Annotated in this window: 56 protein-coding genes (2 of these 56 only partly in view); 29 read left to right on the forward strand and 27 right to left on the reverse strand. The window is 49.3% G+C overall.

Annotated features, from left to right (window positions below; all coding sequences use genetic code 11):
• From CRO74_RS23815 to CRO74_RS23875, 12 genes are all read left to right on the forward strand, one after another.
• Positions 1–962, forward strand: the 3' portion of a protein-coding gene (locus CRO74_RS23815) for a COX15/CtaA family protein (RefSeq protein ID WP_097129603.1). 58 nt of this gene lie to the left of the window's left edge; only the last 962 of its 1,020 coding nucleotides appear in the window; the start codon falls outside the window, past its left edge; the stop codon is at positions 960–962.
• 1 nt (position 963) lies between these two features.
• On the forward strand, positions 964–1,842 hold the full coding sequence (gene cyoE, locus CRO74_RS23820; RefSeq protein ID WP_097129604.1) for a heme o synthase: 879 nt from the start codon (positions 964–966) through the stop codon (positions 1,840–1,842).
• A 9-nt stretch (positions 1,843–1,851) separates the two neighbouring features.
• Entirely contained in the window at positions 1,852–2,442 is a 591-nt protein-coding gene (locus tag CRO74_RS23825; protein WP_097129606.1) for a cytochrome c oxidase subunit 3, read from the forward strand.
• Between the two features lie 15 nt (positions 2,443–2,457).
• Complete coding sequence (locus CRO74_RS23830) at positions 2,458–3,255, forward strand: cytochrome c oxidase subunit 3 (protein WP_097129607.1); 798 nt, start codon at positions 2,458–2,460, stop codon at positions 3,253–3,255.
• A gap of 12 nt (positions 3,256–3,267) precedes the next feature.
• On the forward strand, positions 3,268–3,591 hold the full coding sequence (locus CRO74_RS23835) for a cytochrome C oxidase subunit IV family protein (RefSeq protein ID WP_097129608.1): 324 nt from the start codon (positions 3,268–3,270) through the stop codon (positions 3,589–3,591).
• 3 nt (positions 3,592–3,594) lie between these two features.
• Positions 3,595–4,305 carry an SCO family protein gene (locus tag CRO74_RS23840; RefSeq protein WP_097129610.1) on the forward strand — a complete coding sequence of 237 codons (711 nt, stop codon included), beginning with the start codon at positions 3,595–3,597 and terminating at the stop codon, positions 4,303–4,305.
• Positions 4,306–4,315: 10 nt separating this feature from the next.
• Entirely contained in the window at positions 4,316–4,858 is a 543-nt protein-coding gene (locus CRO74_RS23845) for a DUF420 domain-containing protein (protein WP_097129612.1), read from the forward strand.
• 239 nt (positions 4,859–5,097) lie between these two features.
• On the forward strand, positions 5,098–5,475 hold the full coding sequence (locus tag CRO74_RS23855; RefSeq protein ID WP_245877968.1) for a DUF983 domain-containing protein: 378 nt from the start codon (positions 5,098–5,100) through the stop codon (positions 5,473–5,475).
• A 108-nt stretch (positions 5,476–5,583) separates the two neighbouring features.
• A complete protein-coding gene (locus CRO74_RS23860) occupies positions 5,584–6,183 on the forward strand; it encodes an RNA polymerase sigma factor (protein ID WP_097129618.1) in 600 nt (199 codons plus the stop codon).
• A complete protein-coding gene (locus CRO74_RS23865) occupies positions 6,152–7,090 on the forward strand; it encodes a hypothetical protein (RefSeq protein ID WP_097129619.1) in 939 nt (312 codons plus the stop codon). The genes CRO74_RS23860 and CRO74_RS23865 overlap by 32 nt, the downstream gene beginning before the upstream one ends.
• On the forward strand, positions 7,087–8,112 hold the full coding sequence (locus CRO74_RS23870; protein WP_245877969.1) for a hypothetical protein: 1,026 nt from the start codon (positions 7,087–7,089) through the stop codon (positions 8,110–8,112). The genes CRO74_RS23865 and CRO74_RS23870 overlap by 4 nt, the downstream gene beginning before the upstream one ends.
• 3 nt (positions 8,113–8,115) lie before the next feature.
• Positions 8,116–8,946, forward strand: a complete 831-nt coding sequence (locus CRO74_RS23875; protein ID WP_097129622.1) for an NAD(P)H-binding protein — start codon at positions 8,116–8,118, stop codon at positions 8,944–8,946.
• Here CRO74_RS23875 and CRO74_RS23880 read toward each other — a convergent pair.
• Positions 8,935–10,083 (reverse strand): glycosyltransferase family protein, encoded by a 1,149-nt coding sequence (locus CRO74_RS23880; RefSeq protein WP_097129624.1) that lies wholly within the window; start codon positions 10,081–10,083, stop codon positions 8,935–8,937. The genes CRO74_RS23875 and CRO74_RS23880 overlap by 12 nt on opposite strands.
• Before the next feature lie 10 nt (positions 10,084–10,093).
• Positions 10,094–10,921 (reverse strand): UDP-2,3-diacylglucosamine diphosphatase, encoded by an 828-nt coding sequence (locus tag CRO74_RS23885; protein ID WP_097129626.1) that lies wholly within the window; start codon positions 10,919–10,921, stop codon positions 10,094–10,096.
• Between the two features lie 113 nt (positions 10,922–11,034).
• Between CRO74_RS23885 and CRO74_RS23890 the strand changes: the two genes are divergently transcribed.
• Positions 11,035–11,667, forward strand: a complete 633-nt coding sequence (locus CRO74_RS23890; RefSeq protein WP_097129627.1) for an acetyltransferase — start codon at positions 11,035–11,037, stop codon at positions 11,665–11,667.
• 128 nt (positions 11,668–11,795) lie between these two features.
• On the opposite strand, the gene fcl is transcribed toward CRO74_RS23890, so the two are convergent.
• Positions 11,796–12,737, reverse strand: a complete 942-nt coding sequence (gene fcl / locus CRO74_RS23895) for a GDP-L-fucose synthase (RefSeq protein WP_097129628.1) — start codon at positions 12,735–12,737, stop codon at positions 11,796–11,798.
• A 57-nt stretch (positions 12,738–12,794) separates the two neighbouring features.
• Here fcl and CRO74_RS23905 point away from each other — a divergent pair, with 57 nt between their 5' ends.
• Positions 12,795–13,985 carry a toxin-antitoxin system YwqK family antitoxin gene (locus tag CRO74_RS23905; protein WP_245877970.1) on the forward strand — a complete coding sequence of 397 codons (1,191 nt, stop codon included), beginning with the start codon at positions 12,795–12,797 and terminating at the stop codon, positions 13,983–13,985.
• A 17-nt stretch (positions 13,986–14,002) separates the two neighbouring features.
• Here CRO74_RS23905 and CRO74_RS23910 read toward each other — a convergent pair whose 3' ends face one another.
• The 3 genes from CRO74_RS23910 to CRO74_RS23920 all read right to left on the reverse strand — a co-directional run bounded on the left by CRO74_RS23910 (position 14,003) and on the right by CRO74_RS23920 (position 17,290).
• The gene (locus tag CRO74_RS23910; RefSeq protein ID WP_097129633.1) at positions 14,003–14,812 is read right to left on the reverse strand and encodes a tetratricopeptide repeat protein; all 810 of its coding nucleotides are present in this window, start codon (positions 14,810–14,812) and stop codon (positions 14,003–14,005) included.
• A 73-nt stretch (positions 14,813–14,885) separates the two neighbouring features.
• The gene (locus tag CRO74_RS23915; RefSeq protein ID WP_097129634.1) at positions 14,886–16,313 is read right to left on the reverse strand and encodes a DEAD/DEAH box helicase; all 1,428 of its coding nucleotides are present in this window, start codon (positions 16,311–16,313) and stop codon (positions 14,886–14,888) included.
• Positions 16,314–16,393: 80 nt separating this feature from the next.
• Complete coding sequence (locus tag CRO74_RS23920) at positions 16,394–17,290, reverse strand: fructosamine kinase family protein (RefSeq protein WP_097129636.1); 897 nt, start codon at positions 17,288–17,290, stop codon at positions 16,394–16,396.
• 66 nt (positions 17,291–17,356) lie between these two features.
• On the opposite strand from CRO74_RS23920, the gene CRO74_RS23925 reads away from it, so the two are divergent.
• On the forward strand, positions 17,357–18,553 hold the full coding sequence (locus CRO74_RS23925) for an anhydro-N-acetylmuramic acid kinase (protein WP_097129638.1): 1,197 nt from the start codon (positions 17,357–17,359) through the stop codon (positions 18,551–18,553).
• Positions 18,554–18,610: 57 nt separating this feature from the next.
• Here CRO74_RS23925 and mog read toward each other — a convergent pair whose 3' ends face one another.
• The 5 genes from mog to CRO74_RS23950 all read right to left on the reverse strand — a co-directional run bounded on the left by mog (position 18,611) and on the right by CRO74_RS23950 (position 22,800).
• Positions 18,611–19,135 (reverse strand): molybdopterin adenylyltransferase, encoded by a 525-nt coding sequence (gene mog / locus CRO74_RS23930; RefSeq protein WP_097129639.1) that lies wholly within the window; start codon positions 19,133–19,135, stop codon positions 18,611–18,613.
• 16 nt (positions 19,136–19,151) lie between these two features.
• A complete protein-coding gene (locus CRO74_RS23935) occupies positions 19,152–19,364 on the reverse strand; it encodes a hypothetical protein (protein ID WP_144035972.1) in 213 nt (70 codons plus the stop codon).
• A 2-nt stretch (positions 19,365–19,366) separates the two neighbouring features.
• Positions 19,367–19,861, reverse strand: a complete 495-nt coding sequence (locus CRO74_RS23940; RefSeq protein ID WP_097129643.1) for a DUF6932 family protein — start codon at positions 19,859–19,861, stop codon at positions 19,367–19,369.
• The gene (locus CRO74_RS23945) at positions 19,862–21,682 is read right to left on the reverse strand and encodes a glycosyltransferase (RefSeq protein ID WP_097129644.1); all 1,821 of its coding nucleotides are present in this window, start codon (positions 21,680–21,682) and stop codon (positions 19,862–19,864) included. It lies immediately after the preceding gene.
• Positions 21,683–21,777: 95 nt separating this feature from the next.
• Positions 21,778–22,800, reverse strand: coding sequence for an isoaspartyl peptidase/L-asparaginase family protein (locus tag CRO74_RS23950; RefSeq protein WP_097129646.1), 1,023 nt, complete (start codon positions 22,798–22,800; stop codon positions 21,778–21,780).
• Between the two features lie 80 nt (positions 22,801–22,880).
• On the opposite strand from CRO74_RS23950, the gene purU reads away from it, so the two are divergent.
• A complete protein-coding gene (purU, locus tag CRO74_RS23955; RefSeq protein ID WP_097129648.1) occupies positions 22,881–23,801 on the forward strand; it encodes a formyltetrahydrofolate deformylase in 921 nt (306 codons plus the stop codon).
• On the opposite strand, the gene CRO74_RS23960 is transcribed toward purU, so the two are convergent.
• The gene (locus CRO74_RS23960) at positions 23,770–24,519 is read right to left on the reverse strand and encodes a copper homeostasis protein CutC (RefSeq protein ID WP_097129649.1); all 750 of its coding nucleotides are present in this window, start codon (positions 24,517–24,519) and stop codon (positions 23,770–23,772) included. The two genes, purU and CRO74_RS23960, sit on opposite strands and share 32 nt — an antisense overlap.
• 317 nt (positions 24,520–24,836) lie before the next feature.
• Between CRO74_RS23960 and CRO74_RS23965 the strand changes: the two genes are divergently transcribed.
• On the forward strand, positions 24,837–25,058 hold the full coding sequence (locus CRO74_RS23965) for a DUF2795 domain-containing protein (RefSeq protein WP_009284883.1): 222 nt from the start codon (positions 24,837–24,839) through the stop codon (positions 25,056–25,058).
• Between the two features lie 113 nt (positions 25,059–25,171).
• Here the strand turns inward: CRO74_RS23965 and CRO74_RS23970 are convergent, their stop codons facing one another.
• Complete coding sequence (locus tag CRO74_RS23970) at positions 25,172–25,654, reverse strand: sterol desaturase family protein (RefSeq protein WP_097129651.1); 483 nt, start codon at positions 25,652–25,654, stop codon at positions 25,172–25,174.
• Positions 25,655–25,875: 221 nt separating this feature from the next.
• Between CRO74_RS23970 and CRO74_RS23975 the strand changes: the two genes are divergently transcribed.
• From CRO74_RS23975 to CRO74_RS23985, 3 genes are all read left to right on the forward strand, one after another.
• Positions 25,876–26,544 (forward strand): AlbA family DNA-binding domain-containing protein, encoded by a 669-nt coding sequence (locus CRO74_RS23975; RefSeq protein WP_097129653.1) that lies wholly within the window; start codon positions 25,876–25,878, stop codon positions 26,542–26,544.
• Between the two features lie 81 nt (positions 26,545–26,625).
• On the forward strand, positions 26,626–28,692 hold the full coding sequence (locus tag CRO74_RS23980) for an OPT family oligopeptide transporter (RefSeq protein WP_097129654.1): 2,067 nt from the start codon (positions 26,626–26,628) through the stop codon (positions 28,690–28,692).
• A 99-nt stretch (positions 28,693–28,791) separates the two neighbouring features.
• A complete protein-coding gene (locus CRO74_RS23985) occupies positions 28,792–29,370 on the forward strand; it encodes a hypothetical protein (RefSeq protein ID WP_097129656.1) in 579 nt (192 codons plus the stop codon).
• A gap of 7 nt (positions 29,371–29,377) precedes the next feature.
• Here CRO74_RS23985 and CRO74_RS23990 read toward each other — a convergent pair whose 3' ends face one another.
• From CRO74_RS23990 to CRO74_RS24000, 3 genes are all read right to left on the reverse strand, one after another.
• Positions 29,378–30,505 carry a DmpA family aminopeptidase gene (locus CRO74_RS23990; RefSeq protein ID WP_097129658.1) on the reverse strand — a complete coding sequence of 376 codons (1,128 nt, stop codon included), beginning with the start codon at positions 30,503–30,505 and terminating at the stop codon, positions 29,378–29,380.
• 196 nt (positions 30,506–30,701) lie between these two features.
• Entirely contained in the window at positions 30,702–30,998 is a 297-nt protein-coding gene (locus tag CRO74_RS23995) for a chaperone modulator CbpM (RefSeq protein ID WP_097129660.1), read from the reverse strand.
• A gap of 1 nt (position 30,999) precedes the next feature.
• Positions 31,000–31,899, reverse strand: a complete 900-nt coding sequence (locus CRO74_RS24000; protein WP_097129661.1) for a DnaJ C-terminal domain-containing protein — start codon at positions 31,897–31,899, stop codon at positions 31,000–31,002.
• A gap of 164 nt (positions 31,900–32,063) precedes the next feature.
• Here CRO74_RS24000 and CRO74_RS24005 point away from each other — a divergent pair, with 164 nt between their 5' ends.
• Positions 32,064–32,555 carry a DUF6265 family protein gene (locus CRO74_RS24005; RefSeq protein ID WP_179830289.1) on the forward strand — a complete coding sequence of 164 codons (492 nt, stop codon included), beginning with the start codon at positions 32,064–32,066 and terminating at the stop codon, positions 32,553–32,555.
• A 151-nt stretch (positions 32,556–32,706) separates the two neighbouring features.
• Here the strand turns inward: CRO74_RS24005 and CRO74_RS24010 are convergent, their stop codons facing one another.
• A complete protein-coding gene (locus CRO74_RS24010) occupies positions 32,707–35,997 on the reverse strand; it encodes a S41 family peptidase (protein ID WP_097129665.1) in 3,291 nt (1,096 codons plus the stop codon).
• A 186-nt stretch (positions 35,998–36,183) separates the two neighbouring features.
• Here CRO74_RS24010 and CRO74_RS24015 point away from each other — a divergent pair, with 186 nt between their 5' ends.
• The 4 genes from CRO74_RS24015 (at position 36,184) to CRO74_RS24030 (ending at position 38,985) form a co-directional block, all read left to right on the forward strand.
• Positions 36,184–36,762, forward strand: coding sequence for a Crp/Fnr family transcriptional regulator (locus CRO74_RS24015; RefSeq protein ID WP_097129667.1), 579 nt, complete (start codon positions 36,184–36,186; stop codon positions 36,760–36,762).
• 87 nt (positions 36,763–36,849) lie between these two features.
• Positions 36,850–37,476 (forward strand): hypothetical protein, encoded by a 627-nt coding sequence (locus CRO74_RS24020; RefSeq protein WP_097129669.1) that lies wholly within the window; start codon positions 36,850–36,852, stop codon positions 37,474–37,476.
• Between the two features lie 30 nt (positions 37,477–37,506).
• On the forward strand, positions 37,507–38,421 hold the full coding sequence (locus CRO74_RS24025; protein WP_097129671.1) for an NAD-dependent epimerase/dehydratase family protein: 915 nt from the start codon (positions 37,507–37,509) through the stop codon (positions 38,419–38,421).
• 78 nt (positions 38,422–38,499) lie between these two features.
• Positions 38,500–38,985, forward strand: a complete 486-nt coding sequence (locus tag CRO74_RS24030; RefSeq protein WP_097129672.1) for a VOC family protein — start codon at positions 38,500–38,502, stop codon at positions 38,983–38,985.
• A 363-nt stretch (positions 38,986–39,348) separates the two neighbouring features.
• Here CRO74_RS24030 and CRO74_RS24035 read toward each other — a convergent pair whose 3' ends face one another.
• A complete protein-coding gene (locus CRO74_RS24035; protein ID WP_097129674.1) occupies positions 39,349–40,188 on the reverse strand; it encodes a 3-keto-disaccharide hydrolase in 840 nt (279 codons plus the stop codon).
• A gap of 337 nt (positions 40,189–40,525) precedes the next feature.
• Between CRO74_RS24035 and CRO74_RS24040 the strand changes: the two genes are divergently transcribed.
• The gene (locus CRO74_RS24040) at positions 40,526–41,629 is read left to right on the forward strand and encodes an SMP-30/gluconolactonase/LRE family protein (RefSeq protein ID WP_097129675.1); all 1,104 of its coding nucleotides are present in this window, start codon (positions 40,526–40,528) and stop codon (positions 41,627–41,629) included.
• Positions 41,630–41,850: 221 nt separating this feature from the next.
• Here CRO74_RS24040 and CRO74_RS24045 read toward each other — a convergent pair whose 3' ends face one another.
• The 5 genes from CRO74_RS24045 to CRO74_RS24065 all read right to left on the reverse strand — a co-directional run bounded on the left by CRO74_RS24045 (position 41,851) and on the right by CRO74_RS24065 (position 48,328).
• Positions 41,851–42,951: a protein kinase domain-containing protein gene (locus CRO74_RS24045; RefSeq protein WP_097129677.1), complete on the reverse strand. Its 1,101-nt coding sequence runs from the start codon at positions 42,949–42,951 to the stop codon at positions 41,851–41,853.
• Positions 42,952–43,126: 175 nt separating this feature from the next.
• Positions 43,127–44,233, reverse strand: coding sequence for a M48 family metalloprotease (locus CRO74_RS24050; protein ID WP_097129678.1), 1,107 nt, complete (start codon positions 44,231–44,233; stop codon positions 43,127–43,129).
• Between the two features lie 312 nt (positions 44,234–44,545).
• The gene (locus tag CRO74_RS24055; protein WP_097129680.1) at positions 44,546–45,142 is read right to left on the reverse strand and encodes a 3-keto-disaccharide hydrolase; all 597 of its coding nucleotides are present in this window, start codon (positions 45,140–45,142) and stop codon (positions 44,546–44,548) included.
• Between the two features lie 71 nt (positions 45,143–45,213).
• Positions 45,214–47,184 (reverse strand): glycoside hydrolase family 97 protein, encoded by a 1,971-nt coding sequence (locus tag CRO74_RS24060; RefSeq protein ID WP_097129682.1) that lies wholly within the window; start codon positions 47,182–47,184, stop codon positions 45,214–45,216.
• 22 nt (positions 47,185–47,206) lie between these two features.
• A complete protein-coding gene (locus CRO74_RS24065; RefSeq protein ID WP_097129683.1) occupies positions 47,207–48,328 on the reverse strand; it encodes a lactonase family protein in 1,122 nt (373 codons plus the stop codon).
• A gap of 259 nt (positions 48,329–48,587) precedes the next feature.
• On the opposite strand from CRO74_RS24065, the gene CRO74_RS24070 reads away from it, so the two are divergent.
• Positions 48,588–49,472 carry an OmpA/MotB family protein gene (locus tag CRO74_RS24070; RefSeq protein ID WP_097129685.1) on the forward strand — a complete coding sequence of 295 codons (885 nt, stop codon included), beginning with the start codon at positions 48,588–48,590 and terminating at the stop codon, positions 49,470–49,472.
• Positions 49,473–49,642: 170 nt separating this feature from the next.
• On the opposite strand, the gene CRO74_RS24075 is transcribed toward CRO74_RS24070, so the two are convergent.
• Positions 49,643–50,425, reverse strand: a complete 783-nt coding sequence (locus CRO74_RS24075; RefSeq protein ID WP_097129686.1) for a lipoprotein signal peptidase — start codon at positions 50,423–50,425, stop codon at positions 49,643–49,645.
• Between the two features lie 63 nt (positions 50,426–50,488).
• The gene (locus CRO74_RS24080) at positions 50,489–51,727 is read right to left on the reverse strand and encodes a proline dehydrogenase family protein (protein ID WP_245877971.1); all 1,239 of its coding nucleotides are present in this window, start codon (positions 51,725–51,727) and stop codon (positions 50,489–50,491) included.
• Between the two features lie 272 nt (positions 51,728–51,999).
• Between CRO74_RS24080 and CRO74_RS24085 the strand changes: the two genes are divergently transcribed.
• Positions 52,000–53,103: a chorismate mutase gene (locus CRO74_RS24085; RefSeq protein ID WP_097129688.1), complete on the forward strand. Its 1,104-nt coding sequence runs from the start codon at positions 52,000–52,002 to the stop codon at positions 53,101–53,103.
• 323 nt (positions 53,104–53,426) lie between these two features.
• Here the strand turns inward: CRO74_RS24085 and CRO74_RS24090 are convergent, their stop codons facing one another.
• Both CRO74_RS24090 and CRO74_RS24095 read right to left on the reverse strand, forming a co-directional pair.
• The gene (locus CRO74_RS24090) at positions 53,427–54,398 is read right to left on the reverse strand and encodes a DUF4249 domain-containing protein (RefSeq protein ID WP_097129689.1); all 972 of its coding nucleotides are present in this window, start codon (positions 54,396–54,398) and stop codon (positions 53,427–53,429) included.
• Positions 54,398–56,815 carry a TonB-dependent receptor gene (locus CRO74_RS24095; RefSeq protein ID WP_097129691.1) on the reverse strand — a complete coding sequence of 806 codons (2,418 nt, stop codon included), beginning with the start codon at positions 56,813–56,815 and terminating at the stop codon, positions 54,398–54,400. Before CRO74_RS24095 ends, CRO74_RS24090 begins: the two co-directional genes overlap by 1 nt.
• Before the next feature lie 213 nt (positions 56,816–57,028).
• Between CRO74_RS24095 and CRO74_RS24100 the strand changes: the two genes are divergently transcribed.
• Positions 57,029–57,054, forward strand: the 5' end (the start) of a protein-coding gene (locus CRO74_RS24100; protein ID WP_097129692.1) for an NAD(P)/FAD-dependent oxidoreductase. The gene runs 1,309 nt beyond the window's last position; 26 of the gene's 1,335 nt are visible here — the first part of the coding sequence; it begins with the start codon at positions 57,029–57,031; its stop codon lies off the right edge, out of view.

Here is a 57,054-nt window from a genome sequence, read left to right on the forward strand (position 1 = left end):
TTCTGACGGTAATTGTCATCTATCTGCTAATTCTTGCTGGTGGAATCGTTAGAGGCACAGGCTCTGGAATGGGCTGTCCTGATTGGCCCAAGTGCTTTGGCCAATGGATTCCTCCCACAGAGATTTCGCAGCTTCCTGCTAATTACCAAGAAGTTTATGGAGCAAAACTCAAAGGTGAAATTGAATTTAACGCCGTTAAGACCTGGATTGAATATATTAACCGCTTATTAGGTGTTCTTTCAGGCTTTCTCGTCTTTGCTACCCTAATTAACTCCTTCACTTATTTACGGAAAGACAAATCAATTGTTATAGGAAGCCTGGTGGCTTTTTTAATGATTGGTGTCAATGGCTGGTTAGGCTCACGTGTTGTTGCTACTGAATTAGCACAACACATGATCACTTTACACCTGTTACTGGCTATTGTTGTCGTCTTTGCACTATTATTTGTACTCATTCGCGCAAATGCTGTAAAGCTAAAGGACGAGCGTAACACGAGTAATATAGGTGGATTGAGAGGACTGGTAGTATTAGTAATGATACTAACATTGGGGCAAATCATACTCGGTGCCCAAGTTCGGGATGCGCTTGATTTCGTTGTAAAACGATTAGGATACGCGCAACGAAACAGCTGGATTGAAGGGTTAGACTGGCGCTTTTATATTCACCGCTCCTTCTCATTAGTGCTGTTTGGCTTACATGTGCTTGTGCTCTACCGGCTAAGAAAGTTAAGTACATCAATAGTAATTCGTCGACTGACCAACTATCTCATTATACTAGTTGTTGCAGAGATAGGCACGGGTGTAATTATGGCTTATCTGGGCGTGCCTGCTGCAGCTCAACCAATCCACCTTTTGTTAGCCATATTGATTGTAGGGTTGCAGTTTTCGGTTAGCATCCTGCTAACCCCCAAACTTCTAATAGCTCAGGACAAGCAAGACATGTCCCAATTAGTACAAGCTTAGTATGGAAAAAATACTGGCAATCGCCACTCTTAACGGGAAAGCAAAAGCGTATATCGAGTTAATCAAGCTTAAACTAACACTGGCGGTCGTTTTTTCGGGCGTCTTTGGGTACTGTCTGGCCTCAGACAATGTGGTTTGGTGGAAAATTGCTGTATTGACGATTGCTTCAATCTGCATCACCGGAGCAGCAAACATTATCAACCAAATTATAGAGAAAGAGTCGGATAAAGTAATGAAACGTACAGCTGTGCGGCCATTACCGACTGAGCGTCTATCCGTCAATGAGGCTGCTGTATTTGCCTTTTTGTTATTCAGTATTGGATGCTATTTATTCGTAGAAGTCTTTAACATACGGGCGGCTGCATTGGCCGTACTTTCGTTGTTACTGTACGGATTCGTTTATACACCACTAAAGCAGAAAGGACAGATTGCTGTGTTTGTGGGAGCCTTACCGGGCGCATTTCCGCCAATGATTGGCTGGGTTGCCGCTACAAACCATTTTGGCTGGGCTCCAGGAATATTATTCGCCATTCAGTTCTTTTGGCAGTTCCCTCACTTCTGGGCCATTGGCTGGCTTGCTTTTGACGAGTACAAGAAAGCAGGTATTCAAATGATGCCGGGTGACGGAAAAACAGCCGAAACAGCTTATAAGATCATGATCTACACACTGTTTCTAATACCTGTGGGATGGTTACCTTATTTGCTCGGTATGACGGGTATTAATTCAGCGCTGGTAGCAATGGTTGGCGGAATCTTGTTTCTGGCACAAACGTTTCACTTAATGAGAACCTGTACCGACAAAGCAGCTTTGCAAATGATGTTTGGTTCATTGCTGTATTTGCCCATTGTACAGATTGTTTATCTACTAGATAAAGTATAACAACAAATCATGAGTGAGTTAGTCAACGATATTTCAATTGCCGAAGAGCCACAGGAAACGCTCTCAATGAACCCCCGCAAGTTTATCATGTGGTTGTTTGTTGTTAGTATTATCATGCTCTTTGCCGCTATGACCAGTGCTTATCTGGTGCGTAGAGCGGAAGGTAACTGGCTTGAATATGATATTCCAGCCGTCTTCTCGTACAGTACAATTGTTTTGGTCATTAGTAGTCTGACAATGCACTGGGCTTATCTGGCCGCAAAAAAAGACAACTTTCCGAGCTTGAAAATAGCGATATCTATTACTTTTGTACTCGGAGCAATATTTTTATACATGCAGTTCCAGGGTTGGGTTGAATTAGTAAACGAAAATGTATTCTTCGTTGGCAACCCGGCTGGTTCTTTTATGTACATTTTTACCGGTCTACACGGCTTTCACCTTATTTCCGGTTTAGTCGTTTTACTAGTTGCCTTGATTGCTTCGTTCCGACTCCGTATTCATGCTAAAAGCCTGAATCAGATAGAAATAGCGGCAACGTATTGGCATTTTTTAGACATTTTGTGGTTGTATTTGTTTTTCTTTTTAGTCTATTTTCATTGATAATCTTTTAGACGCATGGCGGCTACTGTAACGCACGATACCCTGACGACCGATTCGGATCAAGTGTTCGATAAGAAAACCTGGATGGGTGGAGTTGAACCTATGAAAGTGAGCTACGGCAAGCTGATGATGTGGTTCTTCTTAATTTCGGATACTTTCACCTTTTCGGCGCTATTAGTAACGTATGGCCTGATTCGGTACAGCTACCCGGCCTGGGATCCAGCAGTATTCGGCGAGGTGTTCAAATTTTCCAACCTTTACTGGCCAACACCAGAGAAGGTGTATAATTCAGTACCATTTTTGCATGGCGTTGATCTACCCCTGATTTTTGTGGGTATCATGACGTTCATTCTTATCTTCAGTAGCGTAACGATGGTATTGGCCGTTGAAGCTGGTCACCGGATGGATCGTAAGGATGTTGAGAAGTATATGCTATGGACTATCCTGGGAGGTTTTACTTTTTTGGGTAGCCAGGCTTGGGAATGGAGCCACTTTATTCACGGTACGGAGACTGGTACAACCATTACCGAGCTGATCAATGGTCAGGCCGTTCAACGTACTATCTTTGGCGCTAACTTGGTCGAAAACCAGTATGGACCGCCAGCCTTTGCTGACTTGTTCTTCTTTATTACGGGTTTTCACGGAACGCACGTATTTAGTGGAGTTGTTCTGAACATCCTGATTTTCTATCGGGCATCTACCGGCCTGTACGAACGTCGGGGCCATTATGAAATGGTTGAGAAAGTTGGTCTTTACTGGCACTTTGTTGATCTGGTTTGGGTATTCGTCTTTACATTTTTCTATCTGGTTTAATTACCCTGAGTCATGTCTGATCATTCACACGGAACCCACGAGGTTGGTGAAATTCCACCAGCTAATACAGGCCTTATCTGGCGCACGTTTTTCATTCTGTCGGCTATAACCGCTGTTGAATTTACCCTGGCTTACTTTATGAAAGCGGGTGGTTTGAGAACGTCGATTTTCGTAATCATGACGTTGGTGAAAGCCTTCTACATTGTTGGTGAGTTCATGCACTTAAAGCATGAGGTGAAAAGCCTCATCTGGGCAATCGTTATCCCTATTGTCTTTATCATCTGGCTACTTGTGGCTTTATTGACCGAAGGCGGTTCTATTTTTCAATTACGATAACTAATGACGGTTAATCGAAAAGCCGGGATCCTGCTCGTTACGTTGCTGGTCCCGGCTTTGCTGTATGTATTCCTTCGATTTGGAACGCAAAATCACTATGCGTTACCCCGCTATTTGCCTAAAATCGACTCAACAAACGGTGAGCCGTTAATGGGTAAAGTTAATCTTCCCGATGGAAGTCAGGTAACGGATACCATCTTCAACCAAATCCCACCCTTCAAGCTGATTGATCAGGACGGGAAGACGGTTGATCAGTCGATTGTAAAGAACAAAATCTACGTAGCCGATTTCTTCTTTACCCGGTGCGGGACCATCTGTCCGCGCATTTCATCCCAGCTAACCAGGGTACAGGATATCTTTCGCAACAACCCGGATATTGTGTTTCTTTCGCATACGGTAGACCCCGAACATGACCGGCCAGCCCAGTTGAAGGCCTATGCAACCAAGTATGAGGCTATACCGGGAAAGTGGTACTTCTTAACGGGGAATAAAGCAGATATTTACGATCTGGCGATGCATGGCTATTATTTGCCTACGGTAGATGCAGGGGTGAAAGAGGGTAAGCCGGACGAAACTTTTATTCACAGCGAGAAGTTGGTATTAGTAGATAAACAGGGGATTGTCAGAGGGTTCTACGATGGAACCGACAAAGAAGACGTTGATCGTCTGGTCCTTGAAATTCGCGTGTTACTGGACATTTACAGCAAAGAATAATCAGGAATTTATGGAAGCGTTGAAACCCGTTCAGGAACAAAAAGCTAATCGGGTTATTAATGTGCTCTCGATAGCTATTCCGGTGGCCGTGGCTATTCTGCTCGGCATTCGGCAAAAGGTTGATTTGGGTAGCTGGACGACCGTCCTGCCCCATCTAAATGCGGTTATCAACTCACTCACAGCGTTACTGCTGCTGATAGGCTTTTACTTCATACGTAAGGGAAATATTGCGGCCCACAAACGGACTATGTTGATGGCGTTTGCGCTAGGCTCGGTATTCCTGGTCAGTTACGTGCTCTATCATCTAACCAATCAGTCAACGCCGTTTGGCGGTAAAGGCTGGATAAGACCAGTATATTACTTTTTACTGGTATCTCACATCTTTCTTTCGATTGTAGTTGTTTGGTTTGTATTACGAGCCGTTTATTTTGCATTAAGTGGTCAAATAGAAAAACACAGGCAAACTGTAAAGTATGCCTTTCCCATCTGGTTGTACGTAAGTATAACAGGTGTAATTGTCTATTTTTTGATCGAACCTTATTACATTTATTAACACGGAGAAAATCATGAGAACCTGGAAGGTGTGGCTCGTAATTGTTATTCTGTTAGCTGTTTCTCCTGAATTAATGGCTCAGTGTGCCATGTGTCGGGGAACGGTTGAAAGTACTGTAAGCAATGGCCGAAGTGTGGTTGCTTCGAACCTGAACCTTGGCATTGTCTATTTATTAATGATTCCGTACCTGATTGTAGTATCAATTGCTTATTTGTGGTACAGGAACAGCAAACGTGAGTATGGAAGACGTCTCGAAATCGCAGGCCGCGTTAAAAGGGCTATGTCCTAGATGTAGACAGGGCAAAATATTTAAAAAGCCTTTCTACTCGCCCACGGGCTTTGATGAGATGTACGAACTGTGCCCTCATTGCGGATTACGCTATGAAATTGAACCCGGTTACTTTATCGGAGCCATGTATGTTAGCTATGCCATATCAGGTGGCGTTGCCTTAGTCTTGGGATTTCTGATATTTTATTTGGGGGGCGATCCGGACGGTTGGGTATATGCTAGCATTATAGCACCGGTCATGGTCGTAATTGCACCGGTTAACTTTCGAATATCACGGGTAATCTGGCTCCATTATGTTGCCGGTATCAAATATGTAAAAGGGCTGTAATGGCCCTTTTTTTATTGCCCGAAAAAATAATCACTGGGTGATTATTTTTTTTGACCTCATGCAACCAGCCTCCCTTAACTTGCATCTACTCAATGAACCTGAACGAATATGCTTCGAATTATACCGTTTTTTACAACAGAAGCTAAGCTGATTGGAGCGCTGAAACGGGGCGAAAGCCGCGCGCACAAGGTCATCTATGAACGGTATGCTGGTAAAATGCTGGCTGTTTGCACACGGTATTGCGCGAACAGGGCGGATGCCGAAGAAGTAATGCTGGACGGTTTTATGAAGGTTTTTGAGAAAATAGAGCAGTTCCGGGAAGATGGTAGTTTTGAAGGGTGGATCAGACGTATTATGGTGACAGAGTCGTTAATGTTTCTGCGAAAAGCAAAACAATGGCGACAGGAGGTACCTCTTGAAGATATTACCGTTGAACCGGATTATGAATGGGCCGATACAGCCGTCAATGAAAATGATTTACTGCGGTTAGTGAATCAAATGCCCGATGGATACCGTACAGTATTTAATCTGTATGCTATTGAGGGATACTCACATGCCGAAATAGCGGAAATGCTTGGAATCTCGGAGGGGACGTCAAAGTCTCAGCTGAGTCGTGCGCGGGTGTTGCTGCAAACGAACTTGAAGAAAATGGAACAGGAAATTCGATCTGAATCCTATGAAAAAAAATACAGAAAAACTGCCAATTGACGATTTGTTTGCCCGAAAGCTGGGTAACATGTCACTTCCGCCCAGTGCCGATGGCTTTGAGCGACTACAGGCACGTATGAACCAGCAGAAACCGGAACCACGCCTGGTTTTCTGGCGAGGTCCGGCTGTGCAACCGTATTTGGCGGCAGCGGCCTGTATAGCGATAGTTTGCCTGTTTGGCTGGCTATATTGGCCATCAGGGGCTGGCAATAATTCAGAACAAAACAGTGTAGCGGTGAAGGGGAATGTGCTTGAAAAACAAAAGCTGGACAATCAACGGCCATCAGGTACTCAGCCACAATCCAAAGAGACTGAGGAGACCCCTGCTGGATTGCAACCCGCAGCCAATACGCCACAGCTTGCCGATAACAATGAACCGGTGACGGTGAACGAGAAGGTAACGAATCCGGCGTCAGAAAGCGTGAAGAGGGCAAAAGTGGTTGACAATGCACCATCGGTAATAACGCAGGTACAGAACGAAGCGGTAATGGCGCAAACAAAAACCGTTGAAAACAAGGGAAATGCGACCCATAATGCGCCCGTCTATGTAACCCCAATAACCCCAATAGAAACGGTAAATACGGATCGTGTCGCCGAAAACAAAGCCGTGGCTAAGCCAACTCCTACTGCTGAACGCGTATTGGAAGTAACAATTGCAGAGCCACAGGCATTGGTAGCGGCCCGTCTGGAAGCGAAAGCAATTATCGAAGAAAAAACAGCAGTGGCCCAAACTGATAAAGCGGAGAAGGAAACGAAAGGAAGTTTGTGGCAACAAGTGAAGCGTATTAAGCAAGGCGAAGTATTTGCCCGGCAGGATGATGTAAATAACGAAGACCGTGGCCTGCTCGGACGGGCTTATAGTGGCCTGAAAAATAGTTTAGATAAAGAGAAAGCAGCAAAACAATGACCCCACGAATACATAAACTAATCATGCTGGTACTGGCTATTCCGATGTTTGCCAGCGCTGGAACCAGGTCAACCCATCCAACCGATTCGCTGGTAATTCGCTTTGCGAACCGGACTCGCTTGGTAATTTATGCACCCGACAAGGCCGCTATTCAGGCGCTATCCAGTTACGACCTGAACAAGATTGTTCGGGAGATGGGTATGAAACTTGATTCGGTGCCGGATGGAAAGACCGCTATTTCGAAAGATGGAGGCCAGTTTCTGAAAGACACCGTTCTTGTTGTAACGAAGAAGAAAGACGGAGTCACCATTGTTATAAACAATACAGGTGATACGCTTACCAACCCATCCCGGAAAACCGATAAGCAAGACGAGGATTATCAACGGGCCAAACGTCGGAAAAATGACCGAAACAGAAGCAGCTTTGATTATGGCTTGAGTATTGGCCTCAATAATTTTATTCAGCAGAGTTCAAGTCCGGCTTATCCCGAAGATAATTATGATTTACGGCCAATAGGGTCGCGGTACGTGGCGTTGTCGATGGGAGCCATGCCAACTCTAATACGCGGTAAATACGCGTCGCTGAAGCTCTATTATGGCGTTGAAGTGGCCTGGAACAATTTCATGTTCCAGGGAGACAACATTGCTGAAAAGACGCCAACGGGAGTCGCATTCCCAGATGCCGGTCGTGATCTGCAAAAAAGTAAACTGACCGTTTGCACCATTGGCGTACCCGTAGTGCCCCGCGTAACGTTTTACAACAGCGACGGCCGGAAAATATGCCATCTCGGAGTGGGAGGTTATGTAAACTATCGACTAGACAGCTATCGGAAAATAAAAGAGGCCGATGGCAGCAAAGATCGTCGTCACTCCGACTATTACCTGAATAACTATCGCTACGGTCTCATGGCACACCTGGGCCTGCGTAGCCTCGACTTCTTTGTGAAATACGATTTAAATCCACTTTTTCAAGCCGAAAAAGGCCCCGATGTTCGAACACTCACGTTTGGGATCGGTTTTTAAGCTATGCCCGACAAAACGATTGCAATTATTGGCTGTGGCTGGCTTGGATTACCGCTCGGTAGTGAGCTGGCAGCGGATGGTTACCGCGTAAAAGGAAGTACCACAACGCCCGAAAAGCTCACCAGGCTAGAACAAGCAAGTATTCAGGGACATCTGTTGCGGTTAAATCCAGAACCGGATGGTGAACTGGAGACCTTACTGCAAGCCGATGTATTACTAATCGACATTCCGCCGAAAGCCGGTAAACAGGGAGATGCGTTTCATCCGGCCCAGATCAAGAACCTGACAGACGCAATCCGGCAATCGTCCATAAAGCATGTTATTTATGTGAGCTCTACCTCGGTCTACTCCGAACTAAACCGGATAATGGTTGAGGAAGACGTTACAGAAGTCAGTCAATCGGCTTCTCCAGCTTTAGTACAGGCCGAACAGTATGTGCAGAGCCTGGCTCCAGATCGACTTGTGACCATCGTCCGATGCGGTGGATTAATGGGCTATGATCGTATACCCGGCAAATACGTGGCAGGACGCACTGTCGATAGCGGAGAGGTACCAGTTAACTACCTGCATCGAAATGATGCTATAGGCCTTTTAAAAGCAGTTATAACGCAATCTTTGACGGGCGTCTACAATGCCGTTGCTCCAGAGCACCCAACGAGGGAGGCTATTTATCGCAAAAGCTGTGCTGACTTCGGTTACGCATTGCCAACGTTTATTGAGCCGGTAAATCCGGTGCCTTATAAAATAATCTCACCAGAGAAAATCATGTCTGATACAGGCTACCAGTTCCAATATCCAAACCCGCTGGATTTTTTGTATGAACTAGGAGCGTAGCAGATGCCGGACCCGAGGCCGGAAAAAGCCGCCCGAAGGTTTTCCCGTAGGCATAACCGCCCGGTTCAATGCGGCCAGAAACAGGAAGTAACCCCGTGCATGCCAGGCACGGAAACGCTCGCTTAACCGGGTGTCGTACTGCAGCATAAAATCCGACAGCTTGTTCAGATCGAACGTGTCCGAAGCAACACCAACGCCCGCCCGCTGCCCATCAATGGCATTACAGGCCTGCTCGAAATGATTCGGTTGCGGAATCATCAGGACGGGTTTACCCAAAAAAGCCGCTTCACAAACCGATTCAAAACCGGCCGTAGTGACAATCGCTTTGCAGCGGGCCATGAACTCCAGAAACCGTTTACCATCAATCGCATGATACGTCAGGGTGTCGTCAATAACTTGGTCTGGCCCGGTAGCATCTGCGTGAAAAGCATCCATCTTTTGCATAAGATGCTGCTGATGGGCCTTTTGTAATTCAACCTTCAGACCGGGCTGGGTTACGTAAGCCAGCAAAAAATCGGTAGTGAACGATGGTTTCAATTCGGTGACCTCCTGGCGAAGCAGCGGGGGCACCACTCGTAGCCGCTCGCGCGGTTCGTCTGCCTGGGCGTCGAACGACAGAGCAAGTAATTCCTTAGCGCCAAAGCAGGTAAGCCGGGTGTTTAATTTAAAGGCCTGCTCGTAGAACCACTGGCCTTTTGGGCGTTGAAAATTAGGGTGAAAGGCCATGTACTGATGAGCAATGCAGACCATCGGCACGGAAGGACGCAGCAGCGCGTAGGTCATTCCTCCCAGCATTTCGTAGAAATTAACAACCACATCCGGCCGCTCTGTCTCAATATGATCGCGTACTTGCTGTAGACTACGCCAGAATGGCTTCATCGTTTTGAGTGCCAGCAACGTAGTCTTGAATGGGTCCAGTGCATTGGTACCCGCATTATACACAAGACCCGGACTGAATACAGGCAGAATAGGTGCCGTAAACTTCTCGGCAAAAAAAGCAGGAACGCTGCGCTCAGCTGTAACGCCAACTATTGCGCCAATCACTTCATGACCGGCCATGTGTAAAATCTGGGCCAGCGACAGAGCCTGCGTTAAATGGCCCCGACCTTCACCTTGCACTAAAAATAAAACGCGCATGATAAGAGAATTAATTTATCTGAACGGATTCGTTGCTCTTTACGGGTTGACGCTCCCGATTAGTGGGAGAAGTATCTGAATCATCATTGCTCAGATCGCAGGTGTAGTATAGGAGACTCCAGTTCCCGGCATGGTCTTCTACCAGGGCACTGAGGGATTCAACCCAGTCGCCGGAGTTCATGTAAATGATGCCGTCAAATTCGTGAATGGCAGGTTGGTGAATATGACCGCAAATAACCCCGTTGCAGTGGCGGGCGCGGGCCAGCTCGGTTAGCTTCTGTTCGTAGTCGGAGATGTAGCTAACGGCTTTCTTTATGCGGGATTTTATTTGTTGAGAGAGAGAATAGTACGGTAAGCCCCGCCGGGTACGGTAGTGATTGTAAAATTTATTTACCCATAAAAGAAAAGTATAGCCAATGTCGCCCAGGTAGGCCAGCCATTTCATTTGTGAGGTAATAGAATCGAATACATCACCGTGCGTAACATAAAACTTTTTGGTTCCGGAGGTCAGGGTGTAATCCTTCCGGATCGAAAAATTCCTGCCCACCTTAAGCGGCATCACCTGATCGAGAAAGTCGTCGTGATTGCCCCGGAGATAGATAACTTTGGTGTCGTAATGAACGATTTGCTTTAAAACCGTTTTAAAAAAGGCGGTGTGTTTCTTTTTCCAGGTTCCGTACTGCTTCAACTGCCAACCGTCAATGATGTCGCCATTAAGAATAAGTTTTTGACAGGAGTAATTACGCAAAAACTCAGTAGCTTCTTTGGCCTTCGACCCGGCGGTGCCCAGGTGAATGTCAGACATAACGATGGTGCGGAAGTGCGTACTTGATTTCATGAACGAAACTACTGTTCATGAATGAATTAGGATTTACCGGAATGTTACCAAATTGACAAGCTTATAGCGTTGTTAAACAGATGCTTAACATTGACTTAACACAATAAGAATAGATGGAAAACCCAGTGCTTATTTTTGGAGCCGGTAGCCTCGGAATGACGGCTTTAGACATATTTCAGCGAAATACTGTAGTTGTCTATGGTCTATTAGATGATAATAAAGAACTGCACGGCAAAGAATTCAGTGATGTTTCTGTGCTTGGCGAAACAGACGATGATGGATTTCTAAAACTGATTGGCCAGAAATGCGAAGCCTTTGTCGCGATTAGTGACGGACGGGTTCGCAAGCGGCTGGTCAAGATGCTTAACGAACGACGCAAGATTCAGCCCGTAAATGCGATCCATGATACCGCAACCGTATCGGGTATGGCAACTATCGGGCATGGTAACCTTATTGCGGCCCGTGTGGTCATCAACCCCCTGGCCGAAGTAGGGCAGCATTGCATCCTGCAATCGGGAGTGATTATTGACAGCCAGGCTAAAGTGGGCGACTACGTTCTGCTTGGTACCGGAAGCGTTGTTAACAGTGGGGCAATTATCGAAGAAGGGGCTTTTATTGGCACCGGTGCCACGATTATTGGCGGGGTGACAATTGGCAAAAACGCCCGCATTGGCGCGGGATCAGTGGTGATAGAGAACGTAGAAGCCGGAACGACCGTATTCGGGAATCCGGCCAAAAAATTGTAATCCGTAGAGACGCGATACCTCGCGTCTCCTGTGCGTCAGCCATTAATTTCTTAGTGAAACGTCTAATAATGAGACTAGTGGCTGACGCACAGAAGACGCGAGGTATCGCGTCTCTACAAAAGAACGGTTTATTCAACGTATAAAACCTCGTTGGTCAGGAAATCCTGATAGGTGCGTTCCAAACCATCTTTTAATTCGGTGGTGTGTTTCCAGCCCATATTATGGAGTCGCGAAACATCCATAAGTTTTCGAGGTGTACCATCGGGTTTATCGGTGTTCCAGCGCAATTCACCCGTAAAGCCAACCGTTTCTTTTATCAATTCCGCTACTTCACGAATCGTGACGTCTTCGCCAGTACCGATGTTGACAAATAAGGCATCGTTGTAATTCTCCATCAGAAAGAAACAGGCAGCGGCCAGATCGTCGGCATGAAGAAACTCGCGTTTTGGCGAGCCAGTTCCCCATACTTCAACCGTCGGCTGACCATTTACTTTAGCCTCATGAAACTTACGAATCAGTGCAGGCAGTACGTGCGAACCCTGTAAATCGTAATTGTCATTAGGGCCGTACAGGTTCGTTGGCATTGCCGAAATGAAATTACAGCCATATTGACTCCGGTACGCTTCGCAAAGTTTAATACCCGTAATTTTGGCAATAGCATACGGCTCATTTGTTTCCTCAAGAAAACCGCTTAGCAAATACTCTTCTTTCAAAGGCTGGGGTGCTAACTTTGGATAAATACAGGAAGAGCCCAAAAACAATAATTTTTTGACGGCTGACTGATAAGCGCTGTGGATAATGTTGGCCTCAATCATCAGGTTGTCGTAGAGGAATTCGGCACGATAGATGTTATTGGCCATGATGCCGCCTACTTTCGCAGCCGCCAGAAAAACGTATTCGGGTTGCTCCTGTTGGAAAAAATCACTCACAGCAGCCTGATTACGCAAATCCAGTTCAGATGACGTGCGGGTAATGATGTTGGTAAAGCCTTCTGTCTGAAGCTTACGAACGAGAGCCGAACCAACCATACCCCGGTGTCCGGCAACATAAATGCGAGCGTGTTTTTCCACGTTAATTGAAGATGGACATAACCGCCTGACTAGTAGACGGACAGATTATAAAATAATATGACTTTGTATATCGTTGCAAAACTAACAAACTTCAGGCACCAATCGTTTGCCAATGCCATGTTTGCTTCTGACTTGAAACAACGGATTGTACTCATATTATTTACTGGTCTTTTGGCGTTTACAACACACGCACAAACGGCCCCGGCTTCGCTTACGACGGCGACTAAACCGGTTTTAGCGCCTTCGGGCGCGGCACCGTCGTTGTTGGATGGGTTTTCTTCCGTTCCTTCGTCGCTGACAACCCTGGGCTTACCAACACCAGCTTCGGTAAAGTCGTCGGTGAAAGCAAAAAAAGATGCTTTGGGTTCGCTGACATCACCCACATCAGGGACTTCTTCCGTACCATCATCGCTTACGACGCTGGGTTTACCAACTATGTCCTCTCTTAAAGATCAGAAAGATACCTATCTGAATGGGATCATGCCTGATCTGGGATTGAAGGTGAAGCAGCTTAAAAAACTGAAAGCCGACCGAAAGAGTAAGAGCAAACTGTCGAAGACGGAATACGAAGGACTATCGATGGTGAAAGCATACACCAAATTTGGGAGTGGTGATCGGACTGTGATCGAGGAGTTCTTTGTCCTGCGCGACAACGATGCCGTAAAACCACTGGCTTATGTTCGCGAGATCTACCGGTATTATCAGAAGTCTGCACGTGTAACCAGTTCTATTGTGCGGGATGAAGGAGCCGGATTGCTACTTCACGGGCCTTACAAACGCTATCAGAACAGCGATCTGGTTGAAGAAGGATATTATTATGCCGGTATGAAAGATGGCCGTTGGGAAAAATACGACAGTAAATTTATGCTGGTCGATAAAACCCGCTGGCATCGGGGCGTTCCGGCCGAGTCACGTCTGGTTTATTACGACTCTACACATCGGAAAGTAAAAGAAATCATTCCGATGGAGTACGGGAAAGTAAAGGGAACATACATGGCCTTTTACGAAAACGGACTACTGGCCGAGGAAGGGAAATACGATAATGGAATAAAAATTGGCCGATGGACGGAATACTACCCGCTCAATCCGAATGGCCGTCGAATGCGCCGAAAACTGTCACAATACGCCAAAGATCAGTGGGACACGGAGTTCGAGCCGTATACAGTAACCGAGTGGGATGAAAAAGGCAAGGTAACCTTCGAGCGTGCCAAAGAAAAAGTAATCCAGGAAGAAGAAACGGAGAATTAGTGATTGCTTAAGTCGTTTCACTTAAATACCCGTTTGGGATCAGGATGTTTAGCCAGTAACTCGTTCAGGTAGCTTAAGTCGAGTACGGACAAATCCAGATTACGGGCCTGATGGAAATAATCCCACGCTTTGGGATAATCAGCTTTCAAAAAATAGACAACCGACAGCTTTTGGATGGCCCCGGCGTTGTCGGGACTTAAGCTCACTGCATGGGTTAAAAATTCCTCCGCTTCGGTTAGCAAATCGGGGGTCGGTTTTTCCTGATAGTGTTTAATTTCGACGGTTGCTAAATCGGTTATCAGAGCCACGTTACTATCGGCAACAGCCAACCCTTTTTTGAGCATTCGAATGGCATTCGGCAGTTGGTTTTTCTGGTAGCACACAACGCCAAGTCCCCAATACGCATCGGCGTTATGATCATTCAGTAACCACGACAAGTTGAATCGGTGAGCAGCGGTATCCAACTGACCGCTGGATACGTAATCCCAACCACGAGCGGCAAAAAAGTCACTGGCTTCCGGACGACTGGCAAAGTTGCGATCACAGTCGTTCAAAAAGTGGATCTCTGCATCAATCTGTTCGGCAGTTTTTGGGCGTTCTCCAAAAAGAGGAAGGATAGTAGCCGAAACACCAGCCGTTTCTGTTGCGTCTGTCGAAACAGATTCTGTAGGCTGATGAGCAATCGTCTCAAGGGATTTTTCTGCGGGCTGATTTCGTCGAATCGAATCGCCCGAACGCGCCGATATAATAAGTTGCTTCGGTTGAGCTGCCGATAAAAACGGCAACGCAACTAAAGTCCACTGTATCAGATTCATCCGAACGTTCATAGAAAGTACTGTACCAGGGGGTTTTGTCTCGATAGAACGAAATGGGAATCCAAATTAGTACATTTTTAATGCATTACCGACGTCCCCCCCGAGAACCTGAACGCTTGCCTGATCCAGTTTTTGTACTTACCGGACCACCAGATTTGCGACCAAAGCCCCCAGGGCGGCCTCCTAGGCCGGATGTTGCGGGTTTCTTAGCACCGGAAAGCTTTGCTTTGGCTTTATCTCGCTCTCGTCCGGGAGCCATATTTGTGATTTTTTTCTCGTGAAAAGCTCCCAAAAAGGTTGGATCTTCCTTGCGTCGCTGTTCGTCAATCTCACGAAGCATGGCTTGTTCTTCCTCAACAGGGGTTTCAGCGACCACTACGCCAGCAGGCAGGGGTTGCCGTGGAATAGTCGCCTTAATGATTCGTTCGATCTTTTGAACGTGGTATTCCTCGGCTTTTGTCAAAAACGTAATAGCCTCCCCGGTATGATTAGCCCGTCCCGTGCGACCAATGCGGTGAACGTAATCTTCATAAATCAATGGCAGGTCGAAGTTGATCACATGGCTTACCTCGACTACGTCAATACCTCGTGCGGCTACATCTGTCGACACCAGTACTTGTATATTGCCTTCCTTAAAGGCATCCATGGCATTGATGCGCGTGTTCTGCCCTTTGTTGGCGTGAATCACCCGAATCTTTTCCGGCTCGATCACTTTCCGCGACAAGAACTTGTAGATGTTATCGGCAGTACCCTTGGTACGGGCAAAAATAATAACCCGCTGGAATTCTTCCTGACGCATGAGGTAATCCAGCATGTTGATTTTGGTCCGGAAGTTAGGGGCTTCGTAAATTACCTGGCTTACCATTTCGGCGGTAGATGCCTGTGGTGTTACTTCCACTTTTATTGGCGCTTCCAGAAACTCCGCCGATAGCCGTTCAACGCGACCGCCAAACGTAGCCGAGAACAACAGGTTCTGACGCTTGGTTGGAATGATCTCCAGGATAGAACGGATTTGAGGCATAAAACCCATATCCATCATTTTATCGGCTTCATCCAGCACCATCGTGCGAATCTCTTTCGTTACCAGTTCGCCGGATCGGTACAGATCCATGAACCGGCCGGGAGTGGCAACGATAATATCAACACCGTTTCGAAGGGTTTCAATCTGGGTTTTAGGGCCGAGGCCGCCGTACAACGCCAGGTGGCGGAGGTCGGTGTATTTGCCCAGTTCGCTAACGGCTTCGTTGATCTGCATGACCAGTTCACGCGTGGGTGCCAGAATCAACGCACGCGGATTTTTGCCCTGCGCGTATTTTACTTTCATCAGAATTGGCAGCAGATAAGCCGCTGTTTTGCCGGTTCCTGTCTGGGCAATACCCAATACATCGTGATTGCCAAGGCTCAGCGGAATGGTTTTCTGCTGAATGGGGGTGGGTTCTGTATAACCAAGGTCGGCCACGGCGTTAAGCAACTGCCGGTTCAACTCGAACTGTTCGAAGGAAGTAATTTCCATGGGAGGTAACAAGTCGATAAGTCAGCCAATGGGTAATGGGGCCACCCCATTACCCATTGGCTGACTTATCGACTCGCTTATTAAAACTGTTTCAATATTCTTTCTACGCCACTAACGTAACCGGAGCCAAACAGATTCACGTGAACGAGTAAGGGGTACAAATTATAAATGGCAACGCGCTCACTGAAACCGTTTTCCAGCGGAAACGTTTCGTTATAGGCATCGTAAAAGCGGTCGTCAAAACCAGCGAATAACTTCGTAAAAGCCAGGTCTGCTTCCCGAAAGCCATAGTAAACCGCAGGATCTACCAATGCCGGTTGCCCTGCTTCGTTAACCAGCACATTGCCGGACCATAGATCGCCGTGCAATAAGGCAGGGCGATCATTTGGGAGAAGATTCGGCAATTGCTCACGCAGCCGAAGCAGCGCATCGTACGTTGGCCTGGAGAGTAAGCCTTTGTATAACGCTAAACCAGCCTGGGGTAGTAATCGGTGCTCAAAGAAGAAATCGTAACCGTTAGATGTCGGTGTATTAGTTTGCGGTAGCGAGCCAATGTAATTCTCAAAATTCAGTCCGAAGGCGGGTTGCGTATGTGAATGCAACACCGCCAGCGACTGTCCAAGGGTTTCCCAGTATTGTTTATCAGGAGTGCCTGGGTCGATGTATTCCAGAATTAAGTACGCTTTGTCGAGCAGACGGCCGTAGCCAATAACCTGCGGAATGTGTAATGCGTCGGTCTGTCGGAGCAAATCCAGCCCACGTGCTTCGGAGGCAAACATGTCTGGCTGCTCATTAGTCGACTCCTCCAGCTGATTCCATTTAATGAAAAAAACACCTTCCGACGAAAATACCTGAGCCGATGTGTTGATATTTCCACCCGAAACAAACTGCATTTCGATAACCTGAACCGGATGGCCCAACGCTGAAAACAGAATGCTTTCAAAAAAAGAAAATTGCTCGTCGCCCCAAAAATCCATGCGTTATTTGCGTAGCGGCTGGTTTATACCGGTAACTACCGGCCAGTCAAAATCAATTGACAGTTTATGAATCGTCAAATTCAGCACCTTTACGACATTGCCCGAAAGCCCGTTCGCCGAATTATCGGCCTTATGTCTGGAACATCGCTCGATGGACTCGATGTGGCTCTTTGCCATATTTCAGGTAGTGGACCTAGTACGGAGGTTGTTCTTCATCGGTTTGCTACGGTGCCTTACGATGAAGACGTCAAAACCGAGATTCGGACCATCTTCGCTAAAGACAAAATCGAATTTGAGAAGCTTTGTTTGTTAAATCCATATATCGGTCGGCTGCATGGGCAACTCATCCTCGACTGCCTGAAAAACTGGGGTATTGATACCACTGAGGTAGATGTGGTTGCCAGTCACGGGCAAACCGTCTATCACGCTCCAAAAAGTCAGCACCAGCGCGATAAGTTCCCAAATGCCACCCTCCAGATTGGCGATGGTGATCACATTGCTGCCGTTACCGGAGTTATCACGCTGAGCGATTTCCGGCAGAAACACGTAGCACACGGGGGAGAGGGCGCACCATTAGCTGTTTACGGGGATTATTTCATGTTTTCTAAGGCGGGTGAGAATCGGCTTTTGCTCAACATGGGCGGCATTGCCAACTTCACGTACCTGCCCGCCGATGAAGACGCCAGCAACGTCTTTACTACTGATACCGGACCGGGCAATACACTTCTGGACGCCTACGCCCGCAAATTTCTGAACAAACCCTACGACGAAGACGGCAAACTAGCCGCTCAGGGAACGGTTAATGCTCATCTGCTGAATGCCCTAAACGTAAATCCGTTCTTCGACGCAGCTTTCCCAAAAACAACTGGCCCCGAAGTGTTTAACGTACCCTATGTGGAAAAAGCACAAGCTCGGAGCCAGACAATAGGCATCTCTGCCAAAGATTTGATGGCAACGCTCGTTCAATTCAGCGCCGATACCATTATTGACGCGATCCGGCGTGTTATGCGTGAAGGAGAAACGTATCGTATTTACATGAGCGGGGGAGGTGCACACAACCCAATGCTGACAACGGCCCTTAAAAAAGGGCTGCCCAATTGTTCGTTTGGCTTGACCGATGAACTCAATATCAACGGCGACGCCAAAGAAGCGGTACTGTTTGCCGTACTCGCCAACGAAAGCCTGACGGGAGGAAATACCTCATTCGGTAATCGGCAGGGCGTCCCAACGGTTTCGATGGGGAAGGTCAGTTTTCCGAAGTAGTTCCTTTTAAACCTCTAAGGTTTTAGAAACCTTAGAGGTTTTGGGAGAAGTTTGGCGCTAACTTTTAGGCCGGAACACGTTCATTTTATCCTCGTGGGTCGTTAAAAATGGTCCGCCAATCAAGTCGATGCAGTATGGAATAGCTGGGAACACTGCCGAGAGGCATTGGCCAATGGCTTTTGGTTTGCCGGGTAAATTCAGGATAAGTGTCTTATTTCGAATACCGGCCGTTTGCCGGGACAGGATAGCCGTGGGAACGTATTTGAGACTTTCCTGACGCATCAGTTCACCAAAACCGGGCATCATTTTCTGACAAACGGCTTCGGTCGCTTCGGGCGTTACGTCGCGCAGGGCGGGGCCGGTTCCACCCGTTGTAACAACCAGACAACAGCCCTCGGCATCTGCCAATTCGATCAGGGTTGCTTCGAGCTGGTCCTGTTCATCGGGAATTATACGATACACGGGTTCCCATTCGCAGTTCAGCCATTCGGTTAAAAAGCCAACGACCGCTTTGCCAGGAATGTCTTCATAAATCCCCGCGCTAGCCCGGTCCGAAACGTTGATAATGCCGATTTTGGTCATGATTAAAATGTGAGCTTTATGCTGCCGCTAATCGAACATTTAAATGCAAGGATTGTAATGCAGCTTCCAGTTCGGCAATAAGTTCGTCTCGTTTATAAGTATACTGACGAATCATCGACTGGTTATTGGACGATTCATGATGCATAGTTATCATGCCATTGACTCGTTCAATTTGTTCTGATAATTCGGCTATACGAATGTATTTATCACCCATACCGTCAGTATTCATAATCATTCGATGTTTACTTGTATAAAACCTTTATTAAACCGTTTTCGGTTTCGATTGTAGCGCGTGCGCCCAAACAAATCCTGCCAGTAAGCACAGTCGGCCTGAAATATAGCCGACTGTTTGTGCTCAACTGGGTATGTCCAAACAGTAAATGCATCTAGTCCTGTATAATGCTGAGAAACAGACCACTTACTAAAAAGTTGATCAATTAATGTCTCTTTTTCGTAGTAGCTACTGTGGTCAATAAAGCTAATTAAATCAATATCACTGGGGTTAAACCTATTTGATATGAAGCTTCCATCTATCCATTGATAAAATGAACGACCAAGCAGGCTTCGTAAATCGAGTGTATATCGTTTATACTCTCTAAAAAATTCGTATCGCTTAGAGGTTATATCAAAAGGGCTGACAAAAAACTGTTCGATTTCTTGAAGCGATAAGTCAACACATATTGATGGTTGAAGATTACCTCGGATATCAAATAATATAGTCTCCATCTAAGGCTTCTTTCGCTTCAATGCCAGATCGTGCGCGGTGTCGTAATACGACCGAAGGCTGCTCCAGTCGAACACATCGGCAATGCTCTCGACGCGGTTCCGTTGCTGAATCCGGTCGCGCTGGGCCATCCGAACGAAACGATAAAGCACATCAGCCAATTGGTCGGCAGCTTCGTCAAACGACTGCGTCCGGCGGTTAATTACATAGATGCCCCGGTTTTCGTAGTCGCGCATGATCTGCATGATGAAATCGCCAAAGCCCGACTGATCGCTGGTGACAGTTGGAATTCCCCGAACTACGCACTCCAGCGGGGTGTATCCCCAAGGCTCATAGTAGCTTGGAAATACGCCAAGATGGCAACCCCGAACGAACTGGCTATAGTCCAGCCCAAAGAGGGGGTTGGTCGAAGCAATGAAGTCGGGGTGATACACGATTTTGACCCGGTCGTATTCATTATTGACCAGATTGGCCTGCTGAATAAACCGCGTCATATCATCCTCCTGAACCAGATTATGAGTCACGAAAGGCGGCAGGTGCTTTGTTTTCCAGCTCTGTACCGTCCGCCGAAGACGTAGCCGCCAGTATTCGTCAACAAAGTTATTCAGGTCGGGTAGCGACGTGCCGTTTGGATCGGATGCCGCAGCCTGGAACAGCCGTTCGCCAACCTGTTTTTCAATGCTCTCGCAGGTTTCCTGAATCTCATCGAGCAACGCCCGTGAGTGAAGAACGTCCGGATTGATGGAGGTATAAGGCTGTTTGGTCACCATAAACATAACGACGGTCATGTCCATGCCAGCCTCGCGCATCCGGTAATTTAGCCGGGCGAGGGCTTCGAGAGTCAGGTCGTAGCCCTTGTTCGAAAACTCAAATCGGCCCGAGGTAAAGAAGTACAGGGTTTTCTCCAGGTCGAACGAATAACTCTGGAAGAAGTGGCCCATCACGAACTCATGAATCTTCTGCTTGTAGCGAACGTGCAGGTTCTGGAACTCGTGAACGGCCGCAAAGCGCGTAACGTTGAGGCCGTTGGGCAGGACCAGATCCGGGTTTCGCCCCAGGAACACCTCGCACTCGCGGGCCGTAACATCGCTGACCGTGGTGAACACGTGCGCCTGCATAGCTGCGAGCCGCTCAATGGTTGCCTGGGTGTCGATACCGTAATGCAGTGCTTCCCGCTTCCAGTCGAAAAACGGCAGCTTGCCATAAAAGCCCGGCTCATTCTGTGCCAGATAGCGCCCCAGCATGGTGGCATGGGTGGTGAAAACGGTAGCTACCTTAACGTTATCGTGCCGTAGATCGGGCAGGCCGGTGCTGGCCATCCATTCGTGAAAATGAGCCACGAAGTCAACCCGGCGGGCATGGTCCTCAGCCAGCAGCGTAATAAACAGGCGGACCATTTCGCCAAACGCAATCGTTTGGTTAACGAGGTCTTCAATGTTAAGCGTGGAAAGCTGGTAGTTGAGCCAAAGCCGCGTTTTTATTTCGTTGAGCTGTTCGACGCTAATGCTGCTAATATCGAACAGCACCACCCGTGGGCGACCCGTAACGAGCCAATAGCCGTACTCGACACGGAAGCCAAGCTGCCGCATTTTTCGAACCGTCTGGCCAATCTCCGTTGCGTCGGAGTCGGGAATGGGTTCAAACTCGGCTGCCGCCCGCTGCGGGAAATAGGGGCCAAGGGCTACGTAGTTATCGTCCCACTTTTCCACCATTGCCGGCACTTTCGACCGAATCACTGTATAAATTCCACCTACTTGATTACACACCTCCCAGGCGATTTCCAGTAGTAATTTTCGCTTCGATGTTGAAAATACCGCTTCCAAATTAGTTAGTAGTTTTGGCGCAATGGTTGATCATAACGACTTATAGCGCCTTTGCTGTGCAAATAAACGATATAAACAATAAGAGATAAATTTGTTTATTTTAAATATGACTTGGCGTCTGTTACTTCGGTTCGGTTATTCTTCGATAAGGTAATGTTAAAGCCCGGTTGAATACTGAATGCACCGTGTTCCCCTTGTTTGTTTACTGCCAGAAAACCTACCTGTATATCCTTGAACTCCTGTTTGTTGACGATTCGGAGGGCGGCTTCTTCACAGGCTTGCTGGGGCGTTCGTCCCTGTCGCATTAGCTCTACTACTAAAAATGAGCCACAGGTTCGCATAACCAGTTCGCCAAGACCGGTAGCACAGGCTCCCCCAATTTCGTTGTCGACAAACAAACCCGCCCCGATAATGGGCGAATCGCCAACGCGCCCTCGCATTTTATAGGCCAGACCGCTGGTGGTGCAGGCCCCTGAAATGTTGCCCTTTGCGTCAATAGCCAGCATACCAATGGTGTCGTGCCGTTCAATGTTGGCAATGGGTTTGTACTGGGCCGTTTTGAGCCATTCTTTCCATTCCTTCTCGGCTTTTGCCGTCAGCATTTTCTCTTTTTTGAAGCCTTGGGCAAGTGCAAATTGAAGGGCCCCTTCGCCACTGAGCATAACATGGGGTGTCTTCTCCATCACGGCTCTGGCTACCGAGATCGGGTGCATAATATGTTCCAGAAACGTAACGGAGCCCGCATTCCCTTTCTCGTCCATAATACACGCATCGAGAGTAACGTGACCGTCGCGGTCGGGTCGGCCACCGTAGCCAACGCTCATATCGTCGGGGTCGGCTTCGGGAATGCGGACGCCGGCTTCAACGGCATCGAGGGCGCTGCCCCCTTTATCGAGTACGGCCTGAGCGGCTGCATTAGCTTTGGGCTGTTTCCAGGTCGAAATAACCAGCGGACCAGAAGGCGGTGGGCCAGCGGGCAACAGGTTTTGGCCAAGTCCCTGGGGTACTGAAAGGGGGTCTGAATTGCCGGTAATGGTTGATCTTGTGCGGCTAAACGATAAGGAGGGGAGGAGCCCGGCCAGTGAGCCAAGCGTTAGAAAACGGCGTCTATTTACCATACATATAAGGCTTACGGCTCAAATTAAAGGAATAAACGCTTGGCATTTACTACTTTTGGCCGATTTATTCGAAACGCTTTATGACGGCTACTGATAAACATATATTGCTCATGGACGGCCCCGACAGCAAGGGTCTGATTTACCACGTGACCGGCGTATTGTTCCGTCACAACCTGAACATCATTCATAATGATGAGTACGTAAGTCCGTCAGGCCGGTTTTTCATGCGCACGGAGTTCGAATCGACCGGGGGGCAGGATACCTTCGATAGCACGGCTTTGTTACACGAATTAGCCTCAACCATACCCGGCTCCGAAACGGCGGAAAATAGGGGTTCTATAGGGCAAAGTAACCGGACAAATACGGCTTATCAATCAGGAATCACTTTTCGGCTGAATCCCCGGCGTAAAAAGAATATTGTAGTGATGGTAACGAAGGAACACCATTGCCTGGGTGAACTCCTCATTCGATATGCGTTCGATGAACTGGATGCGGATATTCTGGCGGTAGTGAGTAACTACAACATCCTACAGCCGCTGGTCAGCAAGTTCGGAATTCCGTTTCACTATATCTCGCACGAGGGCAAAACACGGGAGGAGCATGAGGAGGCCATTTTGCGGACGCTGGCAATTTATGAACCGGAGTATCTGGTTCTGGCCAAATACATGCGCGTACTGACGCCCGGCTTTGTTAACCATTATCCAAACCGGATCATTAATATCCACCATTCCTTTCTGCCCGCCTTCATTGGAGCAAACCCGTACCGGCAGGCTTACGAACGGGGTGTGAAGATTATTGGCGCCACGGCTCACTTTGTCAATAACGATCTGGACGAAGGGCCAATTATTGCCCAGAATGTGAAAGAAGTGGATCATCGCCATACCGCAGCCGATATGGCAACCGAAGGAAAAGACGTTGAAAAAATCGTGCTGTCGCAGGCGTTAAAACTGGTCTTCAACGACCGGGTCTTTATTTCGGGGAACCGGGCAATTGTTTTGTAAGCGCGACCAGCGCCTTAACTTTTTCTTCGTTCGCTTCAATATGTTCGTATTCGTCAGGTATGGCCGAAGCCATGGATACGGCGGGCTGGCGAAATACCATTCGACTATTTTCTGTCTGGCTACCGCTCGAATGCAACGCATTGGCCCCAGCCTCAATAAACAGCGCAGCGTTCCGGACATTCACGCCCGCGCCAGCCATGATTTCGATGCGCCCGGCTGCCTGTTTTGCCAGTTGCTGAATGATGGATAAGCCTGCTTCGGCGGTCTGATGCTGGCCGGAGGTGAGAATCCGAACGGCACCGGTACGAATAACGGCTTCAAGGGCTTCGAGGGGATCGCGGGTCATGTCGAAAGCCCGGTGGAAGGTAACGGGTAGCGGGTGCGCCAGTTCTACCAGGGCCCGCGTCGCTGCTTCATCGACAGTACCGTCGGGCTTTAATATACCCAGCACCAGCCCATCTGCGCCGAGTGCTTTGGCCAGACTGATATCCGCACGCATAACGGCCAGTTCGGTATCGGAATACAGAAAATCGCCCCCGCGTGGCCGGATCATGACATAAATTGGAATATGAACTTGTTGCCGGACGAGCTGGATCAGGCCGGCGCTGGGTGTAGTACCGCCCTCGGCCATACCGCCACAGAGTTCTATTCGTCCCGCACCTGCCCGTTGGGCCGTAATACATGAATCAAGAGAATAAGCGCATACTTCCAGTAGCATATTCGTAGAATTGATGGGTAAGAATAAAAATTACTCGTTAATTAGACGACTAATGGGGATAAATAAGTCTTAAGTGGGATTAAATAGGGTGTTTAACCGGTTAAAATAAACCGTTAAATATACATGTTTGGATGTTACAGGTTAAATGGCATCTTTATCCCGCCGAAGAGAAACAATACTCAAGTTTACACGTTAATGGCCTAAATCCTTTTAAACTAACGGTTAAGAACATTTCTGCTGAAAAGAGCTTGGATATTAACGGTTTTTTTACTTTTGCACCCTTATTAGAAAGCTGTCATCAAAATATCGGACACACTATGTACTGGACACTCGAACTAGCATCCTATTTGGAAGATGCGCCCTGGCCTGCCACCAAAGACGAATTGATTGATTATTCCATTCGCTCAGGAGCCCCCCTCGAAGTTGTTGAAAATCTTCAGGAACTTGAAGATGATGGGCAACCCTATGAGAGCATTGAAGAAATCTGGCCGGATTACCCAACCAAAGATGATTTCTTCTTTAATGAAGATGAGTATTGAGCCAGTTAGGCAGTACTACTAAAAAAGGCGTATCCAGCTAAATGGGTACGCCTTTTTTAGTGATCTAATCAATATACCTACGGGATTGAGCCCGTAGGTACATATCTATTACCTTAGTTTGATCCAGATGTTACTTCTGCCTTTGGGGTTTTTACCGGGCGGTCATACTTCTTGGGCGCATATAGAAAGCCAAATGCTTCGGCCCCTTCTTTGGAGTGTACTTTATGATGGATATAATGCGCCCGCATAATCCGTTGCATGTAGCGACCGCTTGTGTCAATCTTCACCTTCACGCGCCGATGAACAATTACGTCGTGGAAAATGAAGTAGAATAAGCCATAAAGCGTTACGCCCGCGCCAATCCAGGTCAGGAAACTAAACTCCGGAATAGCTACCCCGGCCAGAAACAGACCAATGGCTGTTACGCTAAAAACAACGGCAAACAGGTCGTTTATTTCAAAAAAGCCGTTGTGGTGGTTATGGTGGTCACGGTGCCAGCTCCATAAAAAACCGTGCATAATGTATTTGTGCGTAAACCATGCTACGCCTTCCATAAACAGGAAAGTACCTAGTACCAAAGCAACATTTACCAGCATTTTTGTGTTTCTTTAGTAGCGCAGGTCAATAATAAACAAGCCATCGGCGGTCTTGTACTGAACCTACACCAGCGGTCAGATGATATGCTCTACTAACGGTTTGTGTCCTCGAAAAGTTGACGGATATACCCTTAGTTTTTAACGCAAAATAGAGATACGAGTCGATTACTTGCAAATTTGTGGAAAATCCGTATCTTTATAACAAGTCAGTGCTCAACCAGATGAACCCATCGGTTATGGACTATCAGGCACTCAAAAACCTGGTCAGGCGGGGAGAGGGTAGCAATTTAGAGTTTAAGTTGAAAACGAATCATCCCGAAAAAATTATTCGGGGCGTGGTTGCTTTCGCTAATACAAACGGTGGAATCATGCTCATCGGCGTCGGTGACGACAAGAAGATTCCTGGACTCAAATACGCCGACGAGGACGAATACCTGCTCGTTAGGGCCATCAACAAGTTTTGTTTCCCACGCATTTCGTACACCATTGAGCGGGTTCAGCTTTACGATGAACGCGAAGTTCTCGTGATCCGGGTGCCCCGAAGTCCAACACGCCCCCATTATATTGTTCCCGACCCGGCCGACCCGGATAATAAGAAAGCCTATGTGCGCGTCGGCGACAAATCTGTTCAGGCCAGCCGCGAAGTGCGCGAAATTTTAAAAGGTGAACAGGCTGAGCGCCAGATTCGCTTTAGCTACGGCGACAAAGAACGGATGCTTATGCAGCACCTTGGGGAACACAACAGCATAACGGTCGATCTGTTTGCCTCGATTGCCGGGATCTCCCGCCGAATTGCCTCCCGAACGCTGGTATTGCTGGTACTGGCTAATGTGCTCGAAATCCATCCCAGCGATGTAATGGATAAATACACGCCCCGGGCGATTCAATAATGTTGGCCCCGTTTTTCGGTATGTTCCGGGAATGTCTTACTTTGTCATGCTCAGGAATGATGCACAACAAACCCGAAGACAATGGTCTCACCTCCACCTGCCCATAAACCTTTTGTTCCGGCAACGGAATCCCCCGCCGAGTTCACTGCTAAAGCCGTTATTACGGGTGCCGTATTTGGGGTACTATTTGGAGCGGCAACGGTTTATCTGTCGCTAAAAGCCGGTCTATCGGTATCGGCTTCTATTCCAATTGCCGTACTGGCCATTTCGCTCGGGCGTCGGTTCCTGAACACGACCATTCTTGAAAACAACATCATTCAAACAACCGGCTCGGCCGGAGAGAGCATTGCATCCGGGGTAGTGTTCACCATGCCCGGGTTTCTCTTCCTGACGAACGGCTCTGGTGCCGACTTCTTTAATTACTGGACAATTCTCACACTGGCCATTCTGGGCGGGCTGATCGGTACGCTGATGATGATTCCACTGCGCCGGTCGCTTATTGTGCAGGAGCATGGTACGCTACCCTATCCCGAAGGTACGGCCTGTGCCTCGGTGCTGATTGCGGGCGAAAAAGGGGGTGACTTCGCCAAAACGGCCTACCAGGGCCTGGGCGCAGCACTCGTGTATGCCTTTCTCCAGAAAGTACTGCACATCATTGCCGAAGTGCCGGTATGGGCCACGAAGCAGGCGAATCGCTATTTCCCATCGGCGCAGGTAGCGGGCGAGATAACACCGGAGTATCTGGGCGTGGGCTATATCATTGGTTTTCGCATTTCGGCGGTGCTGGTCGGAGGTGGAATCCTGGCCTGGCTTGGTCTTATTCCCCTGCTGGCGTCGGTGGTGCCGGGCGATACCATTGCACTACAGTTACAGAAGCTGGGCTATCTGGACAATCTGCAAACGGCTGGCGGACCGGGTGGGTGGAATCCGGCAACACACACTTTCTCAGATACGGCAGCGGCTATCTATCGGGCGTACATCCGCCAAATTGGGGCCGGGGCTGTTACGGCGGGTGGGTTTATGACGCTCATAAAAACCATTCCAACCATTGTCTCTTCGTTTAAACAGAGTTTCAGCAAAACATCCATTAACGCCATCGAAGCCGAAAATGCGTTGAGTGGCCACAGCGGCATTCCCCGTACCGAACAGGATTTGAGCGTTCGAATTGTGATTATCGGTAGCATTGTGCTGGCGGCCCTGATGATTGTGTTGCCCCAAATTCCCGGCGATTCTATTCTGACTAAATTGTTGATCGCTGTACTCGTCATCGTATTCGGCTTCTTTTTCGTTACGGTGGCCAGCCGGATTGTGGGACTGATCGGGTCAAGTTCGTCGCCCGTTTCGGGAATGACCATCGCCACGATTATGGGCACGTCGCTTGTGTTCATCGGTTTTGGTCTGACCGGAAAACTGTATGAACCGGCCGTACTGGTGGTGGGCAGTATGATTTGTGTGGCGGCCGCCAATGCCGGTGCAACGTCGCAGGATCTCAAAACCGGCTATATCGTTGGCGCGACGCCGAAATACCAGCAGATGGCTCTGTTTGTTGGCGTTATAGTATCATCGCTGGTGGTGGGAGCCACAGTAAAAATTCTGGACACACCCACGCCCGATCTGCTGGCGCAGGGTATTACGCATGCCATTGGCTCCGATAAGTTTCCGGCTCCGCAGGGTACGCTGATGGCCACGCTCATAAAAGGACTCTTATCCTTTAACCTCGACTGGCAGTTTGTGCTAGTGGGGGCTTTTATTGCCTTTGTCTTTGAACTGGTTGGCGTGAGTGCGCTGGCGTTTGCCGTGGGGCTGTATCTGCCATTATCAACTACGTTGCCCATTTTTGCCGGCGGGCTGGTCAAAGCCATTGTCGACGCCAGTAAAAAGCGGAAAGGCATCGTTGAGGAAGATGCCGATCTGGGCAAAGGCAATCTGTTCGCAACGGGTCTGGTGGCTGGAGGGGCCTTGGCGGGTGTAGCCGTAGCCTTGTTATCGGTCAACGCATCCATTTACAATGGCCTGGCTTCACTAACGCTGGAGCCGGTATTGGGCAGGGCATTGGGCGAAGGCGGCTACATGCTGCTGGGCGCACTGTCGTTCGTTGGTTTGGCGATTCTGCTGTGGCGTGTGGGTGAGCAGAAGCAGGAAGGCTGAAAAGTCTACCGGTAGGTAAATTGGTTGGGGCGAAAGGTTGAATTATGGGATTTATTGGTTTATTAAGCCTCCGACTTCCAATTTTTAACCTACCCTTATATGCTTTCTGCTCTGTCAACTTTCTTTTATCGGATATCATCCTGGAAAACGTTACTGCTGGGAATTGCACTGTATGTGCCGTTCCCAGCCTACATGTTCAAGAACCTCGAAGCCCGCATGAATGCGCTGGCCGGACAGGCCGTTGGCCCCATCGACTTGCTGGTTGGTTATGACCCCGCCCGAATTCAGCAGATGATTGAAATGTATGGGCCAGAAGGCCGGTCGGTTTACGCACAGGGAGAACTTACCATCGATATTGCTTATCCATTCATTTACACCTTCCTTTTTTGTGTTATTCTCACGCTGCTGTTCAGGCACAGAAAATACAACTCGTTTCGATTGGTGAATGTGTTGCCCGTAGGTATACTTGTTTCTGATCTGCTGGAAAATAGTTGTATCGTCTATTTGCTCAAAGCGTTTCCCGATTCGCCGTACGTTATCGCGTCCCTGTGCTCCGTTTTGACTAACTTAAAGTGGACCGTTACGATGATTGTGTTGGGGTTAGTGGTTTATGGGTTAGTGAAGCTAGCCATACGAAACAGTCAGCAGAAGGCCAACCATGGTCAAGCGATCCATTAGAGTTTTCTTAGCGAGCCTGTCCGGCTTTCTTTAACAAGTCCACAACTTTTTCGATGGGTAGTTGTTCGACGGTATGGCCCTGATCGCCCGTGCTCGTTTTGGCTGCAAACAGGGAGTTGATAATGGCTTCTTCGGTCGCTTCGATGGCGGCCATGAACAAGGGAGATATGTTGTCGTTGCGGAGCAGTTTCAGCTCATCGAACGAGCTGGCGGTTTCGTGCGGAATGCGGTAAGCGGTCGATACAGCAATGACATAATCGCCACTGCCATTCGAGGCAATGCCGCCCGTTTGGGCCAGCCCCATAAACGCCCGCTTCGCCAGTCGTTTGAGATTTCGGGCGTCCAGCGGAGCATCGGTCAGGACAACCATCATACACGAGCCGTCGAGTTTTTCTTTGAATGAATACTTCCCAAGCGCTACCCCAATCGGTACACCGGCAATCTGTAGTACCCCGCCAAAATTCGTCTGAACCAGTGCGCCCACAGTGTAGCCGCCCAGGGAGGCCGGTAACTTTCGGGAGGCTGTACCAATGCCACCCTTATAGCCAAAGCAAACCGTTCCGGTTCCGGCCCCCACGTTGCCTTCTTCAACAAGGCCGGTTTTGGCTTGCTGAATGGCATCGAGTACGTGTTGCTTCGTAACATGCCGCCCGCGAATATCATTTAACGAACCATCGTTGGTTTCGCCCACAACCGTGTTTACGGAGCGAACCTGCTCATTACCCTTTTGCGCCAGGGTGTAATCAATAACTGCATCGGCCGCGATTGGAACACTGAGCGTGTTGGTTAGTATAATAGGTGTTTCGAGGGTGCCCAGTTCCTCAACCTGGCTGTAGCCAGTCAGTTTACCAAAGCCGTTGCCGATATAAATGGCCGCCGGACTCTTCTGCTGGAACAGATTGCCCCCGTGGGGAATAATAGCCGTAACCCCGGTACGGATGTTCTGACCCTGATTCACCGTAATCTGCCCCACCCGGACACCTGGCACATCGGTAATGGCATTGAGCGGCCCGGTTGGTAGCACCCCGAACTTGATTCCATACTCGCGGGGGCGTTTGGAGATTTGGGCCATGGTAACAGAGACAATGGTAACGAGTGAGGTGACTGTCAGGACAAAGCGAAAAGTAAACCGCATGCTACGAGATCTTAGATATGGCATTTATGAGCTAATTTACATCCGTAGTCGATGATGATTTAATTGAGGCCTGTTTAAATCTGAAGGTGCAGTACCGAACGTGGGCCCGGCGACCGTCGCGGTCGGGTGTATATTTTTCCAGCGTTTCTCTCCCCAGCGGGACGGTCGCCGGGCCGACGTTCGGTACTACAAGCTTTTACTCACGCTCGTAAAAGACCAGCCGGTTTTGTAATTGAGTTAACTCGTCCTGCAAGCCCTCCAGACGCTCCAGCAAGTCGCTCACAACGTCAAGGTCGTCGGGATGAATAGCCAGGTCCTGATGCAGCCGAACGAGTTTTTCTAAACGAGGGAGTTGATCTGGTTGGACGTAAACCAACTGCTCAACACAAATCGTTTCAACAAGGCCCTGCTGTTCCAGCGAGTTGACAAACGCGATTTCAACGTGGTGATGAACGCAAAATTCGCTGATGGGGATAAGGTGGTTAGGCTGCATATTACATGGTGGCTATTTTTCGGAATAGGTCTTTCTGTTCGTCGGTTAGTTTGGTGGGAAGCTTAATTTGCCATTGCACGTACAGGTCGCCAAAGGAACCTTCCTGCTTGTACACAGGGAAACCTTTTCCCTTCAAACGTACTTTCGTGCCGTTCTGGGTCTCGGGCTGGACGGCCAGCTTTACTTTGCCATCCAGCGTCTCTATGATCTTCTCTCCACCGAGCAGGGCCGTGTACAGGTCGATTTCTTCATCGACGTACAAATCGTTGCCTTTTCGTTTATAATGGCTGTCATCGGCAATGACGAAGGTAATGTACAGATCGCCGTTGGGACCACCATTAACGCCCGGCGATCCATAGCCCGCCAGCTTTATTTTCTGTCCATTGTCAATACCAGCGGGTACGGTAATGCGGATATTCTTACCGTCGACGGTCAGTGTTTGTTTATGCGTTGTATACGCTTCGCGCAGGGTTAGGTTCAATTCGGCCTGGTAATCCTGCCCCCGGAACTGCGCCCGCTGCCGACCTCCGCGCGGCCCCGCATCCTGACCGAACATCGACGAGAAAAAGTCCGAGAAGTCAGAGCCACCGAAGCCGCCCGAAAAATCGCCGGTATCACCTTGCGCGTATTGCGGGCGGGATCGCTGTTGACGCCGAGCTTCCTCAAACTGGTCGGCATGCTGCCAGTCTTTACCGTACTGATCGTATTTCTTGCGTTTCTCGGGGTCGCTCAATACCTCGTTTGCTTCGTTGATCTGCTGAAATTTCTTGCTGGCCTCCGCATCATTCGGGTTTAGATCGGGGTGATGTTTACGGGCCAGTTTACGATATGCTTTTTTGATGTCTTCGTCCGAAGCCGTTTTCGGTAGGCCCAGGACGCTATAATAGTCGATAAAGTCCATGTTATATTTTGGCGGGTATACGGAGTTAAATGATAGCTACTAATCACTTCTATAAACACATATTTTGGTGGGAAGGTTGTTTTTAGGGTAGGAAAATGGCCGGATGAAACGGTAGGTATCCTTACCTGTTATCTTTCCAGTTCATTCCCAAATTCCTAGACAAAATGAAAAAATCGATTCTGTCGCTACTTGTTACTCTGTCTCTTCTTGCAACCCTGACCGCCCAGGCCCAAACCGGCTCCCTTTCCGATGTTGCTTTTATGGAAGGCCGCTGGCGGGGAACGTTCAACGGCGGCCCCATTGAAGCCGCCTGGATTGCGCCCGTCGGCGATAACCTGAGCGGCTTCATGCGGATGATGAAAGACAACAAAGTGACGATGTACGAAATGCTGATCTTCGAACAGACCGAGCAGGGGCCTATTGTGCTGGTCAAGCACTTCAAACCTGGCCTGATCGGGCAGGAGGAGAAGGATAAGTCGGACCGGTATAAATTCATTGAGGCCGGTAAAGAGAAGGCGCTATTTGAGAAAGAAGACGGCTCCATCCGCATCATCTACGAAAAGCGGGGGAACGACCAGCTCGTCATCCAGCGCGGACAGCAAAAGGAAGGCAAATGGGCATTTGCCGACTTGTTTGTGTTTAACCGGGTGAAGTAGGAATCTGGTTTTAAAGTAAAAAGCGGTGCCACGATTTGAACCGTAGCACCGCTTTTAGTATGTAGTACCGACCGTCCCGGTCGGGCGTATATCGTTTTAACGTTTCTCACCCGACCGAGACGGTCGGTACTACATGCTAAAACCACTTCTATTACTTCCCACTGCTCACTTTCGAAGTCTTCGCTTTGTTCAGTTCCTTCAGCAACTCAGCCACAGCCGTGTCCAGCTGAACGTTTTTGTCCGTATAGCTCTCGCCAATGGGCCGCGATACAGCGATGTCGACCGGGCGGGGTGCCAGTTCCATGTTCTTGCCGGTGTTGTCCGTGATTTTAGAGAACGGTAACCGCAGGTTCGAGCCGTCGATGAGCTGGGCGGCTGAGGTGAAGATGATCCAGCCAGCCGTTGGTTCGCCAACTACTTTGCCCAGCTTGAGCGTCCGGTAACCTTCCGTGAAATCTTCGGCATCGGAGAGCGAGTGCTGGTTGGTGACCAGAATGGTAGGTGTTTCCAGTGCCCGCTGACCCAGTTGCGTACGGGCCGGTGCTGACGGCAGTCCGCGCGATGTCATGGTCAGATAGCCCTTGCGGGTAAATACGTCCAGTGCGTAGGCATTGACAAACCCGCCGTTGTTATTCCGTACGTCCACAACGACACCTTCTTTAGCGTGGTTGTCCGCATCAAGGTCGAGGCTTAACTGGGCAAGAGCATCCGCCGACATGTCGTACATGTGCACGTAACCGAGTCGGCCGCCACTCACTTTTTCAACGTACTGCCGCTGCTGCTGTACCCACTGCTTATACAGCAATCCTTTTTCGGTCGTCAGATTGACCGGGCGTATCGTCACGTCGCGCGGGGTGCCGTCGGGTGTGGAGGCAATCTGGAGCGAAATTCGCCGGTTGATCTGGTTTTCGAGTAACTGGTCGAGGTTGGTGGTGGCCGTAATCTTCGTATCATCGACGCCAACCAGATAATCACCAGCTTTGATTGTGCCCGTCAGAGCCGCCGGACTAAGCGGGATGACTTCGGTAATTTTCAGCTTTCCTTTGCTCTCGTATTCGTCCCGGTCGAAGCGCAGACCCGTGCGGCCCGTTGTGGTTTGTAAGGAGCCAGCCGGCCCCGAAATACCCGAGTGTGACGCGTTCAGTTCGCCCAGCATCAGGCTGATGAGTCGACGGAGTTCGTCGGGCGTGCGGGCACCGGCGGCAAGGGGTTCGTATTGGGCTTTTACCGCTTTCCAGTCTGTACCGTGGAACGTCGAATCATAGAAGCCTTTGCTCTGAATATCCCACGCCTGCCGGAACACCTGTACTTTCTCCTCACCAAAGTCAACGTCCATCTCGGCCGTTACCGCCAGCGGCTTCGGCTCCCGTTTGTCCAGCGAAATAGACTGAATCCGGCCCTGTTCCAGATAATAAATCTCTTTGCCATCGGGCGAAAACTGCGCGCCGTTCTTGTTGCCTGCCGTTGACGTCAGTTGGCGCGCTACGCTCTGATCGCGGCCCAGTTCATCGAGTGAATAGGTGTACAGGTTCTGCTGGCCCGCTACGGTAGCGATCAGCAACAGCGTTTTGCCGTCCTTGCTGATTGAATGCGCATCGACGTCAACACCCACGGGCAGCAGGCTTAGCCGCTGTCGAATGTCCTCAAAAACGATCTTCGTTGGCGCGCCACTCTTACCCAGCTTTGCGGTATCGCCCAGCGCCGATGTGCTGGTATCCCGCGAGGCAGTTTTCGCCACGGCGGGGGCGGTTGGAGCGGGTTTCAGTGTTTTGGGCACCTCTTCGTTGAACAGATCCCGGAACTGATCTTCCCGGAACTTAGGCGAACGGGGCACCAGGTCAATGCGGGCAATCTGGGCTGTTTCGGTCCGTTGGGTGGTGCTGAACAGAATGTATTTTCCGTCCGGACTCCAGGTCACGTTGCCGCCAAAGGTATTGGCCAGAAAACTAACAGGCTTGCTTTCGCCCCCAGCGGCCGAAATGACCGAGATATTGCGGAACGTCTTCGCGCCGTAGGACGCAAAGGCAATCCATTTCCCATCCGGCGACCAGACTACGGCCCCATTGGAGCCAAACGGCGGACGACCAAGATATGCTCTTTTCAGAAGCCGGTCTTTTTTAGTCGCAATGTCCAGCACCCTTAGCTCCTGCCCGTTACGAACATAAGCCAGTGATTTACCATCGGGCGAAAACACCGGCGAGCCATCGTCCAACGAGCCATCGGTCAGGCGGATTTCGTCGCGGGTGGCGAAATCGTAGCGGTAGAGGTGCGATACACCGTCGCGGGTAGAGGTGTAGACGAGACTTCGGCTGTTGGGCGTCCAGACGGGCTGCGATTCGTTGGCAGCACTGTTGCTGATTCGGGTAGCGTCGCCCCCGTCTTTGGTCGATGCGGCAAATACCTCGCCGTGGGCTACAAAGGCTACTTTCCTGCCATCGGGCGATAAGGCCAGTTCACGGAACTGGTTGGTTAGCTTGAGCCGATCAACCGCCGGACTGGCCGCAACGCCCCGCAACTTAACCGGCAAGGGTGCGGCCTGTTTGCTCCCAATGTCGTATTTCCAAAGCTGGAAATCCCGCTCGAAGACAATGCTTTTACCGTCGTAGCTGATGGTTGGCCATAAAACACGCCCGTTGGTAAACGACGTCAGCATGGCTGGTTTGCCGCCCAGCGGTAATGTCCACAGATTTTGTCCTTGCGTACGGTCCGAGACGTAAATGAGCGTTTTGCCGTCCGCGCTCCACATGGGCCAGAGTTCTTTCGCTCCGCCTTCGGTCAGTCGCTCGTAGGCGGTTCCTGCCTTCTTAGCGTCGGTATGAAACAGCCAGATTTCGGATTCATCGAGGTGGCTATGGCCTTTCCGCCACCACTGGTTAGAGGCAATGCCCCGCGCCGAAAAAGCCAGCGTTTTGCCATCGGGCGAGGGAACACCATAAAACTCGTTAGCGTAACGGTCGGCGGTAATGGCCATGGGCGTACCGCCGTTGACCGACACCCGGTAGATGTCGTTCATACCCGCAATGTCCTTGCTGGTCGACTGAAAATAGATCATCTTTCCATCCCGCGACCAGGCGTTGAGCACTTCGGCCCCATCATCGTAGGTGAGTCGTTTGGTTGCGCCCGTTTCGAGGGTCAGCAAATACACATCGCCGTTTCCGGTTCGGGACGAAACGAACGCTATATACTTGCCATCCGGTGAGTACAGCGGCCTGGATTCGTTATCAGGATGCGAAACCAGCAGCCGGGCTTCACCACCGGCACTCGGCACCGTCCAGATGTCGCCCCCCGACACAAACGCCACTTCGGCCCCATCGGGCGAGAGACTGGGTTCAGCAAAGGCGAATTTAGGCGTTGGTGGGGCCGGTTGTGCTTGTGCTAAAGCGGGTACCGCCAGGGCAAGCAGCAGGGCCGATCGGAGAAGGGCTTTTGTAGAGGTGTACATCGGAAAATGTATCAGGTTGTTGATGAGCTTAGTAATTGAGACTAATGAAGCTGACTGGTAAATTGAATTTCGTAAATTCGACATAGCTACATAAAAATACGGCTGTTGGCTGGGGTTGGCAAATTAAATATGGGGGTGGTAGATTTTAACAATTACTATATTCACCTATACGATACTCCTATCTAAATGACCAATGCCATCTTCTACCAGTTTCTTCAGCGCTTCTGCCCATTTACCGAAACGGAATCCGATGCCCTGTTTGCCTTGTTCGAGCCGTTGGCGGCAGGCCGGAAACAACATCTCCAGCAGGAAGGCGACCGGGTAGAACGGGTTTACTTTGTGCAATCGGGCGTGTTGCGCGGCTATTACCTCAAAGAAGGCGAAGAGATAACATCTAACTTTTACTTCGGGCCAACATTGACGGGCGATGTGGTGGCCCTGCGGGAAAAGACAACTACCCGACTGAATATTCAGGTGATCGAAGAGGGGATACTCTGGCAGGCACGACTCGCTCAGATTGATGAACTATCAGAACAATACCCGATCATGTACCGGTTGTTTATGGTCTTTTTTGAGCGGCTCTATGCTTTCAATCACAAACGCCAGCTCTCGTTTATTTACGACACGCCCACCGAACGGTATCTAAAACTATTTGCCGAACGCCCCAAAGTAATAGCGCAGATTCCGCAGCATTACATCGCTTCTTACCTCGGTATCAAACCCGAATCGCTTAGTCGTATCCGAAAGCGGATTATGCACGAGTGAGTTTTTCTTAACCGAAGTCAACGTTTTCGGCGAAGGCGGTCCGCCACCTTTGTCCTGTCCAACGACGGACATTAAAACATGTTGACGATGAAAAATTATCTGATTGGGCTGACGTTGGCCTTTGCCGTTAGCAGCCCGCTGGCCGCACAAACGCAGAAGTTACCCGTTTATGGGGAAATTGGTTTAGGCGTTGGTCAAACGCTTTTTGGAAGCGGAACGAGAGCCAGTTTGCAGAGAGCCCTCGGCGGCAGTGGCTTCGACCCCGGTACCGGAAACAATGTAATGATGGGGTTTTACGTAGCCCCCGAGAACTGGCACGGGCTGGGCGTTGGCTCGCGCATTCGGGGTACGTTCGGAGCGCCTGTTAAGGGCGATGCGGGTGACCAGTACATTTTCAATTATTACAACCTCGCTTTATCGGCCAAATACTATGTGTCCGGACAATTCAACCGGGGGTTTTATGGGCGGGGTAGTTTTGGTTTCGGGCAGTTCACAACCAAGCGGCTCATCGAAAGTAGCAACATCTTTGCCCATCAGTACGCCATTGGCACTTCGGTGATGCTTGGGGCGGGGTATACGGTGCCGTTCCGACGAACGGCCCTGAGTCTTGAAGGCGAATGGGAATCGGCCAGTCGTAACGGTACCGTAAATGGCGTGGGCGACGTTCGGTTTCGCTCGGGCCAGCTTGGGGTGAACCTTATTCTATCGTACTAATTAGCCACAAACTCAGTACCTTTCAGAGCTATGAACAGACAAACCATTTTGGGCGCTGGCGGGGTGATTGCTACCAAATTGGCCCGCCAGCTTCCCACCTATACCGACACCATTCGGCTGGTTAGCCGTAACCCCAAAGCGGTCAACCCGACCGATGAACTGGTTCAGGCCGATCTGACCGATGCTCAGGAAACGGATGCCGTTGTAGCCGGTTCGGACATCGTGTATCTGGTAGTTGGATTGCCGTACAAGACGTCCATCTGGCAGGAAAAATGGCCTAAAGTCATGCAGAACACGATAGATGCCTGCGAACGACACGGCGCTAAGCTCGTCTTTTTCGATAACGTGTACATGTATGGGCGCGTGAGCGGCTGGATGACGGAAGAAACGCCATTCAACCCCGTCAGTAAAAAAGGCGAAGTACGCGCCCACATTGCCCGGATGCTGCTCGACGCTATGCAAGCCGGGCGGGTAACGGCACTCATTGCCCGCTCCGCCGATTTCTACGGGCCAAATGTGCCCAACTCCGTTACCGAAGCTCTCGTATTTAGCAAATTGAAAGTTGGTAAAATGGCTAACTGGCTGGTGAATGCGCAGGTGAAACACTCCATGACGCTGGTTGCCGATGCGGCCCGAGGTACGGCCGTTCTCGGAAACACACCGGCTGCTTACGGACAAACCTGGCACCTCCCCACCGACCGCCAGCCGCTAACGGGCCACGAGTTCATTACTCAGGCAGTGGCTGCGTATGGGGTCAAACCCAACTACTCGGTACTGTCGAACTGGATGGTTTGGCTGGGCGGATTGTTCAACCCGGTTGTCGGCGAAACGCGGGAAATGCTCTATCAGAGCGACTCGGACTACTTGTTCGACAGTACTAAATTCGAGAAGCAGTTCTTCCCGGCTACAAGGTATAGTGAAGGAATTCGCCAGTCGGCCGTTTGATGAAGGCGACTAGGCGAGATAAACGAAAAGTCAAAATTTCATGTTGATACATCAAATTGACAATCCGGGTTATTCGCTATGTCTGATTACACTATCCCCGCTCAAACGCGCATTGGGCATATTCACCTAAAAGTCGCCGACCTCGACCGGGCGCTGGCGTTTTACCGCGACCTGCTCGGTTTCTCGCTCGTTACCATGTACGGGACCGAAGCCGCGTTTATTTCCGCTGGCGGCTACCATCATCACATCGGGTTAAATACCTGGTATAGTAAAGACGCGCCCCCCGCGCCAACACGGGCCGCTGGCTTGTTTCATACCGCCATTTTGTACCCAACCCGTCGTGATCTGGCTGTGGCGTTGAAACGGCTCATCGACGCAAAATACCCCATAACGGGCGCATCCGATCACGGTGTTTCCGAAGCCATCTACCTCAACGACCCCGACCACAACGGCGTTGAACTCTACTGGGACCGCCCCCGCGACGAATGGCCGCTCAAACCTGATGGCTCCATCGAAATGTTCACGCACCCGCTGGATCTGGAAGGGTTGCTTGGGGAGATATAAGTTTTTAGAGTGGTTTTGCCATGCCTCTTCGACAGCTAATCTTGTAGGGTAGGCAAGGCGTCAAAACAGTCGCGTAGCGACGAAATGTTTGTAGATAAGAGCTCTCCAGTGTCTAGCAGCGTGCCGTAGGTACGCAACAATCGGTAGAAGTCGCGTACCTACGGCACGCCAGTTGAGACCATTACCAACTTTTGCTACAAACATTTCGTCGCTATGCGACTGGCTAGCCACGCTACTGGGTCTATCACGATAGTGTGCTTTAAAAATTCAGGAGTGCTTAGCGAGTAATAGCCTCAGGATAAAGGCTTGTGTCATCCATGCAAAGTCCTCATATCCTTTATGAGTTGGGGCCATCAACTCCTCCTACTTCACCAACTCCGTCGGCAACTGATCAATGTTCCGAATTTGGATATTCCGGTAGAACACCTCGGCCCCTTCGGATTGAATCTGAATTTTACCCTTCGTCAGCGGCTCCACCTGACCGTTGACGAGGTGGCGGGTTTTGGTGAGTACCAGATTGACTTTGCCGTTCATGACGTGGACACAGGTGTCGTCGAAACAATACAACTCCAGCACGTTCCACTGACCGGATGGTTTCTCGGCGTCCGGGTTTTTGAGGCACGACCGTCCGGCGGGTGTTTTGTCCTGGAAGGTGACGAGCGGAGCGCCCGGCTCATACACGTAAGTGCCCTTCTCGTTTTTACGGGCGGTAATATCGGTCAGCACGTTCATAACGCCCCAGTAATCGCCACAATCGCCCTCCTGCACCTGCAATTCAAACGATTCCATCCATAACATCGGCGTGCCGTGCGGACCGACACTGTGGTACAATAGGCCGCTGTCTCGCGGACGGTCGAGTTTGGGTGGCCATTTCTGCGTTCCCCATTGGAACTCCATTCGGAGGTGATAGTTGCCGTAATCGGCCAGGGTATTGATGCCGCCGAAGGTCTCGCCCGATATGCGTAACGCCGGTTTACCATCGACCGTCACGACCGAAAAAACATGATTGGGGTCGTTGTTCAGGCCCAGCGGGGGCGTTTTGTCGTTCGCGCCGTCTTTGGCGTACGGTTTATCCAGATACGTTTCCCAGCCGCTGAGGTTTTTGCCGTTGAACAACGATTGCCATTTCGCCGACGATTGGGCCGTTACCGACGAAGCGATCAGCAAACAAATACCGGCAGACAGTAAGCGTAATGTCATCATAAAAAGGGTTTGGTGATAATGTATTTGAGCAGAATTAGTCTACTACTATCGGTCGTTTAAAGTGGGTGCAAACTGAGGTAGTATTTTGCGTCGGACTACCCCCAACCCCCTAAAGGGGGCTAAAGCTTGACTATTCTCAACCTGAGCCCCCTTTAGGGGGTTGGGGGTGGTCCGACGGATCGGTAAAACGTCCGAATACTCAGTTTACACTGTATTTAAAGTCGTTCCCTTACTCGCTTTTCGCTCTTTCACTCTTTCGTTCTTTAACTAAGGTATTCCAACCTTTCCGTGAACACTCCGTTACTATCGGGATGTATTACGTACTCAACATACAATCATGAAACAGTTCATTATTCCGATTCTACTCGGACTGGGCCTGGCCGCTGGCTGCCAGAAGAAAGAAAATGCCAAAGGTGTGGATACCGGCGATCTCGATAGTGCCAAAGAGACCGTTTCGACGGTGGGCGATCCCAAACTCCTGTACACGCTCCCCGCTAAATACAACACGCCCGATGGCATGGCGCTGGCTCCCGATGGCACGGTCTATCTGTCCGTTCCCAATCTGGCCGACAACAGCTACCCCGGCGTTATCGTGACGTTTGCCGCCGATTCGGTGCAGTTCTTCACCAGCTTACCCGCGCACCCTGATACTAAACATGCCTGCCCGATGGATCTGGCGTTTGGTCCCGATGGTAATTTGTACTATGCCGACAACCAGTACGAAAACGATAAAAACTACAAATCGCGGCTGATGCGTATCAAGATGAGTGGCGGCAAGGCGGTGGGCGTGGAGCCGGTGGTAACGGGCTTCGGCCTGTCGAATGCGGTGGTCTGGAAAGGCAACACCATTTACGTAACCGACAGCCAGTGGGATATGCCCGACAACGACAAAGGCAGTGCCGTTTTCCATTTCACGCTCGATGAACTGAACAAAGGTTTGGTGGCCCTGAAACCCAAAACGATGGACCCGCACGTGCTGGCGACCTTTACCACAACAGTAAACGAAACGGGCGTCGATAACGGCGCGGATGGGCTGGATTATGACAGCAAAGGCAATTTCTACACCGGCTCCTTCGGCGATGGCACGCTTTACAAACTAACCCTCAAACCCGATGGCTCACTGGCCTCGAAAGAAGTGGTGAAGGTAAGCGAACCAATTGCCTGCGTAGACGGCCTGATCATTGACCGCAAATCGGACAAAATCTACCTCTGCAACTCGCGCATGAACTCGATCCAAACCGTTACGCCCGATGGTAAAGTAAGTACGCTGGTACAAAACGGCGATACCGACGGAAAAGACGGCCGAATCGACCAACCCGCCGAAGTCCTGCTAAAAGGCAACCGGCTCTTTATCACCGACTTCGACAAGCCCGAAAAGAAATTCGTCAACACCAAAGCCGACGATGTGCATACGATGTCGTATGTTGATTTAGGGAAATAGTGGATGGTGCTCGGTGCTGATGAAGTTGGTGTGAGTCGGCTTTGTCAGCACCGTTGAAAAGTGAAAATGTGCGATAAGTGAATTGTTTAATCTGGACAGGTTCCCGTCTGTGCCTTCTACCTACCTTATATTTGTAAAACAGTAGAGTTATTAAATGGAAAGTTAATATATTTATGAAGAAAGGGGTTTTCAATATTTGAGCTAGGTAGAATTATATAGGTTTACTTAAACCGTTCTTTAAATTCCTTCCATTTCTTAAATAAATCTGGCCAATCAACCTGTAAATCGCTTGTTTTGGAGGACTCTACTTCAAAATGATTTACGAGAAATTTCAACTGAAAACAACTTTCTGTACTTATGTCATTTATTTGGTTAAGTAAGAATTGAATGGTGTCATCAATACTTGGCCTAAGTGATGGTTCTACGGAAAGCATCCTTTTTATAAATTTAAAGACAGTTTCGTTAATACTCACGCCATCTTCTAGTAACTCTATTTTACAGTCGTTTTTAATCCATTTTTCCCATTTATCCTTTTTTGTCCATTTTCCTGAGTTTCCATGTTGAGCTTTGGGCCAAAAGTCGCTTAGTTTAATGCCAACTGGATGATAGCCATTGGTAATTAATTCATAAAAGATAACTCCTAATGCAAAAACATCTGTAGCTTGAGTTAATCTAAGTTTTTTCCATTGCTCAGGAGCCATATATGGTCTTGAACCATCATAGATACCGCAATCAATTGAGGCATTTGCAAGTCCAAAATCAGCAATAATGGCAAAGTCATATATGTCTAAGTTAGGTAAACCAACAACATCATTTTTGATATTTTGAATAAAAATGTTTGCTGGCTTTAAATCTTGATGGGCAATCAATCCTCTTCGGTAACAATGTCTTAAGCCAATACATATATAAAAAAGAAGTGAATACTTTGATACTTGACTTAGTTGAGCTGTTCTAATTAAGTTTGCTAAGTCATTACCCCAATACTTAAAAGAAGCGATCGGAATGTCAAAAAAAGAATCAAAATCGAATGCCCAATGAACAAATCTGTTGTGATAAAATGATAATTGAAGTTCTAATTCTCTAACAAATCTCCTTGCAGATTCTTCTTTAGAAACGCCAGCAATTGGCTTAGGTAATTTAATACAAGTATGACGAGGAAATGAATTTGCTCCGTAATCAAAAAGGAATATCTCCCCGCACATTCCACTAGTATGAAAAGTACATTCTCCTCTACCGAAAAAACCTTCAAGTAATATCTCCTTATAAGTATTATTGAGTTTGTGAAAATTAAATTTTTCGTCAGGTATATAATCTTGAAGCATCTGTATTGTGTGTTTACTTACAGCTATTTTATAGTTATATGTGCTGCCTTGATTATCGGTTCTATACTTAAAAATAACTTTTTGGAGCTTTACGTTTAGGCGGAAAGTCGAAGTATAACTCTATAGTTTTTTGCTTCAGCCTACCTTATCAAAACTTTTTTTTGATCGTAATCTTTTAGAAGCTATCGCCATTAAGTCCTTCAAGATAAATGAATGACCACATTCCATTGGCAGAAGTTCCACAACCTGGATAACCCTCAACCATCGCAAACTTAATTCTTCTCCCTGGAACCATTAAAGAAGGCAGATTCATAGAAGCTGAATGGCTCATTTCATTTTCTCCACTCCAACTTGTTTGATCTAAATGTACTGTCCAGTCTTCATTTTTTATGTCTCGGAAGTCATTAGCGAAAGAAGGGCTTGATTTAACAATATGTACTTTTACTTCGCCTAAATCTTTCGATACTTCTGTAATAATGCCATATAGGAAATGATAGCTTCCATACCAAATTTCATTATTTTCAGCAGTTCTATACTCTTCTCGAATTAGACTTCTTACATCATAAATAGGGAAATTATTTTCATTGTCATTTGGTGGCGGTGGAATTGCACCGTTATATCGAGTTTGATTTGCTTCATTCCAACCTTGTGTAATGGCTTCTATTCTCTCAGACTTAGGTGGATGGGTTGTAGAGCCGGTTTCACTACCAAGAGTTCTAATCGCATTTGTAGCATCATCAAGTGTCGCACCCAACTTGTATAATATAAAGCCTGAGTATTTATCTGCTTCTAACTCATCCCTTGGGTTTGAACCTTTGCTTGTGATTGTATGCCCAGAAAGATGGTGTCCTATTTCGTGGGCTAATATTGACATTGAAGACCAGTAACTGCCTGATTTTATATCGGTATATGAGAGTAATCTTGGGTCATACAATATGTACCTTTTATTATCAATGACTGTTGCAATTGCATTATCAATTGACGCACTATATATTTTGAAATTTGAAGCCAAACCTGAAAACTTTAGGATTGAGTTGATTTGACTTATTTCTCTTTGTCGTGGTTCATAAAGGGTAATTGTTTCATTACTTGGGGTGTAATTATAACCACACCCTCCAAAATTGCCATTTATACTACCATTTATGTTACTATTCGGTTCTACAACTACAATCGGTTTTTCGGCTATTGAACTATCGGTTTGCTTAGCCTTATTGTCGTTGGTGTTGTTACAGGATGTCAAAAGAATAAGTGTTGTCAGGATTAGTATTAGATGTATGTTCATCACGGTGTGTTTAGAGAGGCTATGTATAACTTTTCAATATAAGGAATTTTATAATAGGTTCACACCTATTTGTACTCTACTAGACTTAAAGTATAATAATAGGGAAGTTTAAGCTAACCGTTACCCTTAAGGAAATTGGTGACTTTCACTCTGATTTGTTGAATTAAAGGATAAATTATTAACTCAAAAACGAATCCCAGTCCATCGAAACGTAATAATTAGAACGTCTCGGTAAACTGGGATTTATATATTTCTAACTCAACTTAGCCTTAGCCTTCGGCTGCGCGGGCTGAAGGACCGCGGTACGTTTGTTTACAATTCTTTCAGCTTCATGTTCCGCCAGCGGACTTTAATGCCGCCACCGTCGTGGATTTGCAGGGCAACGGAGCCTTCACCTTTGCCGATTTTCTCGTCGGTCAGGTCGACCATCTGGGTGCCGTTCAGGAAGGTTTGTACGTGGTCGCCCTCTACCCGGATGCGGAGCTTGTTCCAGTCGGTTGGTTTCAGGATGTTCTCTTTCTCGTCGGGAATCTGGATCAGCCAGCCCCGGCCGTACGATTCGTAGATGCCGCCCGTGTCGTGGTTGGGGGGCGCTACTTCGACCTGCCAGCCGTTCACTTTGGTGCCCTCTACCGTCGAGCGGAAGAATACCCCGCTGTTGCCGTTCGCTTCTTCTTTAAATTCCAGCGTCAGGTCGAAGTTTTTATAGTGCTTCTCCGTGGCCAGGTAGCCGTATTGTTTGTCCGGGCCGCTCTCGCAGATGAGTTCGCCGTTTTGGACGTACCATTTCTCGGTGCCGTAGATCTTCCAGCCAGACAAGTCTTTTCCGTTAAACAGCTTAACGGTCTTGGTAGGAGCCGTGAACGCGAGTGCCGCAAACAGCAGGCATATAGCAAGGCATTGTTTCATGGGGTATTAGGTTTTGGGGTTAATAAAATTTTTAAAGAATTACGATTTTCGGCTAAAATACGCCAGTTGCCTCACTTCTTTCGCAAACGAATCAAAAATCCACCACCAGGTGCCAGATGTACCGGCAGGGATTCCGTTCGGGTTACGGTTTTGGTGCTGAACTGGTAATCGACAGGGTTGCGGTCGGCGTTGGGGCCATCCGTACAACTGACAGCTTCGAAGGCACCATCGCCCAGAAAATCCAGCGATAGCTTCAGGTCATGGGCCGACCAGTTGCCAAGTCCGCCAATGTACCAATCGTTCCCTTTCTGGCGGGCGGTCACGATATACTGACCCAATTGGGCATCCAGCACTTTCGTTTCGTCAAACGCCGACGACACGCTTCCCAGAAACTCCATGAAACGGGGCTCCAGCAGGGCCTGCGATGGATTGCCCGAAAAAATAGAGATAGGGCTGTCGTATACAACGAACATCGCCAGTTGGTGGCAGCGCGTTCCCTGCGACATTACCTGTCCGCTGATGGGCTTGAACTGCTCTTTGGTGGCGTTGCTCAACAAACCCGGTTCGTAGTCCATCGGGCCGGACACCATCCGGATAAACGGCAGCAGCACATCATGGTCGGGCGTGGCTTTGTTGCTCCATATGTTGTACTCCGAGCCCAGCACACCCTCACGGGTGATGGCGTTTGGGTACGTTCGTTCGAAACCCGCCGGTTTATACGCGCCGTGGTACATGATCATGATCTTCGCGCGGGCACAGGCTTCGGCCACGCGGGTGTAAAAATTGACCATCTTCTGATCGTCGCGGTCCATGAAGTCGGTCATGATAAAATCGACGCCCCACGACTGAAACTGTTTCAGGGCGGGTTCCAGTTGACGGTCGAGGGTAGCGGCCAGCGTCCACATGCTGAGCTTAACCCCCTGCGAATGGGCATAGGCGACTAACTCCGGGATGTTCATGCCGGGCGTAATCTTGAACAGATCGTTGTTGTCCGACCAGCCCGCATCCAGCAAAATCCGGTCGAACCCGAAGCGTTTGGCAAAGTCTACGTAATACTTGTAGGTCTCCGTATTGACTCCCGCCCGGAACGGAACATTGAACAGATTAATGTTGGTGATCCATTCATCGGTGCATTTGCCCGGCTTCACCCACGAGGCATCGCCGATCCGATTGGGCGTGGCGAGTCGATAGACCATGTCCGAGGCCGGTAAATCACGGTCTGAGCCGATGACCAGTACCCGCCACGGAAACGTTCGCTTTCCGGTGGTGCGGGCAATGAAATCGGCTCGGTTGGCCACGACAACCTGCGAATACTCCGCTTCGATACGCTTTTCGGTGAGCGGATAAGGCGCAAAAACGCCGGTGAGCCCGTTGCCTTGCCGGGCCAGAAACATGCCCGGATAATCCAGCAGATCGGATTCCGTCAGCACGATGCGCGGGCCGGTGGGCGGGGCAAGCAATACCGGCGAAAAACAAAGTACCGAATCCGGCAACTGGCTTAGCGATCGAATCTGATACGGTTCTTCGAACGACGTATGAAAGCGGTCAACTTCCGGGCGGGGCTGCACGGCGGGGTAATACACGGTTGGGTTGTTGGCAAAGGCAAACCGCGCCGTTTCGCTGCGAACCGTGATCGAATCGGTAAAGTCGGTGCGGAACCGATACGCTACGCCATCGTCATACACGCGAAACTCCAGCGCGTGTTTATCCCGAAACTCCAGCACCAGTTCCTTATAACGGTCTCGAATAACCCGCCGTTTGGTTACTACGGGCGGCAGGATGGAGTCTCGCACGCTTTGCACTCGGCTCCGTTGCGGAACGCCATTGCCCAACGTCCGGCCATCGGCTAATATCATGGCAATAACCGAGGGGTTTACCAAGGTTTGCCCCGCTGAACTCACCGAAAAGCGAACACTGTCTGAAGCCGAAACTGTCAGCGTCAATCGGCCATTAGGCGAACTGAGTATGCGTTGAAACGGTCTTGGTGCCGCCATCACCGACAGGCTGTAGCTTACGAGCAGAACAATTAGCAGATGGCGCATAGCAATTAGGTGGGACAGTAATTTATCGGGTAGCCATGATCACACATACGGCAGCCGGTACTTTTACCGATTGGCCGGTGTACGTGAGCAAGCCCGTTTTCTTATCGCGTCTGAAAATGGTGATGTTGTCTGTATCCTGATGTGCAACAAAGACGAAATCACCTTTGGGGTCGATCAGGAAGTTGCGGGGTGTTTTGCCTTCGGTTGGTTGATCACCTACCTTGGTCAGACGTCCATCAGAACCGATGGCGAAAATAGCCAGCGTGTTGGCTCCCCGGTTAGACTGGTACAGAAACTTGCCTGACGGATCAACGTGAATATCAGCACTGGTATTCTGCCCTGAAAAGCCATCGGGTAGCGTCTTGATGTTATCGTCGAGCAGTGTCAACGCGCCGGTTTTTGGGTTGCGGGAAAAAACGGCCACCGTAGAGGTCAGCTCTTCGACCAGATAGGCGTATTTACCGTTAGGGTGAAACGTGAAATGGCGCGGCCCCGACCCTGGTTTTACACTCGCGTAGGGTGTAGAGGCTGGTTTAACCGTACTCGTCTTGGTGTCGACATCGAAAATATTGACTTTGTCGGTAGTCAAGTCGGCGACGTACACAAAGCGGTTGTCGGGAGCCAGCGTAGCCGAGTGGACGTGGGCTTTCTCCTGCCGTGCCGTATTGGGGCCGGTACCTGCATCCTGAACACTGTCGGAAGGAGCGGCCAGACTGCCATCGGTGTTAATTGGCAGAACGGCCAGACTGCCGCCACCATAGTTGGAGACAAAGGCCGTTTTGCCCGTTTGGTCCACACTAACGTGGCATGGACCGGCACCGAGCGTCGACTGGCCATTCATGAATGTTAGCTTACCGGTGGCTTTATCAATGGCATACGAACTGACGCCCCCCAGTTTATCGGCCCCTTCGTTGACCGAGTACAGGTAGTTACCCGATGGGTGAATGGCCAGGAATGACGGGCTTTTGCCGTTCGAAATCGACTGGATGGGCTGCATGGTGCCTGCCTTTCGGTCGAACTCGAACACGTAGATGCCCTCGCTCCCCCGAACGGAGTAGGTTCCTACATACATAATCTCTTTTGTCGATTGAGCCTGTGCTGCGAGGCCCACACTAATTAGAATACCCGCGAATAATTTGTTCATAAAATCAAGGATGAGTCTTTTTAATAAGGAGCGACAGAATGTAAACTACCGATGCCAATTGAGCTACGTTATTGGCGGATTTGCTCTTTTTTTTAAATTTTAAGCGTCAGATAAGGAAATAATATTGATAGAAGTGTTTTAGATAAAGATTGCATTAAAAACGATTGGCTGTAATACATTACTTTTGTAAAACGATTAAAGCCGTTCATTTCACGCATTTATCGTTTAAACCTAACTTTTCGTTAACACCTCCAGTACTATGAAACGAGTATTGATAATTTTTGCGGCCGTAGCTATGCTAGCTTCCTGTAACAGTAAGAAGCGCCTGGCCGAGATTAAAGCACTACAGGATGCCCGTGACAAGGCTGTTGCGTCATTGAATGACTGCGATCAGCGTACCGCAACTCTTCGTTCACAACTATCGGCTAAGGACACCGACCTGCAAGGGAAAGATAAGCAGGTGGGTGATCTACAGGCTCAGATCGACTACCTCAAGAAGACGAACATCAACCTCCTTGACCGGATGTCTGATTTGTCGATTGTGAGTAAGTCGGGTGCCGAAAGCATTCGGAAATCGCTCGAAACACTGAACGAGCAAACCAAGTACACAAACAACCTCAACTCGACCATTCAGCGGAAAGATTCGCTGAACCTGGCCCTGGTAATGAGTCTGAAGCGTTCACTGGACGATATCAACGACCAGGACGTACAGATCGAAGTGAAGAAAGGTGTTGTTTACGTATCTATCTCGGACAAACTCCTGTTTAAGTCGGGTAGCTACGACATCACGCCGAAAGCAGAAGTGGTATTGGGTAAAGTAGCTAAAGTAGTAAACGACCACAAAGACCTGGATATCCTGGTTGAAGGTCATACGGATGCTGTCCCCATTTCGACGGCAGCCATCAAAGACAACTGGGATTTGAGCGCTCTGCGTGCTACGTCGGTTGTTCGTACATTGCAGGCTAAATTTGGCGTTTCGCCCGAGCGTCTGACCGCCGGTGGCCGGTCGGAGTTCTCGCCAAAAGATGACAACACCACAGCGGTTGGTCGTCAGCAAAACCGTCGTACGGAAATCATCATCACCCCAAAACTTGATCAGTTCTTTAATCTGTTGTCGAGCGGTCAGGCTGGTGGTAGCAAATAAGGTCTAAAAGCATTTCGAAGGCTAATTGAAGCCCTCTCAGGTAGTCCTGAGAGGGCTTTTTTATATAGCTTGGAATGGTATTCCGCGTAGCCCGGTCTTAACGCAATTCGGGCTGCTTAAGATTTCTTAAGCAGCCCGAGTTATATGGTCAACATCTATTTTTCGACGCGTTATTCAGACCGTTTGGATTCTTCTTCGGGTAATACCGACTCGGGTGTAGGTTGCTGAGGTGTATCGTCTGCTATTTCAGTCACATTATTCGTTGGCTCCTGTGGCCTATGGGGTTCCTCATCGAGCAACTCCGAGGCTGGCAACACGGCTGCTTCGGTCGCATCGGGGCCGTTAACAGGCAATAGGCTATCTTCAATGGGAGGTTCGCCAAAGAAACGGCGCTGGAAGAACAGGATGATACAAACACCCACAAAAATGCAGGAATCGGCGATGTTAAAAATGGGCGTCGAATAATATTGCCCACCCCATACCGGCACCCATTCTGGAATAAACCCTTCCCAAACATCAATGAAAATCATGTCGATCACCTGCCCATGAAACCAGGGTGTAGGTGAACCATAGGGGAAATTATTCAAAAATACGCCGTAAAAGGTGCTGTCAATCACGTTGCCTACGGCCCCGGCCAGGATCATCGACATGGCCCAAAGCAACCCATTTGGTGCCCCCCTATGAGCCAGATTGACTAGATAAAAGCCAATGCCAACCATGGCGAAGAGCCGGAAAATACTCAGCAGGAGCTTACCATATTCATGGCCCAGTTGCATACCAAAGGCCATCCCGGGGTTCAGTACATAGTGGAGCTTGAGCCAATCGCCAGCGACCTTGATCTGACCCGCAAAGCCGGGGGCCATATAAAAATGTACGGCCAGCTTCACGCCCTGATCCAGTAAAATCAGTATCAGCGTCAGCAGAAAAAACTTATAGGGGCTTTTCTGAATCATATTAAAAAAGACAGCAAGAGTCCGACCAATCGGCCGGAGCCTTGCTGTGCTTAAAGTACGCTATTATTGACGACAGCCTTTACGGCGTTTTAACTCATTACTAACCAGCATAAACTCCCGGCTACTCTGGCCCGCAATCGACTTGTTCTCGTCGGCTCGCCGGAACAGATAAGGCATAACGGCTTCTACGGGACCGTAAGGTACGTATTTTGCCACGTTATAACCCGCATTGGCGAGGTTGTACGAAATGTTGTCGCTCATACCCAATAGCTGAGCAAAATAAATATGCGGGTCGCTGGGCTCAACACCCAATTGCTTCATCAACTCAACGCAGTACAGGCAACTCTCCTCATTGTGCGTTCCCAGACAAATCGAGATCGTATCGCGATTTTGCAGACAAAACTCAATGGCTTCGTTAAAGGCAATGTCGGTATCTTCTTTGGTGGCCTGAATAGGGTCCTGGTACTCCTCTTCGTGCGCCCGGAGCCGTTCCTTCTCCAGGTAAGCACCTCGAACCAGTTTCACGCCAAGGTAATAGCCTTTGGCACGTGCTTCGGCGGAGTCGCGCCGGAGGTGATCCAGACTTTCCCAGCGGTACATCTGGTACGTATTGTAGACAATAGGCCGCTCGTGGTTATAGCGATCCATCATTTCGTAGGCCAGCGTGTCGATTGTATCCTGAATCCAGCTTTCTTCCGCATCGATAAAAATGCGCACATTTCGCTCGTGAGCTCGTCGGCAAAGCGTATCAACCCGCTTCATAACGCGATCAAATTCGGCCTTTTGCTCCTTGTTGAGGGAGTCGCCAATCTGAATCGCTTCGAGAAGCTCGGTCGAGGCCACGCCGGTTACCTTGAAAACAGAAAATGGAATATCGCTTGATTCGCTGGCGCGTTCGATGGTGCGTAAAATTTCGAGCGTTGTTTCGTCGAAACTTTTTTCAGTCTCCTCACCTTCAATCGAATAGTCGAGAATGGTGCCTACGTGAACATCGTGCAGATTTCGGATGGTTCTCTCGGAGTCCTGGATACTCTCGCCACCACAAAATTGTTCGAAAATCGTATTTTTAATGAGGAATTTGATCGGGAGACGCAGGCGCAGGGCGATCTTTATAAAAAAAGTCCCTAAATTTACCAGCCATCCCTTATTCATCAACGCAAATAACCAGTAGGTCTTTCGGAGTTTGAAATCCGACTGGGACGAAAAAGCAATCGAAGTGTCCTCAAATGAAAGTGGGCGGAAGTCCGACGTTGAGGCCGAGTTCGGCTTAGTGTCTTTAAGGCCCTGGACAGTCTCCGGCATTAGATTACTTCGGTTCGACATATCAGTGCTCCGTTTGGGCGGTGCTACTAGCATAGCTTAAGTGCGTGTCAGCTAACACGACCGAAATATATAACGAAATTTCGGTCAAACAGTTAATGCGCCAACACGGCTTGGTTCGACAAACTAAAAAGCTTTTAGACAAATGAAGGAACCGGCTTGAAAGACAGCCAATTCCTCTGCAAATATACCACAAAATTAAATTTAAAGTTCCCCATAGAGTAGTAGGTGTTACTCTTAGATTAAGCGTTAGTATGAAAGTAGAATTAGCCGTAGAGCCGCTTGGATCGTGGATTGATACCAACGGCAAGCCTCTGATCATTGCCGGTCCGTGCAGTGCTGAGACCGAAGATCAGTTAGTGGAAACCGCACGCCAGTTAAAGGCGCTGAACGCGGTTCACGTTATCCGTGCGGGCGTGTGGAAGCCCCGCACCCGGCCGGGTAGTTTTGAAGGGATGGGCGAAGCCGCTCTGCCCTGGATTCAGCGCGCCAAAGCCGAAACGGGCCTCCCGTTTGCTGTGGAAGTCGCTACCCCCGAGCACATCGAACTGGCCCTTAAGTATGGCGTTGATATCCTGTGGGTAGGTGCTCGTACGACCGTTAACCCATTTAACGTACAGGAGATTGCCGATGCCCTGCGTGGCGTTGATGTGCCTGTACTGGTTAAGAACCCGGTAAATCCTGATCTGGCTCTCTGGGTGGGTGCTTTTGAGCGCCTTGCCGGAGCAGGTATCAAGAAACTGGGCGCTATTCACCGTGGCTTTGCTACGGGAGAAGCCAGCAAGTACCGTAACATCCCGATGTGGCAAATGGCCATCGAGTTGAAGTCGATCTTCCCTCAGTTGCCCATCATTGGTGACCCCAGCCACATGGCGGGTAAGCGTGCCTACCTGAACGAACTCGCTCAGATGGCCATGGACCTGAACTACGACGGGTTGATCGTTGAATCGCACATCGACCCCGATAAAGCGTGGAGCGATGCGGCTCAGCAGTTAACCCCGACCGCTTTTGGTGAAATGCTGGACCACCTGCAAATTCGTCAGGTTGAATCACAGAATCTGGAATTCCAGAGCTTTGTGGAGCAATCGCGTCGTAATATCGACAACGTAGACCGGCAGATCGTTGAAATGCTGGGTGCCCGGATGGCCCTCGTTGAGCGTCTGGCTGAATACAAACGCGACAATAACGTAACGCTGTTCCAGCCTGAGCGTTGGAAAGAAATTCTGAAAACACGTACCGAACTCGGTAAAAAACTGAATTTGTACCCCGAACTGGTGGAAGAAATCTATAAGATCATCCACATGGAGTCGATTCGGAAGCAGACCGAAATCATAAACAGTGCCGAGCAAAACGTCTAGTTCGTTTTGATCCAGTTAGTGAAATGGGTGGAGTAGGGAGCAGTCCTTACTCCATTTTTTGTGTTTAAGGTGTATAATGAATAATACCCCCTGCTTGTCATACCGTTATTTGCCGCGTAGCGGTTAAATGTTTATAGTAAAATGGTTCTTGGATTTGATTGACGTGCCTTAGGTACGCGACCTGCGCCGATTGTTGCGTACCTACGGCACGCTGATGGAGACGATCTTCAGCTTTTGCTACAAACATTTAACCGCTACGCGGCCATTATGCACGTTATTTAATGCAGTAGATGGATATTGGAACAATAACTCACTCCACCAATTCACCTCAGCCGAAGGATCAGCGTCGCGTTATTGTACCCCGCAAAACAGCCTAACCCACCCTGAATATTGCTCGGAATCAGCACGGGTTCGGCAAAGGGATTGTTACGGACGCGCCGTTGGCGGATAACTGCTTCCTGAAATTGGTAATAATGCTGGTCAACACTCATCAGGTTTACCGTAACCGTAGCGTTCCGGTATTGACCGTAAAAATTCGTTAGCTGATTGCTCGTGAAGGGGGTCGAGGAGACGTAAGCCTTTCCGGAAATCATTTGAGTGCCATCTACACCCGCATCGGAAAACAGGCCCCGGTTATCGTCGGAAATAGATAGCTGGGTAGCTCCGACCTGTTTGGCCCCGCAGGAGTCGCATTTGGTTGTGTATTGAAAAAAGCCCGTCACCTGATAGTAATTAGCCTGTGCCGGTGGGTCCTGCCAGCGAGCCAGCACGTAATACCGCCGAAGCAGCGAGCGCCCCTGATTTTCTGTGGTCGAATCGAACGTAACCGCCGTTGGGCGAACAGGAGCCGGTATGGTACAGGTGCTTGTTGCCCGCTCCCCGTTGGGCGTTACGACGGTAAGTGTGTACGTTCGGCCCGCAACAATGGGCAATAGCCGGGCGCTGGCGCTGTAATAGGGCTGTTTAAGGGAATCGACCGGCGAGTTGGGGCTGTTGTAGCGCAGGGTGACGGATCGATTGCCTTCGGCGAGGGTAACGGTCGCGTTGGTCACGTTGCTACCCCCCGTATCGAGGCTATCATCGCTGACAACGGTTTTTGATCGTGTGACTTTTACGGCCAGGTTCGTATCCTGTGGCGACAAATAGCTAGTGACAACCAGTTTGGGTGCAGCAAATCCTAACTGGCTTGGATCTACTTCGTTCCGCAGGCTGCTGCATCCCGTAAACATTCCGATGACAGCCAGGAGCGTAATCAACGCAGAATAGCCAATCGGAAGAGATAGGTTCGTACGCATCAGAATTTGAAATTATAGCTAACCGCTGGTACAATCGGGAACACTGAGTAACGGAACAGGGCCGTTCGGGCGGGTTCTGTAGTCGTAGCCGCAACCGATTCGAGCCGGTAGAAAAAGGGGTTTCGCCGGTTGTAAAGGTTATAGGCGCTAAATTCCCAAGTCCGTTCGTGGTGTTTCTTTTTCTTGTGAAACTGAATACCCACATCAAAGCGATGGTAGGCTTCGGCCCGGAAACTGTTCTTTTGCATTCCGTAGTCATCATTCGTCCGGGCATTCTGGAAATACTGCTGAACAATGGTAGGCGTACCGCCGTAGATGAGCGTATTGCTGGGGCGGTAGGTTTCGAAACGGCCAACCGGAATGGTGAGGGCGTTGCCGGTTCCATACACCCAAACCGCCGATAGGGTAACCCGCTTGCTGAGATCATAAATACCTACCAGCGAAACATCATGCCGGCGGTCGTAGCGTGGGTAGTAGGGCTGGCCACCATTGAGTTCGGCAAATTGCCACTGCGTCCAGGAAAGGGTGTAGCCCGCCCAGCCGGAGAAGCGCCCTACTTTTTTCTGCAAGAGAAACTCCGCTCCGTACGACCAGCCCCGGCCTGCTGTCACGTTATCTTCCCACCGTACGCTGTTGGCGGCTGCTGGGTCATTGATAAGCAGAAAACTGGCTCCCTCTTTGTAATTGATGATGTTGCTCATCGTTTTGTAATACCCCTCAACCGTCAGCGTCAACCCTCTGACGAACGCACTCCCGGTTGTAAAGTCTTTGGCAATACCAACCGCCACCTGCTGCGATTGCTGGGGTTTCACACGGTCTGTGGTGGGCACCCACAAATCGGTAGGGAGGCCGATGCCCGTGTTCGACAATAAATGAACGTACTGATTCATCATGGCGTACGAAGCCTTGACCGACAATTCTGGTTTGAGCGTAAAAGCTGCCGACAGCCGGGGTTCGGGCCGGAAATAGCTCGCGTCTTTCTGCTGGAAATAACTTAGCCGCAACCCACCATTCACGCGCCACCGGCTCGATGGACGCCAGGTATCCTCGGCGTAGATGCCCGATTCCAGCACATTAATGTTATCGATATTATTGATTGACTGATTGATCAGGGCATTTTGCAGCACAACAGCGCTTGGTGTGAAGCGATGGTATGTACTCTGAATTCCCATTTTTATAGAGTGCTGGGGCGCTGGATAATAATCCATGTCGTATTTCAACGAGACATCCCGAATGCCCGAGTTGTAATAAAGCGAGTAGGTCTGAGCATCCAGCGCGCCCTTCTCGACCGATGAAATCTGGAACTTGTAATCGCTGAAGATCAGGGACAGATTCGAGAAAAGCTTCTGGTTAAACAAGTGATTCCAGCGGAGCGTACCGGTGGCATTGCCCCAGCTTAATCCCGTGTTGGTATTAAGCGAGTTATCGTCGGCGTAGAATTTATCCCGGCCGAAGTACCCGCTCAGGTAAAGCTTGTTAGTGGGGCTGAAATCGTAGTTGGCTTTGGCATTAAGATCGTAGAAATAGTAACCTGCGGTAAGCGTACCACCCGATTGTTGCCGTACCAGCGGAGCCGCCACCACATCCAGATAAGTTCGTCGGGCGGAGACCAGAAAAGAAGCTTTTTTATTTTTTGTGAGCGGCCCTTCGAGCATGAGCCGGGAGGCAATCAGACCAATTCCCCCTTCGCCATGTAGTTTCTCGCGGTTGCCGTCCTTCATATTGAGGTCAATCACCGATGAAAGCCGCCCGCCGTACCGCGCCGGGAAACCACCTTTTATCAACTCGACACTTTTTATGGCATCGCCATTAAAGACCGAGAAGAATCCGAACAGGTGATTGGCGTTGTACACGACGGCATCGTCCAGAATGATGAGGTTCTGGTCCGGGCCGCCCCCGCGCACGTAAATCCCCGTTTGCCCTTCCGACCCCTTTTGTACACCGGGCATCAGTTGCAGCACTTTCAGTACGTCTTTCTCACCCAGAAAAGCCGGTATTTTCTTAATCTGGGCAACGGGTATATCAATGGTGCTCATCTGGGCGCTTTCGCTCACTTTTTCGGTCGGCCCACCGGCTTTTACCTCAACCTCCGCCAGTGCCTGACCAGGTGACAAGAGTACGTTGACGGTTTGGTTGTTGCGAAAGGTAACCGCTCGCTCAGCGACTTCGTAACCAACAAAGGAATAGGCCAGACGCAAACTATCCCGGGCCGGTACTGTGAGCGAGTAGAAACCATAAGTGTTGGTGGTAGTGCCGGTAGTTGTGCCGGGTAAATACACGTTTACGCCCGTCAATGCTTCCAAACTTCCCGTTTCGCGAACATACCCGCTTATGGTGAAACGGCTGGCTATATTCTGGGCCTGTAAACTACTGATAAACAGAAGAGAAAAAAGAAATACCTGTACTCGGCTGCGCATGGGTAAGCGGGCAAACTAAAGAGCGTATTAGGTTTGTTCTATGTATAGAAAACGTAAATAACGTTGCAACCGCAGTCACTTTTCCGGGGGGACCTATAACGAAACGACGAAGCTAGCGATCAATTGCTCAAATTCGGTCGTCGGTTAAAACAAAAGGTCTGATAACAAGGTACTATACCCAGAAAAGAACCGCGTGCTGAACGCCCGACGACTATGCTTCAATTCGATAAACTTTCGCT

This window comes from Spirosoma fluviale, assembly GCF_900230225.1.
In the GTDB taxonomy this organism is placed as follows: domain Bacteria; phylum Bacteroidota; class Bacteroidia; order Cytophagales; family Spirosomataceae; genus Spirosoma; species Spirosoma fluviale.

Excerpts from the sequence above, each read along its gene's own strand:
- CRO74_RS24025 (WP_097129671.1), top strand. The coding sequence starts at position 37,507 with ATGAACAGACAAACCATTTTGGGCGCTGGCGGGGTGATTGCTACCAAA.
- CRO74_RS23885 (WP_097129626.1), bottom strand. The coding sequence starts at position 10,921 with ATGAAATCAAGTACGCACTTCCGCACCATCGTTATGTCTGACATTCAC.
- CRO74_RS24080 (WP_245877971.1), bottom strand. The coding sequence starts at position 51,727 with ATGCCGGAGACTGTCCAGGGCCTTAAAGACACTAAGCCGAACTCGGCC.
- CRO74_RS23870 (WP_245877969.1), top strand. The coding sequence starts at position 7,087 with ATGACCCCACGAATACATAAACTAATCATGCTGGTACTGGCTATTCCG.
- CRO74_RS23985 (WP_097129656.1), top strand. The coding sequence starts at position 28,792 with ATGCTTTCTGCTCTGTCAACTTTCTTTTATCGGATATCATCCTGGAAA.
- CRO74_RS24020 (WP_097129669.1), top strand. The coding sequence starts at position 36,850 with ATGAAAAATTATCTGATTGGGCTGACGTTGGCCTTTGCCGTTAGCAGC.
- CRO74_RS23865 (WP_097129619.1), top strand. The coding sequence starts at position 6,152 with ATGAAAAAAAATACAGAAAAACTGCCAATTGACGATTTGTTTGCCCGA.
- CRO74_RS23825 (WP_097129606.1), top strand. The coding sequence starts at position 1,852 with ATGAGTGAGTTAGTCAACGATATTTCAATTGCCGAAGAGCCACAGGAA.
- CRO74_RS24015 (WP_097129667.1), top strand. The coding sequence starts at position 36,184 with ATGACCAATGCCATCTTCTACCAGTTTCTTCAGCGCTTCTGCCCATTT.
- CRO74_RS23890 (WP_097129627.1), top strand. The coding sequence starts at position 11,035 with ATGGAAAACCCAGTGCTTATTTTTGGAGCCGGTAGCCTCGGAATGACG.
- CRO74_RS23960 (WP_097129649.1), bottom strand. The coding sequence starts at position 24,519 with ATGCTACTGGAAGTATGCGCTTATTCTCTTGATTCATGTATTACGGCC.
- mog (WP_097129639.1), bottom strand. The coding sequence starts at position 19,135 with ATGACCAAAATCGGCATTATCAACGTTTCGGACCGGGCTAGCGCGGGG.
- CRO74_RS24065 (WP_097129683.1), bottom strand. The coding sequence starts at position 48,328 with ATGAACAAATTATTCGCGGGTATTCTAATTAGTGTGGGCCTCGCAGCA.
- CRO74_RS23940 (WP_097129643.1), bottom strand. The coding sequence starts at position 19,861 with ATGGAGACTATATTATTTGATATCCGAGGTAATCTTCAACCATCAATA.
- CRO74_RS23905 (WP_245877970.1), top strand. The coding sequence starts at position 12,795 with ATGACTTTGTATATCGTTGCAAAACTAACAAACTTCAGGCACCAATCG.
- CRO74_RS23835 (WP_097129608.1), top strand. The coding sequence starts at position 3,268 with ATGTCTGATCATTCACACGGAACCCACGAGGTTGGTGAAATTCCACCA.
- CRO74_RS23855 (WP_245877968.1), top strand. The coding sequence starts at position 5,098 with ATGGAAGACGTCTCGAAATCGCAGGCCGCGTTAAAAGGGCTATGTCCT.
- CRO74_RS23950 (WP_097129646.1), bottom strand. The coding sequence starts at position 22,800 with ATGGTAAATAGACGCCGTTTTCTAACGCTTGGCTCACTGGCCGGGCTC.
- CRO74_RS23910 (WP_097129633.1), bottom strand. The coding sequence starts at position 14,812 with ATGAACGTTCGGATGAATCTGATACAGTGGACTTTAGTTGCGTTGCCG.
- CRO74_RS24035 (WP_097129674.1), bottom strand. The coding sequence starts at position 40,188 with ATGATGACATTACGCTTACTGTCTGCCGGTATTTGTTTGCTGATCGCT.
- CRO74_RS24040 (WP_097129675.1), top strand. The coding sequence starts at position 40,526 with ATGAAACAGTTCATTATTCCGATTCTACTCGGACTGGGCCTGGCCGCT.
- CRO74_RS24010 (WP_097129665.1), bottom strand. The coding sequence starts at position 35,997 with ATGTACACCTCTACAAAAGCCCTTCTCCGATCGGCCCTGCTGCTTGCC.
- cyoE (WP_097129604.1), top strand. The coding sequence starts at position 964 with ATGGAAAAAATACTGGCAATCGCCACTCTTAACGGGAAAGCAAAAGCG.
- CRO74_RS23965 (WP_009284883.1), top strand. The coding sequence starts at position 24,837 with ATGTACTGGACACTCGAACTAGCATCCTATTTGGAAGATGCGCCCTGG.
- CRO74_RS24075 (WP_097129686.1), bottom strand. The coding sequence starts at position 50,425 with ATGATTCAGAAAAGCCCCTATAAGTTTTTTCTGCTGACGCTGATACTG.
- CRO74_RS23975 (WP_097129653.1), top strand. The coding sequence starts at position 25,876 with ATGAACCCATCGGTTATGGACTATCAGGCACTCAAAAACCTGGTCAGG.
- CRO74_RS23970 (WP_097129651.1), bottom strand. The coding sequence starts at position 25,654 with ATGCTGGTAAATGTTGCTTTGGTACTAGGTACTTTCCTGTTTATGGAA.
- CRO74_RS23830 (WP_097129607.1), top strand. The coding sequence starts at position 2,458 with ATGGCGGCTACTGTAACGCACGATACCCTGACGACCGATTCGGATCAA.
- CRO74_RS24095 (WP_097129691.1), bottom strand. The coding sequence starts at position 56,815 with ATGCGCAGCCGAGTACAGGTATTTCTTTTTTCTCTTCTGTTTATCAGT.
- CRO74_RS24045 (WP_097129677.1), bottom strand. The coding sequence starts at position 42,951 with ATGCTTCAAGATTATATACCTGACGAAAAATTTAATTTTCACAAACTC.
- purU (WP_097129648.1), top strand. The coding sequence starts at position 22,881 with ATGACGGCTACTGATAAACATATATTGCTCATGGACGGCCCCGACAGC.
- CRO74_RS23915 (WP_097129634.1), bottom strand. The coding sequence starts at position 16,313 with ATGGAAATTACTTCCTTCGAACAGTTCGAGTTGAACCGGCAGTTGCTT.
- CRO74_RS23990 (WP_097129658.1), bottom strand. The coding sequence starts at position 30,505 with ATGCGGTTTACTTTTCGCTTTGTCCTGACAGTCACCTCACTCGTTACC.
- CRO74_RS24055 (WP_097129680.1), bottom strand. The coding sequence starts at position 45,142 with ATGAAACAATGCCTTGCTATATGCCTGCTGTTTGCGGCACTCGCGTTC.
- CRO74_RS24070 (WP_097129685.1), top strand. The coding sequence starts at position 48,588 with ATGAAACGAGTATTGATAATTTTTGCGGCCGTAGCTATGCTAGCTTCC.
- CRO74_RS23935 (WP_144035972.1), bottom strand. The coding sequence starts at position 19,364 with ATGAATACTGACGGTATGGGTGATAAATACATTCGTATAGCCGAATTA.
- CRO74_RS23880 (WP_097129624.1), bottom strand. The coding sequence starts at position 10,083 with ATGCGCGTTTTATTTTTAGTGCAAGGTGAAGGTCGGGGCCATTTAACG.
- CRO74_RS24030 (WP_097129672.1), top strand. The coding sequence starts at position 38,500 with ATGTCTGATTACACTATCCCCGCTCAAACGCGCATTGGGCATATTCAC.
- CRO74_RS24090 (WP_097129689.1), bottom strand. The coding sequence starts at position 54,398 with ATGCGTACGAACCTATCTCTTCCGATTGGCTATTCTGCGTTGATTACG.
- CRO74_RS24085 (WP_097129688.1), top strand. The coding sequence starts at position 52,000 with ATGAAAGTAGAATTAGCCGTAGAGCCGCTTGGATCGTGGATTGATACC.
- CRO74_RS24050 (WP_097129678.1), bottom strand. The coding sequence starts at position 44,233 with ATGAACATACATCTAATACTAATCCTGACAACACTTATTCTTTTGACA.
- CRO74_RS24005 (WP_179830289.1), top strand. The coding sequence starts at position 32,064 with ATGAAAAAATCGATTCTGTCGCTACTTGTTACTCTGTCTCTTCTTGCA.
- CRO74_RS23920 (WP_097129636.1), bottom strand. The coding sequence starts at position 17,290 with ATGGATTTTTGGGGCGACGAGCAATTTTCTTTTTTTGAAAGCATTCTG.
- CRO74_RS23840 (WP_097129610.1), top strand. The coding sequence starts at position 3,595 with ATGACGGTTAATCGAAAAGCCGGGATCCTGCTCGTTACGTTGCTGGTC.
- CRO74_RS24060 (WP_097129682.1), bottom strand. The coding sequence starts at position 47,184 with ATGCGCCATCTGCTAATTGTTCTGCTCGTAAGCTACAGCCTGTCGGTG.
- CRO74_RS23845 (WP_097129612.1), top strand. The coding sequence starts at position 4,316 with ATGGAAGCGTTGAAACCCGTTCAGGAACAAAAAGCTAATCGGGTTATT.
- CRO74_RS24000 (WP_097129661.1), bottom strand. The coding sequence starts at position 31,899 with ATGGACTTTATCGACTATTATAGCGTCCTGGGCCTACCGAAAACGGCT.
- CRO74_RS23860 (WP_097129618.1), top strand. The coding sequence starts at position 5,584 with ATGCTTCGAATTATACCGTTTTTTACAACAGAAGCTAAGCTGATTGGA.
- CRO74_RS23925 (WP_097129638.1), top strand. The coding sequence starts at position 17,357 with ATGAATCGTCAAATTCAGCACCTTTACGACATTGCCCGAAAGCCCGTT.
- CRO74_RS23995 (WP_097129660.1), bottom strand. The coding sequence starts at position 30,998 with ATGCAGCCTAACCACCTTATCCCCATCAGCGAATTTTGCGTTCATCAC.
- CRO74_RS23875 (WP_097129622.1), top strand. The coding sequence starts at position 8,116 with ATGCCCGACAAAACGATTGCAATTATTGGCTGTGGCTGGCTTGGATTA.
- CRO74_RS23980 (WP_097129654.1), top strand. The coding sequence starts at position 26,626 with ATGGTCTCACCTCCACCTGCCCATAAACCTTTTGTTCCGGCAACGGAA.